Origin of the sequence: Lactobacillus kalixensis DSM 16043 (genome assembly GCF_001434335.1) — a bacterium.
GTDB lineage: Bacteria > Bacillota > Bacilli > Lactobacillales > Lactobacillaceae > Lactobacillus > Lactobacillus kalixensis.
Genome location: NZ_AZFM01000007.1, coordinates 1 through 57,671, shown reverse-complemented (window position 1 = coordinate 57,671; position 57,671 = coordinate 1). Strand labels below are relative to the sequence as shown.

The following is a 57,671-nucleotide window of genomic DNA, read 5'->3' as shown; positions in this document are numbered from 1 at the left end:
CACTGATAATTCAACTAAGGAAATTGACAAGCTTGCTGATGCCAAGCGTAAGGAAATTACTCAAGGTTAGTCTATGGGTGAAGAAAAGAATGTCTTAAATCATCTGGCAATTATTATGGATGGTAATGGACGTTGGGCTAAAAAGCGTCATAAACCACGCGTTTTTGGTCACCGCGAAGGCATGGAGAATGTTGAAAGAATAACTTTAGCAGCTGATAAATTAGGAATTAAAGTTTTAACTTTGTATGCTTTTTCTACTGAAAATTGGGCGCGTCCTAAAGAAGAAGTGGCTTATTTGATGAATCTACCAGTTCGCTTTTTTGATAAATTCATGCCAACTTTGATGAAAAACAACGTTAAGGTTAATATTATGGGATATTTAGATGATCTTCCTCAAAAAACTTATGATGTTGTTCAAAGAGCGATGAGCGAAACGGCAAATAATACAGGCTTGATTTTAAATTTTGCTTTTAATTATGGTTCAAGAAAAGAAATTACTTCAGCAGTTCGAGAACTATGTAGCTTGATTGAAGCTGGTGAGCTTTCAAGCGAAGATATTACTGAAGAAACTATTTCAAAACACCTGATGACTGCAAAATTTAAAGAATATGCTGACCCAGATTTGTTGATTAGAACATCTGGAGAACAAAGAATTTCTAATTTTTTGTTATGGCAAATTGCTTATACTGAACTAGCTTTCAGTTCTAAGGCTTGGCCCGATTTTACAGCCGATGATTTAGAAGGATTTGTAAAAAATTACCAAGGACGTAATCGACGCTTTGGTAAAGTAGATGAATCAGATAGTTAGATAGATCGAATTAATATGAAACAACGTACAATTACGGCAGTTATTGCCTTGTGTCTTTTTATACCAGTTGTAATACTTGGTGGCTTATGGATGGATTGGCTAACTGTAGCCTTTGCAGCTGTGGGTATCAGTGAAATTTTCTTAATGAAGAAACAACTTTTGGTATCTGTAGATTTCTTGTTAGCATTACTTGCGACTTTAACTTGGACTGTACCAGATGCATTCTTTTATAATGCACCTTTCCATTGGACCAAGTATGGTATTTACTTTGCATTAATCATGTTAATGTTAACTTGGACAGTTTTATCAAAGAATAAAACAACATTTGATGATATAGGTGTTTACACAATTGCATCTTTATATATTGGAACAGGTTTTCACTATATGGCGGCTATCAGAAATGATGGCAATGGTTTAGCACTTCTTTGCTACGTTTTTGTTGTAGTTTGGAGTACTGACATTGGTGCGTATATGATTGGTCGAAAGATTGGTAAGCATAAGTTATGGCCTGTTATTAGTCCAAATAAAACTTGGGAAGGTTCAATTGGAGCAGTAATTTGTGCTTTAATTTGCTCAGCGATTTATGTCGCATTAGTACCAATGAATCAACCACAAGTTACCATGATTATTTTGGCCTTCTTCCTTTCTATTGTTGGCCAAATGGGTGATCTTGTTGAATCTGCATACAAGCGTTTTTACGGTGTTAAAGATTCAGGAAAAATTTTACCTGGACATGGCGGCATTTTAGATAGATTCGACAGTATGTTATTTGTACTGCCAGTTATGGCTGCTGTTCTAGGAATTGTACACTAGGAGATAGCTATTGAGAGGTATACTAATCTTTTTAGTAGTATTTGGATTGCTCGTATTCGTTCACGAATTCGGGCATTTTATCGTTGCGAAAAAATCTGGAATTTTGGTTCGAGAATTTTCAATCGGAATGGGGCCAAAATTATTTCAGCTTCGCCGCAATCCAACTACTTATACTATTCGTTGGCTGCCTTTAGGCGGTTATGTTCGTTTAGCCGGCTCTGATGATGAAACAGAATTAGATCCGGGTATGACTGTAATTGTTCAATTAAATGATAATAATGAAGTAATTCGAATTGATGCTTCTGAATCAGATATGCCAATTGAAGGTATTCCGGTTCAAGTAACTAAAGCGGATCTCGTAGATGCGTTAGAGATCAGCGGATATGAAAATGGTGACGAAGAAAAGCCAGTTACTTATCATGTCAATCATGATGCAACAATTATTGATAAGAATAAAACTGAATTAATTATTGCACCACGTGATACTCAATTTGGGCAAGCAAAAGTATGGCAAAAACTTGCCACTAACTTTGCTGGACCTTTTATGAATATTTTACTTGGCTTCGTTGTTTTCCTAATTTGGACTTTTACTGTTGCTGGACCAGCGACTACAACGATTGCTCATGTTCAAAATGGATCACCTGCTCAAATTGCTAATATTAAGGCAGGTGATAAGATCTTAGCAATTGATGGCAAAAAAACTGCCAACTTTGAAGATGTATCGACCGCGATTAATCAAAGTAAAGGCAAGACAATGGCTGTGAGGGTCGAAAAAAATGGTCAAACTAAGACGGTAAAAGTTAAGCCAAAAGCTAAGGTTATTCAAAAAACAAAGGTATATCAAATTGGAATCCAAGCTCAGACAGATGAAAATGCGATAGCAAAATTGAAGCGTGGATGGGATACTGCAGTTTCAACAACCGGATTAATTTTTAATGCTGTTGGAGGGTTATTCACTAACTTTAGCTTAAATAAGTTATCTGGACCTGTTGGAATTTATTCAGAAACTTCCCAAGTGTCTCAAATGGGCTTTACATACTTACTTGCTTTTTTGGGTATGATTTCAATCAATTTAGGAATTGTAAACCTAATTCCAATACCAGGTTTAGACGGTGGAAAGGTATTACTGAACTTAATTGAGCTTGTGAGAGGTAAACCAATTTCAGAAGACCATGAAGCTATTGTTGAACTTATCGGTTTTGGGTTATTATTAATATTAATTATTGCAGTTACTGGTAATGATATTTATCGGTACTTTATAAAATAAAATTGTTTATTTAGGAGAAAAGAATGCGTCAATCAAAATTCTTTATGCCAACATTAAAAGAAGCTCCAGCAGATGCTGTAGCTGAAAGTCACAAGCTTATGCTTAGAGGTGGGTATATTCGCCAAGTTACAGCAGGTGTTTATGCTTACCTTCCATTAGGCTATCGTGTACTGCGTAAGGCAGAAAATATCATGGAACAAGAAATGGAAAAAATCAATGTTCCAGAAATGATCATGCCGCACTTATTACCAGCTACAATGTGGCAGGAATCAGGCCGTTATGTAAAATACGGTCAAGAAATGTTTAGATTAAATGACCGTCATGGTCGTGAAAGCCTTCTTGGCCCGACTCATGAAGAAACATTTACTGAAATTATTGCAAAGAATTTGAAGAGTTATAAACAAATGCCAATTGCTCTTTACCAAATTCAAACTAAGTTCCGTGATGAAAACCGTCCTCGTTTTGGTTTATTGCGTGGTCGTGAATTTATCATGCTTGATGCATACAGTTTTGCTGCAACTCGTGAACAACTTGATGAACAATTTGATGACGAAAAAAAGGCATTTGAAGCTATCTTTGAACGTTGTGGTGTAAAAGTTCACCCTGTTATTGCCGATTCAGGCACAATGGGTGGTAAGAATTCAACTGAATTCCAAGCACCAGCTGCTATTGGTGAAGATACCATTGCAACTAATGAAAGTGGCACTTATGCAGCTAATTTGGAAATGGCTAAAAGTATTGACACATTTAAGCAAGATCCTGAAGAAACTAAAGAACTTAAGAAGGTTGCAACTCCAGATTGTGACACAATTGATAAATTGGCTGATTTCTTGGGTGTCCCAAGTACAAGAATTGTTAAGAGTGTTCTTTTCATTGCTGATGATCAAAAAGTGTTAGTTTTAATTCGTGGTGACAAGCAGATCAACGAAGTTAAATTAGGGCATATCCTTGATGCTGATGAGGTTCGTGAAGCAAATGCAGCAGAACTTAAGGAAATCACTGGAAGCGAAAAGGGCGGTGTAGGACCTGTTAACGCTGACTGGGCAGACAAGATTATTGCTGATGAAACAGTTAAGGGCTTATACAACGTAGTTGTTGGTGCTAACGAAACTGATTTCCAATTTGAAAATGCAAACTTAGATCGCGACTTTAAAGTTGATGAATTTGCAGATATCAGAACTGCTAACGAAGGCGAACCAGATCCAGTTGATCACGAACCACTTAAATTCACCACTTCTATCGAAGTTGGTCATATCTTCAAATTAGGTACTTACTACACTGATACTATGGGTGCTGACTTCTTGGACAACAATGGTAAAACACAGCCAGTTATCATGGGTTCATACGGAATTGGTGTGACTAGAATGCTTTCAGCAGCTGTTGAACAACACCTTAATGGACAAGGGATTGCTTGGCCTAAGGAAATTGCACCATTTTCAATTCATTTGATTCAAATGAAAATGAATGATGATGAACAAACTGCTTTAGCTGAACGTCTTGAAAAAGAACTTTCATCAAAGTATGATGTTTTGTACGATGATCGTAAAGAACGACCAGGCGTTAAGTTCAATGATGCTGATTTAGTTGGTGCTCCAATTAGAATTACAATTGGACGTAAAGCCGGTGAAGGCATTGTTGAAGTTAAGTTGAGCAATGAAGAAAAAGCAAGTGAAATTTCAGTAGATGAATTAACTGATTTAGTAAATAAAGAGTTAGGATAATTTTTCGTGGCTAATAAGAACGATTTATTCTTAAAACTTTTAAAGCAAGTCAAATTCCCAGATCTGTTTGAAGATAATAATCTTCTACAAAAGGGAGAAATTGAGAACGTGGATGTGTATGCTAAAGAACACAAGTGGGATATCCACGTTCTTTTTGATACGCCGTTAAAGTTTGAGACCTATAATGCATTAAATAGAGCAATTAGTGAAGGATTCAATGATTTTGTTAATGTTCAACTTATCATTAGAACTCAAGATGGCTCAGATCAATATTTAACAGATTATTGGCGTTTTGCTGTTCAAAATTCTTCTGTCTTGAACAATATGTCTAGAGAGTATTTAGCGGGACAAACGCCAGTTAAAAAAGACGGTAGATGGGAAATTCCCGTTGATAAATTTGCTGATGATATAACTGAACAAAGGCAGCTTGACGATTTAGCAAATGAAATGAGAAATTACGGTTTCTTTAATCTTAAGTTTGTGACTCAAGTTGATGAAGCAAATATCGAGAGTAATTTACAGAGTTTAGAAGAATTGCATGAAGAACATGAAAAAAACATGCAAGAAGCTTATGATACTGCTCCAGAAAAACCAAAGCCTGTTCAGCAACCACGCCAATTTGCTACTAAGCGTAAGAGTTACGGTAATCAAAAAATAAGCGATAAGGCTGAAATTACTCAAATAAGAGCTTTAGCAGAAGGCGGACATAATGTAGTTATTGAAGGTAATATCTTCAGCGTTGATAAGCGAGAACTGAAGAATGGTACAGTTGTTTTCACTGGTGAAATTACAGACTATACTGATTCAATTATGTTCAAAAAATTTGCTAAGCAACAAGATGAAATTGATGCTCTTTCAGCAATTAAACCGGGGACTTGGGCAAAAATGCAAGGTTCCGCAGATGAAGATAGCTGGGAACACGATTTAGTTTTCAATATTTATAACTTTGAAACGGTTGAACATGTTGGTCGTGAAGAAAAATATGAAGGGGAAAAGAAGCACATTGATTTACATGTTCATACTAATATGAGTCAGGTTGATGCTGTTGACACTCCAACTGATTTTATTAAAGCAGCCAAAAAATTCGGGCAAAAAGCAATCGCTATTACTGACCATGGAGATGTTCAATCTTTCCCAGAAGCATACAGCGCTGGTAAAAAAGAAGGCGTAAAAATACTTTATGGCCTTGAAGCGAATATGATTGATGATCATGCTTTGCTTGTTTTAAACCCAGCAGATATGACGTATGAAGACCGCGAATTCGTTATTTTCGACGTTGAAACCACGGGACTGTCATCAGTTTATGATACGATTATCGAAATTGGTGCCGTTAAAATGAAGAATGGTGAAGTGATCGATCGCTTTGATAAGTTCATCAATCCGCACCACCCTTTGAGTGAACAGACTATTAATTTAACTTCAATTACTGATGAAATGGTTTCAGCTGCAGATGATGAAGCAGTAGTAATTCAGCAGTTCAAGGAATTCTACGGTGATGATCCATTATGCGGGCATAATGTTCAATTCGACGTGGGTTTTGTTAATGCTGCATTAAGACGAGCAAATTTGGAAGAAATCCAACAACCAGTTGTTGATACTCTAGAAGTTTCTAGATTACTTCATCCTGAACAAACTCGTCATACATTGGATTCTTTAGCAAAGAAATATGACGTTGTCTTAGAACATCATCACCGCGCCAATCAAGATGCGGAAGCAACTGGATACCTGATGTTTAAGTTGCTAGATGCTTTCAACGCTCGCTTTAATCAAGATAATTTAGGTAAAATGAATGATTATGCAAAATACGGACAAGTTTATAAACGGGCTCGTCCAATGCATATGACAGTTTTAGCCAAAGATCAAGCTGGACTTAAAAATATGTATAAGCTTGTATCCATTGCTAGCACAAAGGATTTTTACCGAATTGCAAGAACACCGAAATCAGATTTGCGGCGGCTTCACGAAGGTCTTCTTTATGGCTCAGGCTGCTGGCAGGGTGAAGTATTCATTGCTATGATGCAGAAGGGGTATGATGAGGCGAGAGAAAAGGCTAAGTTCTACGATTATTTAGAAATTCAACCACCTGCAACTTATCAGCAATTAATTAACGATCAATTGATTGCTGACAAAGATAAACTGGAAGAAATTTTAACAAACATCTATAAACTAGGTAAGGAATTAAATAAACCGGTTGTCGCAACTAGTGATGCACACTATGTTGAACCGCATGAAGCAATCTACAGAACAATTTTGATTTCTGCCCAAAGAAGTAATCCTAATCGGAATAAGCCACAACCAGAATTGTATTTCTATACTACCCAAGAAATGCTAGATGCTTTTAGCTTTTTAGGTGAAGATGCAGCTAAGGAAATTGTTATTGATAATCCAAATAAAATTGCTGACTCTTTAGGTGAAATTGCTCCAATTAAAGATGGCTTGTATCCTCCACATATCGATAACGCAGATCAAGAAATGAAAGACTTGACCTATAATAAAGCCTATGAATTATACGGTAATCCTTTGCCTGATATTGTGAAGGATAGAATCGATATGGAACTTAATTCAATTATTTCCAATGGGTATGCCGTAATTTACTTAATTTCTCAGCGTCTAGTAGCTAAATCAAATAAAGATGGCTATCTGGTAGGGTCACGTGGATCTGTTGGTTCGAGTTTGGTTGCAACAATGTCAGGAATTACTGAGGTTAACCCGCTAGCACCGCACTATCGCTGTCCAAATTGTAAGTATTCTGAATTCTTTAATAATGGTGAATATGGTTCTGGCTATGATTTACCAGACAAAGATTGTCCAAAATGTGGTACACCTTTAGTAAAAGATGGTCAAGATATTCCGTTTGCCACTTTCTTAGGTTTCCATGGGGATAAAGTACCTGATATCGATTTGAACTTCTCTGGTGACTATCAACCTGTTGCTCATAATTTTATTCGAGTTATGTTCGGTCCAGATAACTCATATCGAGCAGGAACGATTGCGACTGTCGCTGATAAGACTGCATATGGATATGCTAAACATTATGATGAAGAGCATGAGTTAAAACTCAGAAATGCAGAACTTGATCGTTTAGCTCAAGGTGTATCTGGTGTAAAAAGAACTACTGGTCAGCACCCTGCAGGGATCGTGGTAGTACCAAATGACATGGATATTTATGACTTTACTCCAGTTCAATATCCAGCAGACGATGTGAATGCAGCTTGGCTAACTACTCACTTTGATTTCCATTCAATTCACGATAATATCTTGAAATTCGATATTTTGGGACACGATGACCCAACGATGATCAGAATGTTGCAAGACCTTTCAGGAGTTGATCCTTTGACTATCCCACCTGATGATCCAGGCGTAATGTCACTGTTTTCAAGCCCAGAAATTTTAGGAGTAACTCCAGAACAAATCCAATCAGAAACAGGAACTTTAGGTGTTCCAGAATTTGGTACTAGATTTGTTCGTGGGATGCTTGAAGAAACTAAGCCAAGCACTTTTTCAGAATTATTGCAGATTTCTGGATTGTCTCATGGTACTGATGTATGGTTAGGTAATGCAGAAGACTTAATTAATGATGGAACTTGCGAGTTGAAAGATGTAATTGGTTGTCGTGACAACATTATGACGGACTTGATTCACTGGGGAATTAAGCCAGAGGTTGCATTCTTTACAATGGAAACAGTTCGTAAGGGTAAAGGTATTAGCGATGAAAATATGAAAATCTTGCAAGCAAATAAGAATATTCCAGATTGGTATATTCCATCATGTTTGAAGATTAAGTATATGTTCCCTAAAGCCCATGCTACAGCCTATATTTTGATGGCTTTAAGAATTGCTTGGTTTAAAGTATATTATCCAGAAATTTACTACACTGCTTATTTCTCAGTTAGAGCAGACTTATTTGATTTAGTAGCAATGAGTCATGGTAAAAATACTGTAAAAGCAGCAATGAAAGCAATTCAGGACAAAGGTAATGATGTTTCAGCAAAAGATAAAAGTTTATTGACCGTTTTAGAAATTGCCAATGAGTGCTTAGAGCGTGGTATTAAGATTAAAATGGTCGATGTTGATCAATCAGAAGCAATGAACTTTAAGATTATTGATAAACACACAATCTTGGCACCATTTAATGCTGTTCCTGGGTTAGGTGATAATGCCGCTAAGCAAATTGTTGCTGCAAGAGCTGAGCAAAAATTCTTATCAAAAGAAGATTTAGCTAAGCGTGGTAAGGTATCACAAACAATTATGAATTACTTTGAAGATAACGGCGTTTTGGAAGGGATGCCAGATCATAATCAATTATCACTCTTTTAGATTTGAGTTTTTTAATAATCATGGTATACTAAAAGACGAAGTTCGAATAAGTACATTCGAGTGAGCAGCAATGCTCACTCTTTTTATTACGGAGGGAAATTTTGTCTAAAGTTACAGATCTTGTTTTACCAGAAATTCTTCCAATTATTGATAGTCGCGATGATGAATTCGTTGATATCGAATATGTTAAAGAAAAGGGACAGAATTATCTGAGAATATATGTTGATAAGGATCAACCTGGCGGTATAGACATTAATGAAATCGCTGATTTAAGTGAATTGATTTCTGAAAAACTTGATACTATGGATCCAGATCCATTACCAGATCCTTATGTGTTAGAAGTTTCATCCCCAGGTGCGGAACGACCAATTAAAACTGACAAAGATTGGGAAAAAGCTCAAGATGATTATATTCACGTTGGACTTTATCAAAAGATCGACGGCAAGAAGATTTATGAAGGAACGCTTAAATCTTATAATGATGAGCAAATTGAGCTAGAAATTAAGATTAAGACAAGAAGAAAAACTTTGACTATTCCTCGTAACTTGATTGCAAATATTCGTTTTGCAATTGAATTTTAGAAAGGCTGATTAAAACTTATGTCTAAAGATTCTAAAGAATTGATGGAAGCTTTTGCTGTTCTTGAAGAAAAGAAGGGCATTAAGCAAGATGTCATTATTGATGCTATTAAAGCAGCACTTGTTGCAGCATACAAGAAGAACTATAACCAAGCACAAAATGTTGAGGTTGAATTTGATGAAAAAACCGGTACTTTTAAGATTATGGCTGTTAAGACTGTAGTTGATGAAGTGCAAGATGATCGCCTTGAAGTAAGCTTAGCTGATGCATTATTGATTAACCGTGCTTATGAAGTTGGAGATGAAATTCGTTTTGAAGTAACGCCAAAAAACTTTGGTAGAATTGCTGCTCAAACTGCTAAGCAAGTTATTATGCAGAGACTTCGTGAGGCTGAAAGAAGCCATATTATTGACGAATATTCTCAATACCAAGATGAATTAATTACTGGTACTGTTGAAAGACGCGATAATCGCTTTGTTTATGTTAAAATTGGTAACGTTGAAGCAGTTATGCCAAAACGTGATCAAATGCCAAATGAAACTTATAACCCACAAGATCAAATTCGTGTTTTGGTAACTCATGTTGGTACTGATAACAAAGGTGCACAAATCGTTGTTTCTAGAACTGCACCAGATATGGTTAAGCGTTTATTTGAACAAGAAGTTCCAGAAATTTATGATGGAACTGTTGAAATTGTTTCAATTGCTCGTGAAGCTGGTGATAGAACTAAGATTGCTGTGAAGAGTAGTGATCCTAACATTGACCCAGTTGGTACTTGTGTTGGTCAACGTGGTGCACGTGTTCAAAACGTTGTAAATGAATTAGGCGGAGAAAACATTGACATCGTTAAGTATGAAGATGATCCATCAGATTACATTGCCAATGCTTTGAACCCGGCAGAAGTTATCGCTGTCCAATTTGGCGAAGACGAAGAAGAAAAGAGTGCATTAGTGATTGTTCCAGATTATCAATTATCATTAGCAATTGGTAAAAAGGGCCAAAACGTTCGCTTGGCAGCTCGTTTAACTGGTTACAAGATTGATATTCGTCCAGAATCAGAGGTTGAATTTGTTGATGAAGACAATTCTCATACTGATACTGAAAGTGATGAAACAACTGAAAACCAAATTACAGTTGAAGCAGAAGACAATACTAATGCTGATAATAGTGAAGCTGAAAGTTCAGAAGTAAAAGAAGATAGCACTGACATAAACGAATAAAAAAAGGATTGGTGATCTTTTTGAAAAAAAGAAGAATTCCAATGCGAAAAGATTTACTCACAAATACTATGCAACCAAAGAAAGAATTGGTTAGAGTAGTTATTGATAAAGAAAAGAATATTTCTGTTGATCCTACAGGTAAGAAGCCAGGTCGCGGTGCATATGTATCACTTGATCCAGAGAAAATCTCAGACGCAAAAGAAAAGAAAGTTTTAGATAGAAGTTTAGGAACTAAAGTACCTGATACTTTTTATGATGAACTTTATTCATATGTTGACCACCAAAAAGCTAGAAAAGAATTATTTGGTGATAAATAATTTTGCAAAAACAAAAAGCATTAAATCTTTTAGGCTTAGCAACGCGTGCTAGAAAGTTGATTTCTGGAACTGATACTGTGATTGCAGGTCTTAAGAAAAAACAAGTAAAAATTGTCATTGTTGCTAGTGATTTACATGAAAATTCAGACGAAAAAGTTAGACGCGCAGCCAAAAATGCTGGTGTAAAGGTCTTTGATACATTTACTTCAGAGGAACTAAATCATGCTATTGGTAAGAATCGCAAAGTTTTAGGGGTAACTGACGCTGGTTTTAGTAAATCGATAGTAAAGCAAATAAATGAAGGAGTGTGATTGGATGGCTAAGGAAAGAATTTATGAAGTCGCAAAAGAATTAAACATCGATAACAAAGTCGTAGTCCAAAAAGCAAGGGATCTTGGCTTTGATGTGAAGAATCATATGTCATCACTAGAAGATTCACAGGTGAAGCAACTGAAAGGTAGTTTCCAAAGTATCGCTCCTGCTAAAGAAGCAGACAAATCAAGTAAGAAAAACAGTAAAATCAAGATCTCTGTTTCCTCAATTCGTAAGAATGAAAAGAAGACAGAGAACAAAACTGTGCGTAAACATTCAAACGATAAGAACAAGAATAATCGACGCCGCAATCAAAATAACAAAGAAAATAATCAACAAAATGCGGCCAAGACAAAGCCAGCTGCACGTGATTTGCTTAAGCAATTTAAACAAAAGCAACGTGCCGAAGAAAGTAATTTAAATAAGCAAACTCAAAAAGCAAAACAGGAATATCACGAACAATTGAAGAATCCAAAGCAAGTAAAACCTAATAAAACAGAAGAAAAAGAAGTGCCAAAGGCTAAGAAAACCGAAAAAACTATTGGACCAAAGATTTTAAAACCATCACCTGCACGTTTTAAGAAAAATAATGCAAGTGATAACAACAATAATAATGGTAATAATAAACCAAACTTTAGAAAGCCTACTCCACGTAAGCCAGTAGCTAAGGTTGAGATTCCAGAAAGTCCTAAAGATACCAATAGTAGCCGTGGGCGCGATACAGGAAAGCCTGGACGTAAGGGTAAAAACCAATTCTTTAACAATCATAGTGACCACTCTGATAGACAAGAAAGAAAACGTCGCAAGAATAAGAAGCGCCAACATGAGCAACCGAAAAAACAACCAACTAAACGTAAGGAACGTCCATTACCAGAAACTTTAGTATATGAAGAAGGTATGAACGCTCAAGATTTAGGAAAATTACTTCACCGTGAACCAGCTGAAATTGTTAAAAAGTTGTTCATGCTAGGGGTAATGACTAATCAAAACCAATCTTTGGATAAGGATACCATTGAACTTTTGGCTGCTGAATATGGTATTAACGCAGAACAAAAGGTTCATGAAGATATCTCAGATATTGATACTATCTATGAAAAGCAAATTGAAGCTTCAAAGAATTCAAAGAATTTAGTTGATCGTCCACCAGTAGTTACTATCATGGGTCACGTTGACCACGGTAAGACTACTTTGCTTGATCGTCTTCGTCATACACATATCTCAGCTCACGAAGCTGGTGGTATTACGCAGAAGATTGGTGCATACCAGGTACGTCTCGATGATCGTCTAATTACTTTCTTGGATACTCCTGGACACGCTGCCTTCTCAAACATGCGTGCACGTGGAGCTGAAGTTACTGATATCGTTGTTTTAGTTGTTGCTGCTGATGATGGTGTAATGCCTCAGACTATTGAAGCCATTGATCATGCTAAGAGTGCTAATGTTCCAATTATTGTTGCTATCAACAAGATGGATGTTCCAGGTGCTAACCCACAACACGTTACTGAACAATTGATGAAGTACAACTTGATTCCAGAAGATTACGGTGGTGACACTATCTACGTTAACATTTCAGCTAAAACTGGTGAAAACGTTGATGACTTACTTCAAATGATCTTGCTTCAATCTGATGTGATGGAACTTAAGGCAGATCCAAAGCAAAAAGCTATTGGTACTGTTATTGAAGCACGTTTGTCACGTGGTCGTGGTTCAGTTGCTGATATTTTGGTACAAGAAGGTACTTTACATGTAGGTGATCCAATTGTTGTTGGTAATACCTTCGGACGTGTTCGTACAATGACTAATGACCGCGGTCGTCAAGTTAAGAAGGCAACACCATCAATGCCTGTCGAAATTACTGGTTTGAACGATGTTCCAGAATCAGCTGATAAACTTGTTGTCTTTGATGATGAAAAGACTGCTCGCTCAGTTGGTGAAGAAAGAGCTCAACAAGCCCTTCAACGTCAACGTGAAAATGTTACTCACGTAACACTTGATAACCTCTTCGATACTATGAAGAAGGAAAACATGAAGGAAGTAGATATCGTTCTTAAGGCTGATGTCCAGGGTTCTGTGGAAGCTTTACAACAATCATTTGAAAAGATTGATGTTGAAGGTGTACGAGTAAACGTAATTCACTCTGGTGTTGGTGCTATTAACGAATCAGATGTAACTTTGGCTGGTGCTTCAAACGCATTTATTATTGGTTTCAACGTTCGTCCAACTGCAACTGCAAAGTCTCAATCAGAAACTGAAGGTGTAGATATTCGTCTTTACAGCGTTATCTACAAGGCCATTGATGATGTAACTTCAGCTATGAAGGGTATGCTTGAACCAACTTACGAAGAAAAAGTTATTGGTAACTTGACAGTTCGTGAAACTTGGAAGGTATCAAAGGTTGGTACTATTGCTGGTTCATTTGTAGACAAGGGTGTTGTTAAGAATGATTCTAAGATTAGAGTTATTCGTGACGGTATTGTTGTTTATGATGGTCAAATTGCTTCATTGAAGCGTTTCAAGGATGACGTTAAGGAAGTTAAGGCTGGTAACGATTGTGGTTTAACGATCGATGGCTACAACGACATTAAGGTTGGAGACGAGTTTGAAGTTTACGAAATGCAAGAAGTTAAGCCTAAGTAAGACTTTTAAGGAGGAAAAATGAAACACAGAATTGGTCGTGTTGAAGGAGAGATCCTCCGCGAATTAACAAAGATCTTGCGTAAAGACATTCGTGATCCACGTTTATCTGAAGTAACTATTACTGCAGTTGAATGCACGAATGACTTGTCATATGCTACTATCTACTACAGTCTTTTGACAGAAGATCCAAAGAAGGAAGAAGAAGTAGCAGAAGGTTTAGAAAAAGCAAAGGGAATGATGCGTCATTTACTTGGTCAAGTATTGACTGTCTATAAAGTCCCAGAACTTATTTTTAAACGTGATAATTCAGTTAAATACGGCTCAAAGATTGACCGTTTGATTGCTGAAGTACGAAAGCAAGATGCTGAACGGAATAGTAAATAATCAAGGCGCCGTAAGGCGCTTTTTTTATTAGAAAGAGGCAATATGTTAAACGGAATTTTAGTGATCGATAAGGCAAAGGGAATGACGAGTGCGGATGTTGTTTATCATTTGCGCAAAGCTTTGCATATTAGAAAAATTGGCCATGCTGGTACTCTAGATCCTGAAGTTACGGGAGTTTTACCGATTGCTATTGGTCAAGCTACTAAATTGATTGAATTAATGCATACTAGACCTAAAGAATATCAAGGCTCTGGTTTATTTGGTTATGCAACGGATTCTTATGATACAGACGGTAAAGTCTTGCAAGAAAAGAAACTGGATAAGGCCTTTACTAAAGACCAAATTCAAAGTGCAATGAATTTATTTTTAGGTGAAATTGAACAGGTGCCTCCAATTTATTCAGCAGTTAAGGTAAATGGTAAACACCTTTATGATTATGCACGTGAAGGAATTGAAGTTGAGCGACCAGTCCGAAAAGTTGAAATTGCCCGCTATAAAATAACGAAAGAACCAATTTTTGATTCTGAAAGTGGTCAAGAGAGTTTTGACTTTGATATTAAGTGTAGTAAAGGTACCTATGTTAGAAGTCTAGTCAATGATTTAGGCGAAAAACTAGATCAACCTGCTGTAATGACTTATTTGAGAAGAACTGCAAGTTCTGGTTTTTCTATTGAACAGGCAGTTAGCTTAGAAACAATTCAAGCACATCCTGAAGAAGCGGAAAAATTAATTCAACCAATTGATGCCTTCTTTAAGAATTATGAAACGCTTGATTTAACAGAAGCTGAATGGCTTAGAGTTCAAAATGGTGCAGGAATTACTTTGAAAACGAATGCAAAAAAGGTTGCTTTAAGGTACAATAAAAAAGTTAAAGCAATATACAAGCAGACAGATCATGGTTATCGACCAGACCTAATGCTTCTTGCAAATGAATAGTTGAAACGAAGGTATTCATCTTGAAACTTGTCCATTTATCATATCCAGTAAAAAATCAAATCAGTAATAAAAAAATAGTTTTAGCTCTTGGCTTCTTTGACGGAGTTCATTTAGGTCACCAGCATCTTATTTCTGTAGCAAAAGAAATTGCTGACGAAAAAAATTTACCTTTAGCTGTAATGACATTTGATCGTCATCCAAGTGAAGTTTATGCAGGAAATACTGACTTTGTTTATATCGACACTCTTGAAGAAAAAGCTAATAAAATGGAAGAGCTAGGGGTAGACTATTTGTTGCTTTTGAAGTTTACGAAAGATTTTAGTAAAATCTCAGGTCAAGAGTTTGTTGATAATGTCATTGTGAAATTAGGAACAGATACAGTAGTAGCGGGTTTTGACTACACTTACGGGGCAAGAGAAACAGCAAATATTGATCATTTACCAAACTTTGCTAAAGGGAGATTTGAGGTAATTAAAGTGCCTAAACAAACGATGGATGGCAAAAAAATAGGTTCTACTGAAATTCGTCGAGCAATTGAAAATGGTGAGATGGAACTGGTCAATGAACTTTTAGGTCATCACTACGTGATGAGTGGAACGATTGGCCATGGACAAAGAAATGGACATAAGCTTGGATTTCCAACAGCAAATTTAGTTTGGAATGAAAAGAAGGCTATCCCCAAGATCGGTGTATACGCAACTAAGACTAAAGTCAACGGCAAATGGTATAATTCAATGACAAGTGTTGGTTACAATATTACAATTGGTCAGCCTAAGAGAATTTATATTGAATCAAATTTATTTGATTTTGATGAAGATGTTTATGGCCAACCGATGGAGATTAAATGGTATAAGTATACTCGTGGCGAAAAGAAGTTTGCCAGTCTTGATGAGTTAAAAGAGCAACTTAAGAAAGATCAAGATGAAATTAAAGCTTATTTTGCCAAAAGTGATAAATAAATCTTATAATATAAGTAGGCAATATTAATAGATGAGGTAAGAGAAAATGAAACATAAACTTTTTGCTTTTTTATCCGCATTTGTTGCATTGTTAGGAATAACTTTAGCTGTCAATGCTAACACAGCTGACGCTATTTCAACTAAAACTAAGCAATATTATGGTATTCAAAAAGAATTTGTTACTCCAAAAGCAACTCGAGGTACTTGGTATAGTTACGATATGCAATCTAATAAGTTTCAAAAGATTGTAATTACTAAGAATACTGCCGAAGGGGCAAAATTATTTAAGGCATTGAATGCAAAACAGACTGATGCGATGATCAAGAAGATCAACAAAATGTCTAATAAGCAAAAGAGAGCCTTTTATAACGGTATTTATGATCAAAAACTTTCTCAAGCAGAAATTTACAAATATAAAGGCAAGACTGGCTTTAATGTAAATAACTGGTTACCAACTGCAGGCGACGGTGTTTATTACGTACCTGTAACTAGAACCCGTGATGGTAAGAAGGTTACTGCTTTGAGAATTGGAACAGGCGCCAACAATTACTTTGCTTCTTATGCATATAAGACTAAAGAATTAGCAAAGTAAAGATTTCAATTTGGTATTGAAAAATAAAAGTATTAATGATAAATTAAAACTATCAATTGAAATTCAAATTTAGAAAGAAGGATCGCCGTTGCGTCTTTAATCTCGTAAAACTAAGCATAGTTGAATAATTAATCGTTTGAATTAGACGGAGATACTATGCAGTTTGACAAGATTAAGGATAGACGGAGTTGCCTTCTTTTTTATTACTCAAATACTAAAAAGAAGAGAGTCTATGCTTGTCAACGTGTAGGCTCTCTTTTGTGTGGTGATTTTATGAGTAATATAAGAATTAGCAATCTTTCATTCCATTATGAAAACAGTAGTCAAAACGTTTTTAACAATTTGAATTTAAACTTGGATAGTAGCTGGAGATTAGGGCTAGTTGGAAGAAATGGCCGTGGTAAAACTACTTTTCTTAACCTTTTACTAGGAAAATTAGTAGGCTTAGGAGAAATCAAAAATAAACTAAATTTTTCATATTTCCCTCTTCAAATTAACAATCCTGCTAATATCACTTTATTTGAATTACAAGATCAAATTGATTTTGAGCAATGGGAACTAGAACGTGAACTTAATTTGATGAAGGTTGACCCTAATATTTTATGGCAGCCATTTAATACGTTAAGTGGCGGTGAAAAGACTAAAGTTTTACTTGCTTTATCATTTACGGATCAAAATAGTTTCCCATTAATCGATGAACCAACTAATCATCTAGATGAAAGTAGCAGAAAACAAATTGCTGAGTATTTGAGTAAACATGATAAAGGATATATTGTTGTTAGTCACGATCGGCAATTTTTGAATCAAGTGACTGATCATATCTTAGCAATTGAAAATACTGAAATTCATTTATATCAGGGTAATTATGCTATCTATGAAAATACTAAACGAAATAGGGATGAATTTAATCAGGCAAAAAATGAAAAATTAGCAAAAGAAGTACAAAGATTAAATGCTTCTTTTCAAAAAATTTGGCTTTTGCAAAAAGATCAGAAAGTCAGAAAAATAGTGGGCGAAAATATAAAGGTAAGGCAAATCATCGTGCTTTTCATCCGCTAAGTTTTGATGTTACCAAGATTGCAGCAAATGACATGCGCAGAGCGAAAAATGTCCAGCATCGTTTACAGAAGAATATTGACAATAAAAAAGGTTTAATGGTCAATATTGAGGATGTGCCAGAATTGACAATGAATTTTCAACCTAATTATCATCATACATTGCTGGAAGCACAACATTTTTCAATGAAGATTGAAGATAAAAAGCTATTTCATGATCTAAATCTAATAGTTAAGAATCAGGGGGTTGTTTCGTTAGAAGGAGAAAATGGATCTGGGAAGTCAACTTTCTTAAAATTTTTACTTGGTAAAACAAGTCAATGCCAATGTCATGGGAAATTCGAATTAGCAAATGGCTTATCAATTTCGTACTTACCACAGGAGTTTGGGGAATATACAGGTAACTTAATGGAATTTGCAGAAAAGCAAAGAATCTCGTATAAAGAATTGCTCAATAATCTCAAAAAGATGGGATTTCCAAGAGAAAGTTTTACTACAAAAATAGAAGAAATGAGTATGGGGCAACAAAAACGGGTAGCTTTAGCAAAATCATTAGTAGAGCCGGCAGACCTATATCTCTGGGATGAACCAGCAAATTATTTAGATGTCTTTAATCAAGATCAGTTAATTGAATTGTTAAAGAAAATAGAACCAGCAATGCTCTTAATAGAACATGACGAATACTTTATTGAGCAGGTAGCAGGGCAAAGAATTAGGCTGACAGAATAATATTGGTAATGATTTATTTAAGTTGACGATCTTTTTGAAACAAAATTAGCACTCCCCTTGATTATCTGCTAGATTTTAGTATAATAATATCTGTTAGCACCTGAAGTTTACGAGTGCTAAAAGTGAGGGCGATGTTTATGTTGACCGAGCGTCAAGAATTAATATTAAATACAATAATTCAGGACTTTACAAAGACACATGAGCCAGTTGGATCTAAGACGGTGATGAATCAATTACCAATTAAGGTTTCAAGCGCCACAATCCGTAACGAAATGGCAGTACTTGAAGATAAAGGCTTAATTGAGAAAACTCACTCATCAAGTGGGCGTATTCCTTCAAGTGAAGGTTATCGTTACTATCTAGATAATCTGGTTCAGCCTTTACAATTGCCTGAATCAATTTACAATCAAATAGTTTATCAATTAGACCGACCGTTTCATCAAGTGAATGAAATTGTGCAAGAAGCAGCTAAAATTTTATCTGATTTAACTAATTACACTGCTTTTGCTGAAGGACCAGAAAGTCGCGGTGTTACTGTTACTGGATTTAGAATTGTACCTCTATCAAACAGGCAAATTATGGCGATTTTGGTCACAAGTGATGGTAATGTACAAAACCAAGTTTATGCTTTACCTCATCACATTCATGGTGATGAAATTGAGAAGGCAGTTAAAATGATCAACGACGAACTTGTTGGCAAGACCCTGAAAGAGATCACACCAAGTTTGATGAAGACTTTGGCTGAACAAAAGATTGGTGGGCAGCATGCCGGCGAATTAATGAGCCTGCTTGAAGATGTAATCAAAGATGCTGCTAGCGAGCAAATGTATGTTGATGGTCAAATTAATTTGCTGAATAATAGTTCAGAAAGTAATGTTAAAGACTTAACATCACTTTATAAATTGGTTGATGATAATGATTTGATTTCGAGCTTTTTGGATACATCCACTTCTGGTGATGATGGAAAGCTTCCAGTTCAAATTAAATTAGGTTCAGAAATGCCCAATGAACTATTAAGAAATTATAGCTTATTAACTGCTGAATATAGCGTAGGTGAACATGGTAAAGGGACTATCGCACTACTTGGTCCAACCAACATGCCATATTCACAGATGATTGGTCTTCTTGAATACTTTAGAAACGAGCTAGCCAAGAAATTGCTCGATTATTATGGAAGATTTCAATAAGAATAGAGGAGGTTAGCTGTGAGTAAAGAAGAATTTCCAAGTGAAGAAAATTTAGATAAAAACAAAGAAGTTCCTAAGAAAGCTGAAAAGAAAAAAGAAAAGCCGACTTCTGATGCTGAAAAAAAGGATGACAGCAAGAAGTTAGCTGAAGAAATTGCTTTATTAAAACAAAAGAATAAAGAATTAGAAGATAAATATCTTCGTAGCGAAGCAGAAATTCAAAATATGCAAAATCGCTACTCAAAAGAAAGATCTCAACTTATCAAGTATGAATCTCAAAGCTTAGCAAAGGACGTTTTGCCAGCAATGGATAACCTTGAAAGAGCATTAGGAGTTGAAGCTGACGATGATGCTTCAAAACAACTAAAAAAAGGTGTTCAAATGACGCTTGATTCACTTGTCAAAGCGATGAAAGATCATGGCATCGTTGAGATTGAAGCTGAAAACGTTGAATTTGATCCGACATTGCATCAGGCTGTTCAAACAGTCGCTGCAGAAAATGATGATCAAAAAGATCACGTTGTTCAGGTTTTACAAAAAGGATATCAATACAAAGATCGTACACTTAGACCGGCAATGGTTGTAGTTGCACAATAGAAGAGAGGAATTTGAGATATGTCAAAAGTTATCGGTATTGACTTAGGTACTACTAACTCAGCAGTTGCAGTTCTTGAAGGTAAAGAACCAAAGATTATTACTAACCCAGAAGGTAATCGTACTACCCCTTCAGTAGTTGCTTTCAAAGATGGTGATATTCAAGTTGGGGACGTTGCAAAGCGCCAAGCTATTACTAACCCAAACACTATCGTTTCAATTAAGCGTCACATGGGTGAAGCTGATTACAAGGTAAAAGTTGGAGACAAGGAATACACTCCACAAGAAATTTCGGCATTTATCTTACAATACATTAAGAAGTTCTCAGAAGACTACTTAGGTGAAGAAGTTACTGATGCAGTTATTACTGTTCCTGCTTACTTCAATGATGCTCAACGTCAAGCTACTAAGGATGCAGGTAAGATCGCTGGCTTAAACGTTCAAAGAATTATCAACGAACCAACTGCTTCAGCTTTAGCATTTGGTCTTAACAAGGACCAAGACGAAAAGGTATTGGTATATGACCTTGGTGGTGGTACTTTCGATGTTTCTGTATTGCAATTAGGTGACGGTGTCTTCCAAGTATTGTCAACTAACGGTGATACTAACCTTGGTGGTGACGACTTCGATAACCGTATCATGGATTGGATGATCAAGAACTTCAAGGATGAAAACGGTGTTGACTTGTCAAAGGATAAGATGGCAATGCAACGTTTGAAGGATGCAGCTGAAAAGGCTAAGAAGGACTTGTCAGGTGTATCTTCAACCCACATTTCACTTCCATTCATTTCTGCAGGTGAAGCAGGTCCATTACACCTTGAAGCAGACCTTACTCGTGCTAAGTTTGACGAATTAACTGCTGACTTAGTTGATAAGACTAAGATTCCATTTGACAATGCTTTGAAGGATGCTGGTTTAACTGTAAACGACATCGACAAGGTTATCTTGAACGGTGGTTCAACTCGTATTCCTGCAGTTCAAAAGGCTGTTAAGGATTGGGCTGGTAAGGAACCTGACCACTCAATTAACCCTGATGAAGCTGTTGCCTTGGGTGCAGCTATTCAAGGTGGTGTTATTTCTGGTGATGTTAAGGACATTGTTTTGCTCGATGTTACTCCATTATCACTTGGTATTGAAACCATGGGTGGTGTCTTCACTAAGTTGATCGACAGAAACACTACTATTCCAACTTCAAAGAGTCAAATCTTCTCAACTGCTGCAGATAACCAACCAGCCGTAGATGTTCACGTATTGCAAGGTGAACGTCCAATGGCTGCAGATGACAAGACTTTGGGCCGTTTTGAATTGACTGACATTCCAGCAGCTCCTCGTGGTGTTCCTCAAATTCAAGTTACTTTCGATATTGACAAGAACGGTATCGTAAACGTATCAGCTAAGGATATGGGTACTGGTAAAGAACAAAAGATTACTATCAAGAGTTCATCCGGTTTGTCAGATGAAGAAATTAAGAGAATGCAAAAGGATGCTGAAGAACACGCTGATGAAGATAAGAAGCGTAAGGAAGAAGCAGACCTTAGAAACGAAGTAGACCAATTGATCTTCAGTACTGATAAGACTTTAAACGACACTAAAGACAAGTTGTCAGATGCTGACAGAAAGCCAGTTGAAGATGCGCTTAATGACCTTAAGAAGGCTCAAAAAGACAACAACTTGGATGAAATGAAAGAAAAGAAGGATGCTTTAGCTAAAGCTGCTCAAGATTTAGCTGTTAAGCTTTACCAACAAAATGGCGGCGCTCAAGGTCAAGCTGGCCCACAAGCAGGTCCTCAAGGCACACCAAATGATGGTAACAACAACGGTGGAGCACAAGACGGCAATTTCCACAAAGTAGACCCAGATAAGTAAAAGGGTTTATAATTTAAATAACCTATTAAGAAAAGAACTGCTTAAGGGTAGTTCTTTTCTTTTAAATGTGAGGAGTTTAAATTTTGGCACAAGAAGATTATTATAAAGTTCTCGGTGTTGATCGAAACGCCAGTGATGAAGATATTAGTAAAGCATATCGTCGTTTAGCTAAAAAATATCACCCTGACTTAAACCATGAACCAGGTGCTGAAGAAAAATATAAGCAAGTTAACGATGCTTATGAAGTGTTGCATGATAAGCAAAAGCGTGCACAATATGATCAGTTTGGTGCTGCTGGTGTTAATGGTCAAGGCGGTTTTGGCGGTGCTGGCCAAGGCTTTGGTGGCTTTAGCGATTTTGGTGACATTTTCAACGATATCTTCGGTGCTGGCGGCGGTCAACGACAAAGAGTTGATCCGACTGCACCACAAAAAGGTCAGGATCTTGATTATACTTTGACAATTGACTTCATGGATGCAATTAACGGAAAGAAGACGCAAGTTAGTTACAATCGTGATGAAACTTGTCCAACTTGTAATGGTACTGGTGCTGAAAGGGGCACTCATCCAATTACATGTGATAAATGCCATGGTTCAGGTTATATGACTATTACTCAACAATCTGCATTTGGGGTGATTCAAAGACAAACTGTTTGTGATAAGTGTCATGGTCAAGGTGTAATTATTGAACATCCATGTAATGAATGCCACGGCAAAGGTACTATTGAAGCTAAGAACACCATTGAAGTAGATATTCCAGCAGGAATTGATAATGGTCAAACCCTACGCTATGAAGCACAAGGTGAAGCTGGTAAGAATGGCGGACCTTACGGAGATTTGTACATTAGCTATCGAATTAAGCCTTCTAAAGAGTTCGAAAGAAGAGGGACTACTATTTATACAACTGTTCCAATTTCTTTTGCTCAAGCAGCTTTAGGTGACGATATTAAGGTTAAGACTGTTCATGGTGAGAAGGAATTAAAAATTCCAGCAGGGACTCAACCAAATAGTAAATTCACGATGCGTGGTGAAGGTGTTCCGTATCTTCGTGGTGGCGGAAATGGTGATCAAATAACGACTGTTGAGGTTGTTATTCCTAAGAAGGTTAATGAAGACCAAAAAGAAGCTTTACTTGACTTTGTTAAGGCAAGTGGTGAATCAATTACGCCACAAGGTAAAGGATTCTTCGAAAGATTAAAAGATAAGTTGAATTTAGATTAGTAAAAAAGAGCCAACTTGGCTCTTTTTTATTTTATTATTTTTATAGTTCGTGTTTTATCACTTTACTTTTTATATATAATTTATTATCCTGGTCTTGTGAGTTTAAATAAGAATGTTCAATTAATATTTATATTAAAGGTACGGAAAGAACGAAATGGTTGAAATTAGTGTAATTATGGGAAGCAAGTCTGATTGGCCAACAATGAAGACTACTTGTCAAATTCTTGATGAATTCGGTGTGTCATATGACAAACATGTTATTTCAGCACATAGAATGTCGGATGAAATGGTTGACTTTGCCAAGTCTGCAGAAGCAAAGGGCACAAAAGTGATTATTGCTGGAGCGGGTATGGCTGCACATTTGCCAGGAATGACTGCTGCTAACACAATATTACCGGTAATTGGCGTCCCTGGTCAGACAAAGGCGTTAGGTGGAATGGATTCACTTTTATCGATTGTGCAAATGCCAACTGGAATCCCAGTTGCAACTACCGCTATTGGTAATGCAGGAGCAAGTAATGCTGCGCTTCTGGCGATAGAAATGTTAGGAATAAGTAATCCTGAACTACGCCAAAAATTAAAAGATTATCGTAAAAAAATGCATGATGAAGCAAAAGAAAGCAGTGCCGAACTTGAATAGACCAGAATTTATCCAGCAGGGAAAGACAATCGGGATTATTGGTGGAGGGCAGTTGGGCCAAATGATGGCGCTCTCAGCTAAATATGGTGGTATGAAGGTAATTACTTTGGATCCAACTCCAAACTGTCCTTGCTGTCAAGTAGCTGATGAACAGATCGTGGCAGAATATTCGGATGTGAAAGCGATCGAAAAGCTTGCTGACAAGAGTGATGTTCTAACTTATGAATTTGAAAATGTGGATTTGAATGCTTTGAGTGATGTTGCTGATAAAGTAGCTGTCCCACAAGGAACGAATCTTCTTTACATTACTAAGCATCGTTTGCGTGAGAAGAATTTTTTAAACGAAGCCGGCTGTAAAACTGCGCCATATGTATCTGTTAAGGATATGACTGATCTGAGAAAAGCAATCAAAAAGATTGGTTATAAGTGCGTACTTAAAACCTGTGAAGGTGGTTATGATGGACATGGGCAAGTGGTGTTGAAAGGTAATGAAGACCTAAATAAGCCAGAAGTAGCTGAAATTCTGTCAACAAAAGATTGTATCCTAGAAGGTTGGGTGAACTACCAAGTCGAGGCATCTGTTATGGTGGCTCGAAACGCTAATGGTGATGTAACCGTCTTCCCAGTTAGCGAGAACTATAATGCTGATGAAATTTTGCACATCAGCATTGTTCCTGCGCGCATTTCAAAAGCTATATACGAAAAGGCTCAGAAAATTGCAAAACAGATTGCTGAGGCAATTGACCTGCGTGGTATTTTGGGTGTCGAAATGTTCATTTTAAAGAATGGTGATATTTATATCAATGAATTAGCTCCTCGTCCGCATAATTCCGGTCACTATTCAATTGAAGCTTGCAATTTCAGTCAGTTTGATATTCACGATCGAGCAGTCTGCAACTGGCCACTACCTAAGATTAAATTGCTATCTAAGGTTGTGATGGTTAACGTATTGGGTCAGCATGTACAAGGCGTAAGAAGTGTTATTCCACAAAAGCCGGATTGGCATTTCCACGATTATGGTAAAGGCGAAAATCGCCATAATCGCAAAATGGGGCATGTCACAATTTTGACCAATGATATCGAAAAAACACTTAAGGAAATCAACGAAACTCATATTTGGAAAACGAAGGTTGAATAACTAATGAAAGAGAATCTTTATGCTTCTCTTTTTTTTGTTGGTTTTTGATAAAACACGAACAATAATTGGAATGGTAGTAAAAAACATTTGCACTCAATGTTGACACCTATCAAAGATATTGCTATTATTACACTAACAAAAGTAACGAACGAATATTAGCTACTATATTACAAATGTTCGTGTTTATCTATAAGGAGAAAAAAGAAAAATGGCTGAGTTGTTATATACCGGTAAAGTTAAGCAAATGTGGTCTACTGATGACCCAGAAGTATTACGCGTGGTCTACACCGACCAGGCAACTGCCGGTAATGGTGAAAAAAAAGACAATTTCAAGGACAAAGCATACTTGAATAATGAAATTTCATCATTGATCTTCCAATATCTTGAGAAAAATGGAGTTAAAACTCACTTCATCAAAAAACTTTCAGATACCGAAGAATTAGTTAAAAAGTGTGACATGTTCCCACTTGAAGTTGTTACTAGAAATATTGCGGCTGGCCATTTTTCAAGTCGTTATGGTTTAGGAGAAGGGAGGAAGTTCGACACGCCTGTTGAAGAACTTTTCTACAAGAGTGATGATCTTGATGATCCAATCATGAATGAATCAGATGCAATCGCTCTTAAAATTGCTACAGCAGAGGAGCAAAAAGAAATTTGGCGACTTTCTCGTCAAGTTAACAGACTGTTAATTGAATTGTTTGACGGAGCTGGCATGGATTTAGTTGACTTCAAACTCGAATTCGGCAAGCTGGCTAATGGTGAAATTGTCTTAGCTGACGAATTTTCACCTGATAATTGCCGTCTTTGGGATAAAAAAACTAAAGCACATATGGATAAAGATGTTTACCGCCGCGATATTGGCGATTTAACTAGTGTGTATGAACAAGTTTTAGCAAGAATTGAAAAGACACTTAAGGAGAATTAAATGACTACTGTCCGCATTTACGTAACCTACAAGCCTTCTGTATTTGATCCACAAGGCGCCGCAATTACTGATTCAGTTAATTCATTAGGTCACACTGAAGTTAAACAAATCGTGGTTGGTAAATTCTTCGACGTTACTTTAGACGAAAATGACCTTGATAAGGTTGAAGAAGATGTAAAAGACATCGCTGAATCATTGCTAGTTAACTTCAATATGGAAACCTACAAAACTGAAATTTTGGAGGAAAAGGCATGAAAATTGCAGTAGTTGTTTTTCCTGGATCCAATTGTGATGTTGATATGTACGAAGCTTTTCACTCTGTTTTAAAAGCTGATGTTAAGTACGTTTCTTACAAAGAAAAAAGTCTTGATGGCTTTGATATGGTGGCTCTTCCAGGTGGCTTTTCATACGGTGACTATTTAAGAGCTGGGGCAATTGCTCGTTTTTCAAATATTATTCTCGCAGTTCAAAAGATGGCTGACGAAGGAAAATTAGTACTGGGTGTCTGCAATGGGTTTCAAATTTTAACAGAAATGGGATTACTTCCTGGGGCTTTGAAGAGAAACGATAGTTTGCAATTCGTCTGCAAGGACGCAGATTTAAGAGTTGAAAACGCGAAGACACCATTTACTACTGAATATCAGGAGTATCAAGAAATCAAAATTCCGATTGCTCACGGTGAAGGCAGCTATTACGCTGATGAAGACGTCTTGGACGAGTTAGAAAAGAATAATCAAGTTGTCTTCCGCTACATTAAGAATAACCCTAACGGTAGTTTGCATGATATTGCAGGAATTTGTAATAAACGCGGAAACGTTTTGGGGATGATGCCTCACCCAGAAAGAGCAGTTGAAGCAATTTTGGGTGGAGTAGATGGATTGCCATTATTTAAGTCAGTTTTAAAAGCAGGAGTTAAAGCATGAAACAAGCGATGACACCAGAAGAAATCAAAGAAGAAAAGCCATATCTCGACTGGAGTTTATCTGAGCGTGAATATGATTACATTTGTGACCATTTATTGCACCGCTTGCCAAATTATACAGAAATTGGTCTTTTTTCTGCAATGTGGAGTGAACACTGCTCTTACAAAAAATCTAAGCCAGTTTTGCGTCTTTTTCCAACTAAAGGTCCAAGAGTTATTCAAGGTCCTGGTGAAGGAGCTGGGGTAGTTGATATTGATGATGGCCAAGCAGTTGTTTTCAAAGCTGAAAGTCACAATCACCCCACAACTGTTGAACCATATCAAGGTGCGGCAACAGGAGTTGGTGGAATCCTTCGTGATGTGTTCAGTATGGGCGCTCGTCCAGTTGCAGTGCTTGACTCACTTCACTTTGGTGAACTGAAAAACAACCCCACAATGCGTTACAAGATGGAAGAAACTATTAAGGGTGTTGGCGATTATGGTAATTGCATGGGTATTCCTAATTTAGGTGGTGAAACCACTTTTGATCCTTGCTACAACGGTAATATTCTTTTAAATGCAATGAATGTTGGTTTGATGAATATCAAGGATATGGAACATGGTAATGCCTCAGGTAGCGGTAATTTAGTTATGTATGTAGGTGCTAAAACCGGTCGAGACGGAATCCACGGGGCAACTTTTGCTTCAGCTGATTTTTCGAAAGAACACGAAACTCAACGCTCTGCCGTTCAAGTGGGTGATCCGTTCATGGAAAAATTACTTATGGAGGCTTGTCTTGATTTAATTATTAAACACCGTGAATGGTTAGTCGGAATTCAAGATATGGGTGCAGCAGGAATCGTTTCTTCAAGTGCTGAAATGGCTACTGAAGGTAAATCTGGCATGGTACTTAACTTGAATGACGTTCCTCAACGTGAACCTAATATGTCTGCTTACGAAATAATGCTTAGTGAATCGCAGGAACGAATGCTTCTTTGCGTTAAAAAGGGTTATGAAGAAGATGTTAAGCGGATTTTTGAAGGGTACAATCTTGAGGCAGTGACAATTGGTCGTATTACTGATGATGGTCAATATATCTTGCTTCATGATGATGAGATTGTATGTGACATCCCTGTAACAGCTTTGACTGAAGATGTGCTAGAGGAAAAAAGCGAGAAAAGAAAGCCTAAGCATATCATTGAAGCTGAAAAGGAAGCAGCTTGGGAGCCTAAAATTGAGGATGCAGGTCAAACTTTGAAGGATCTTCTAAATCAGCCAACGATTGCTTCGGATACTTTTGTCACTCAACAATATGATTCACAAGTTAGAACAAATACTATTGTTGCTCCAGGTTCAGATGCAGGTGTTTTGAGAGTTCGCGGCACCAAAAAGGCAATTGCAATGTGTACTGACACTAACGGTCGATTCGTCTACCTTGATCCAAGAGTTGGTGGTCAAAGAACAGTTCTTGAAAGTGCAACTAATATTGTTGCTAGCGGTGCTCTTCCTTTAGCAATCACTGACTGTTTGAACTATGGTGATCCTAACGATCCTGAAATATATTGGTCACTTCATGAGTCCTGCCAAGGAATTGCGGATGCGTGTGAAATCCTTGAAACTCCAGTTGTATCAGGGAATGTGTCCTTATACAACGAGAATGATGGCGAAGCAATTTATCCTTCTCCAATGATTGGAATGGTTGGTTTAATTAAGGATTATGACCACGTAATTCCAATGAGAATGCAAGAAACAGGTGATCAGGTTTACTTGCTTGGTAAAACCGATGATGATTTTGCTGGCTCAGAATTACAAAAGATGATGACAGGTAAAATCAGTGGCTTGCCTCATGCTCCTAATTTATTAGAAATTAAAGATTATTTGTACAGATTGCAAAAACTAATGGCAGAAGGTCTTGTAAGAAGTGCACATGATTTAAGTGAAGGTGGATTAGGGGTTGCTTTAGCAGAATCAGTTTTTAAAACAGATTTGGGTCTTAAAATTAAGGCAGATATATCAGCTAGCTGGTTATTTAGTGAAACTCCAGGTCGATTGATCGTCTCCATTGCATCTGACAAGGCTCAAAAATTTGAAGAGAAAATGCCAGAAGCAGTTAAATTAGGCCAAGTAACTGATGATCAAAACTTACAAATCACATTAAAAGATGCTGAAGTTAATGAACCAGTTAAAGATTTACAACAGATTTGGGAGGAGTGTATCCCTTGTTTAATGAAATCAAAAGCTTAAATGAGGAATGTGGCGTTTTTGGCATTTTCGGGATGCAAGACGCTAGTAAATTAACCTATTTAGGTTTACATAACCTCCAACACCGCGGACAAGAAGGGGCAGGCATTGTTTCAAGCGATGGTGAAAAATTGTACCAACACCGTGATCGTGGTCTGTTGTCAGATGCGTTTAAAGATCCGGCAGATTTAGATCGCCTAATCGGTGACTGCGCAATTGGACATGTTCGATATTCAACTACTGGTCGCAACTCGATTCAAAATGTTCAACCGTTTTTGTATCACTTTCTTGATGGTGACGTTGCTTTAGCACACAACGGTAATCTAGTTAATGCAGTCAGTTTGAGAAACAAGCTTGAAAAACAAGGAGCCATTTTTCAATCAGATTCTGATACTGAGATTTTAATCCATTTGATTCGAAACCATATTAGTGATGGCTTTATTCCTGCTTTAAAAAAGAGTCTAAACGAAATTCACGGCGGATTTGCTTTCCTTCTTCTTCAAAAAGATCGTATGATTGCAGCACTTGATCCAAACGGCATTCGTCCACTATGTATTGGAAAATATGATAACGGTGCATACGTTGTTGCTAGCGAAACTTGTGCTTTAGATATTGTAGGAGCTGAATTTGTTAGGGATGTGCAACCAGGCGAGTTAATTATTATTGATAAGGATGGTTTACATATTGATCATTTCACTGAACACACACAATTAGCGGTTTGTTCAATGGAATACATCTACTTCGCTCGTCCAGATTCAATTATTCATGGTGTCAATGTCCATAACGCTCGTAAAAATATGGGGCGCCTTCTTGCAAGACAAAATCCGGTGGAGGCTGACATGGTGATTGGAGTTCCAAATTCATCTCTGTCTGCAGCAAGCGGGTATGCGGAAGAATTAGGTTTGCCATATGAGATGGGCTTGGTTAAGAATCAATACGTTGCTAGAACCTTCATTCAGCCAACGCAAGCCTTACGTGAAAAAAGTGTGCGTTTGAAGCTTTCAGCAGTGCGCGGAGTAGTTGCAGGAAAGAAGATTGCGGTTATCGATGATTCAATTGTTCGCGGGACGACTTCTAAACAAATCGTTCAGATGCTCAAAGATGCAGGGGCAAAAGAAGTACATTTACGTATTGCCAGTCCACAATTCAGATTTCCATGTTTTTATGGGATTGATATTTCAACTCGCTCAGAATTGATGGCAGCCCATTATTCAACTGAAGAAATGCGCAAAATCATTGGCGCGGACAGCTTAGACTTCTTAAGTGTTGATAATTTGATCAAGGCAGTTTCAATTCCAGATGCAAAAGGCGCACCTTTTGGCGGGTTAACTGTTGCTTACTTCAATGGTCAATATCCAACTAAGTTAGATGACTACGAAGAAGGATATTTATCCTCACTTAATGAGCAAGAAAAACGGCAAAGAAAGGAAAGACAAAATGAATCGCTATAAGGAAGCGGGAGTCGATGTTAACGCAGGCTATGACTTGGTTCACCGCATTAAGCCATTGGTCAAAGCAACTGAACGCTTAGGTGTGATGGGCGGAATTGGTAGTTTTGGTGGCATGTTTGATTTAGAAAAATTGAACTATCAACATCCAGTTCTAGTTTCAGGCACTGATGGTGTTGGAACAAAGCTAATGATTGCACAAAAAATGAATGTCAATGACACAGTTGGTATTGATTGCGTAGCAATGTGCGTCAATGATGTTTTGGCTCAAGGTGCTGAACCATTGTTTTTCCTTGATTATATTGCTTGCGGACATAATGATCCGCAAAAATTAGCTGAAGTAGTTAAAGGTGTTGCTGAAGGTTGCAAGCAAAGTGGTTCTGCATTAATTGGTGGAGAAACTGCTGAAATGCCTGATATGTATGAAGCAGATGAATATGATTTGGCGGGTTTTTCTGTAGGAATCGCTGAAAAAGAAAATTTGCTTTCCAATTCTTTGGCAAAAAGTGGCGATGTCCTTTTGGCTTTACCATCAAGTGGTGTCCACTCAAATGGCTTTAGTTTAATTCGTAAGATCTTGTTCAAGGATCATAACGTGAAGTTAAGCGACAAGCCCGACGAATTGGCTGGTAAAAGTGTAGGTGAAAGTTTAATTACTCCAACCAGAATTTATGTGAAGCCAGTTTTACCTTTAGTTAAAAAGCGCTTGGTTCATGGCATCGCTCATATTACCGGTGGTGGTTTTATTGAAAATTTACCAAGAATCTTCACAGATGATTTACAAGCGGTAATTAATAATGGCAGCTGGCCAATTTTGCCAATCTTTTCATATTTAAAAAAATTAGGCAATTTAAGTGATAAAGATTGTTGGGAGACTTTCAACATGGGAGCTGGCTTGGTCTTAGCTGTACCAAAAGAAAAACTAACAGAAGTAAAACAAATTTTAACTGACGAAAAAGAAGACTTTTATGAAATTGGTCATCTTCAAGAACGTCCTGAAGATCAAGAAAAAGTTATTATTAAGTAGGAGATCTGTATGAGAGTTGCAATTTTTGCTTCAGGTAACGGTACCAATTTTGAAGAATTAACTAAAAAGTTTCAAAGTGGAGAAATTCCTGGAGACGAAGTCCTATTATTTTGTAATCATCGCGATGCTCCTGTAATTGAAAGAGCCAAAAGATTAAAGGTGCCATACGAAGCCTTTTCTGTGAAAGAATGCGGTGGAAAAGAAGTATATGAAAAACGTCTTTTAGAAGTGTTAAAGGAATATCAGATTGATTTTATCGTTCTGGCAGGCTATCTCCGTGTTGTTGGAGCAACAATTCTAGATGAATATCCTAATTCAATTGTCAATCTTCATCCGGCATTATTACCTAAATATCCAGGTCTAGACTCAATTGGGCGAGCTTTTCGCGATTATCAAAAAGGCTTGATCAAAGAAACTGGTGTGACTGTGCACTACATTGATGCCGATCTTGATCACGGTCCAATTATCGCTCAACAAGTAGTTCCGATTAAAGCTAATGACACTGAAGAGACATTGGAAGCCCGCGTTCATGAAACTGAACACGAACTTTTTCCAAAAACTTTAAAAGAAATACTAACTAAAAGAATAAATGAAGGGAAAACACAAGTGAAACGCGCAATCGTTAGTGTAAGTGACAAAACAGATTTAGTACCATTTGTAAAAGGTCTAGTTGAAAATGGTTATGAAATTGTTTCAACTGGTGGTACGAAGAAGAAACTTGAAGAAGCTGGAATCAAGACTATCGGTGTTGAAGACGTTACCGGTTTTCCTGAAATCTTAGATGGTCGTGTTAAAACCTTGAATCCTTATATTCATGGTGGACTTTTGGCTAAAAGAGATAATCCTGAACATATGAAAACCTTGAAAGAGGAAAAGATCACTCCAATAGACTTGGTTTGTGTAAACCTTTATCCTTTTAAGGAAACAATCGAGAAACCTGATGTAACATTAGAAGATGCTATTGAAAACATTGATATTGGTGGTCCAAGTATGCTCCGTGCAGCTTCTAAGAACTATCAAGATGTGACAGTTGTTTATGATAAGGCTGACTATAGTCAAGTTTTAAAGGAAATTGAAGAAAACGGTGAAACTAGCTTAGAAACAAGAATGCGTCTTGCTGCTAAAGTCTTTAGAGCAACTGCTGCTTATGATGCTTTGATCTCGGAATATTTGAATAAGCAAGTTGGTTTAGAAGATCCAGAAAAATTGACTTTGACTTACGATCTCAAAGAAAAGATGCGTTATGGTGAAAATTCTCACCAAAAGGCTTGGTTATATGAAGATGCACTTCCTAAGAAGTTTTCAATTTTGCAAGCTGAACAATTAAATGGTAAGAAGCTTTCTTACAACAATATTAAGGATGCTGACGAAGCTTTACGTGCTATTTCAGAATTCCAAGATGAGCCAACAGTTGTGGCGATGAAGCACATGAATCCATGCGGGATTGGCCGCGGTGATACTCTTGAAGAAGCATGGCAACGAGCTTTTGATGCGGATCCTGTTTCAATCTTTGGTGGAGTAATTGCCTTAAACAGGAAGGTCGATTTGGCAACAGCTGAAAAGATGCACAAAATTTTCCTCGAAATTATCATTGCACCTGGATTTGATGAAGATGCTTTAGCAATTTTGAAGAAGAAAAAGAACTTGCGTCTACTTCAGGTTGATTTTGACTATGAAAATGAACCAGCTCGTGACGAAATTGTTTCTGTGATGGGAGGAATCTTGAAGCAAGAACAAGATACTCTTGTTGAAGATCCGAAAGAATGGCAAGTTGTAACTAAGGTCAAGCCAACTGAAGAACAATTGAAGACAATGCTTTTTGCCTTGAAGGCTGTTAAGCATACTAAGTCAAATGCAATTGTGGTCGCAAACTCAGAAAGAACTTTAGGTGTCGGCGCAGGGCAACCTAACCGGATTGACTCAGCTAAGATTGCGATCAAACATGCAGGGGATGCCATTGATGATACCGCAGTTTTGTCATCAGATGCTTTCTTCCCATTTAATGACTGCGTTGAATATGCTGGTGAACACGGAATTAAGGCGATTGTTCAACCTGGTGGTTCAATTCGTGATCAAGATTCAATTGAGATGGCTGATAAGTACGGGATTACGATGGTCTTTACTGGATACCGTCATTTTAGACATTAAAGGAAAAACTCATGGAAGATAAGCTGGTTTTATTGATAGTTGGTTCAGGCGGTCGCGAGTTTGCGATTGCAAAAAAGCTCTTGGAAAGTCCTAAGGTTGAAACGGTATATTGTGCTCCTGGTAATATTGGGATGCAAACAGTTGGTATTAAGACAGTTCCGATTGAAGAGATGGACCTAGATGGACTACTCAAGTTTGCTCAAGATCATGAAGTGGATTGGACTTTTGTCGGACCAGAAAATGTTCTTTGTGCAGGTATTGTTGATAAATTTGAAAAAGCTGGAGAGAAGATTTTTGGACCGAATAAGCGTGCTGCTCAATTGGAAGGTTCAAAAGATTATGCTCTACGGTTTATGAACAAATATGGTGTTCCAACTGCGCACCATGAAACATTTACCAGTCCTGAAAAATGTATCGACGGGCTAAATCATTTTGACTATCCGGTGGTTATCAAGGAAGACGGATTAGCAGGTGGCAAAGGGGTGACTATCGCTAAAAACCAAGAAGTTGCTCAAGAAACGATTAAAGAAATGTTTGCGGGAGGTCAAACTCAAGTAGTTCTTGAAGAGTGCTTAGTGGGACCTGAATATTCAATGTTTTTAGTGGTGTCTGAAGATCAGTATGCGATTTTACCAATGGCCCAAGATCATAAACGTGTTGGTGATGGCGATCAAGGACCGAACACTGGAGGAATGGGATCTTATTCACCTCTACCTCAACTAAAATCTAGCCAGCGTCAGGAAATGATTGATCAAGTTGTAGAACCAACAATGAATGGACTAATTAAAGGAGAGTACCATTACTGCGGAGTATTATACATCGGTTTGATGATGACTGAAGATGGTCCGAAAGTAATCGAATATAATGTTCGCCTCGGAGATCCCGAAACTCAAGTTGTTTTACCAAGATTAGAAACGGATTTTGCTGAACTAGTTACTAAAGCGCTTAATCATGAAAAATTACCTGAGATTGTAGAAAGTTCTAAAAAAACTTTAGGAGTAGTAGTTTGCGCGAATGGTTATCCAACTCATCCGTTGCATGATGCTTTAGTTGGTAAATTACCTGATAGTGATAAGGTCGTAATTGATTATGCTAATGTTAAGGGAACTTTAGACAATTTAATTGGAGATGGTGGTCGCTTATTCATGGTGATTTCTGAAAGTGACAGTCTAGTAAAAGCTCAAGATAATGTCTATTCATATTTGAGTAAACTAGATTTACCAAATTGTTTCTATCGTCATGATATTGGCAATCGTGCATTAAAAAATTAGATTGCAAATTAAAATAGCACTGAAATGTTAATTTTCAGCGCTATTTTTATATGGCGAGCGTTTTTTCATTTCCAATTGTTTAGATGCATTGATATAATTATATGATAGTAAAGGGTGAACAATTTTATGGATTTAGAAAAATTAAAAGATTATCAAAAACATATTCGTAATTTTTCAATTGTTGCTCACATCGATCACGGAAAATCTACAATTGCTGATCGAATTTTGGAATTAACCGATACAGTTAGTGAGCGTCAATTAAAAAATCAAATGCTTGATGATATGCCGCTGGAACGTCAACGCGGGATTACTATTAAGATGAACTCCGTAGAAGTTAAGTACCATGCTGATAATGGAGAAGACTACATTTTTCACTTAATTGATACACCAGGGCACGTCGATTTCTCTTATGAGGTTTCAAGATCTTTAGCTGCTTGTGAAGGGGCACTTCTTGTTGTTGATGCCACACAAGGGGTTCAAGCGCAGACTTTAGCTAATACTTATTTAGCAATTGATGACGATTTGGAGATTTTGCCAGTAATCAATAAGATCGACTTACCATCAGCTGATGTTGACAACGCTAAGGAAGAAATTGAAGAAATGCTTGGCCTTGATGCTTCTGAAGCTGCTGAAGTATCAGGAAAAACTGGTCAAGGTATTAAAGACATGCTGGAAAAAATTGTTAAGGATATTCCAGCACCATCAGGCGATTTACAAGCACCACTGAAGGCTTTGATTTTTGATTCAAAATATGATGATTATCGTGGGGTTGTTCTTTCAGTACGAATTGAAGATGGTACCGTTAAGCCTGGTGACACCATTAAGATTATGAATACTGGTAAAGAATATGAAGTAACTGAAGTTGGTGTTTCAAGTCCACATCCAGTTAAGAAAGATATTCTAATCGCTGGGGACGTAGGTTATATGACAGCCAACATTAAGTCAGTTCGTGAAACTCGAGTTGGTGATACGATTACAAGTGCTGAAAATCCAACTGCAGAGCCACTACCAGGATATCGTCAAATTCCACCAATGGTTTACTCTGGTATGTACCCAGTTGATAACCGTGATTATGATGACTTGAAGGAAGCTTTACAAAAATTGCAATTGAATGACGCTGCCTTAGAATTTGAACCTGAAACTTCAACTGCTTTAGGATTTGGTTTCCGTTGTGGGTTCTTAGGTTTACTTCACATGGATGTTGTGCAAGAGAGATTAGAGCAAGAGTTTGGTCTTGATCTGATTATGACAGCACCATCAGTTGACTATCACGCACTTATGAATGATGGAACAACTAAAGTTATTGATAATCCTTCTGATTTACCAGATTCTGGTGAATATAAAGAGGTTGAGGAACCATATGTTAAAGCTGAAATTATGGTAACAGAAGACTATGTTGGGCCAGTGATGGAATTGTGTCAACGCAAACGTGGTGAATTTGTCACAATGGATTATTTAGATAAATACCGCGTGAATGTTATCTACAATATGCCTTTAGCTGAGATTATTTTTGACTTTTTTGATGATTTAAAGTCTTCAACTAAGGGTTATGCATCACTTGATTATGAAATTACTGGTTACCGTGCAACTGATCTTGTGAAGATTGATATTCTATTGAATAAGGAACCAATTGATGCATTGAGTTTTATTGCTCATAGAAGTGAGGCTCAAGATCGTGCTCGTCAAATGACTTCAATGCTTAAGAAGCTGATTCCACGTCAAAACTTCGAAGTTGATATTCAAGGTGCAATCGGTGCTAAGATCATTTCACGTGCTACAATTAAACCATATCGTAAGGATGTTACTTGGAAGATCCACACTGGGGACCCTGACCGTCGTGCTAAGCTTCTTGAAAAGCAGAAGCGTGGTAAGAAGAGAATGAAAGCCGTTGGTAGAGTTGAAGTTCCTCAAGATGCCTTTATGGCAGTTTTGAAGATGAATGACGATGACATCAAAGGTAAATAACAAATTGAATAATACTTTAGCACCAACGTTTGTTGGTGCTTTTTTATATAATTTTAGAAAAATGCTGACCTCTGATATAATTAATAAAAAAGAAGCTAATTAAGAAAGAAAGTTGATTGCAAATTGGCAGAAAAGAAAAAACACGATGTAAAACGCATTGTTATCCGAGTTCTGGCAGTAATTCTTTTAATTGTTGGCTTGGCATTAGTCTTCAATAAACAAATTCGAAATGTAATGGTTAGCCAGAACCAGACAAGGGCAATGACATCATTAACCCGTTCAAAAATTGAACAAAATGAAAAGAAAAAAGGGATGTTTGACTTCAAAAAAGTTAAAGAGGTCGATTTATCCCAAGTTGCAAAGACAAGAACACAAAATGGTGCTCACGTTATTGGCGCAATTGCGATCCCTGATGTTAATATGCATTTACCAATTTGTTTGGGGATGTCTGATGCCGCAATGACTACCGGTGGTGGAACCATGAGAGCTGATCAAAAAATGGGGCAAGGTAATTATCCACTTGCAGGTCACTACATGACTGCTAAAGGAATTCTTTTTTCACCACTTGAAGATACTAAAAAAGGTCAAAAAATTTATTTGACAGATTTGAAAAAAGTATATGTTTACAAAATATATATGAAGAAAGTCGTTAGTCCATATGCAGTTTATTTAGTTAACAACACCAAAAAGAAAATTGTAACTTTAATTACTTGTGCTGATGGTGGTGTTAATCGTTGGGCTGTTCGCGGTAGTTTAGTTAAAACAGAAAAAGCAACAAATAAGAATACAAAGGTGTTTGATTTTAAATAATGAAGTGGAATCAAAGAACAGGAAAAGAATTAGATCCTAACTTAATTGAGAAATATCAACTTAGTCCGATTGCGGCTAAGTTGTTTTCTTTGCGGGGAATAGATACAGACGAAAAACTTGATTTTTGGCTTAATGCAACTGAAGAAAACTTGGCTGACCCAGCTTTGATGCATGATATGAATAAAGCAACTGAGCGTATTAATCAAGCGATCGATAATGGCGAGAAAATTACAATCTACGGAGATTATGATGCGGATGGGATTACAGCTACCACAATAATGACTGAAACACTTAGTATTTTAGGAGCTGATGTACATTATTTTATCCCAGATCGATTTAAAGACGGTTATGGTCCAAATCTTGATTGCTATAAAAAAATCGTTTCAGATGGAACGAAGCTGATAATTACTGTTGATAATGGTGTAACAGGCATTGAAGAGGTCGAATATGCACAAAATCACGGTGTTGATGTGATTTTGACTGACCACCACACTTTCCAAGAAGCTATTCCAAAACCCTATGCTTTAGTTCACTGCAATTTTCCAGGTCAAAAGTATCCGTTTGATGATTATTGTGGCGCAGGTGTTGCTTATACAATTTGTCGAAATTTAATGCAGGATTCAATGCCAGAACTTCTTGACTTAGTAATGATCGGTACAATCGGTGATATGGTAAAAATTACAGGAGAAGGCCATATTATTGTAAAACGTGGGTTAGAAATCCTTAATCAAACTGACCGTCCTGGTTTAAGAGCACTGATCAAAAACTCTGGCTTAACTCTAGGTAATATCACTGAAATGGATATTGGTTTTAATATTGCACCACGACTTAATGCAGTTGGGCGTTTGGCTAATGCAAATTTAGCAGTTGAACTCTTACTTAGTGACGATGACGTTGAAGCTCAGAAGATCGCCGATAAAATTGAAGAACTAAATAATAAGAGGCGCGAGTTAACCGAAGAAGTCTATGAGAATTGTTTGCAACAAGTTAAAGAAAACAGTTGGCAAAGACGTAATACTCTTGTGATATATAATCCTGATTTTCACGAAGGAGTCTTAGGTCTGGTTGCAAATCGAATAGTTGAAAACACACACAAACCAACAATCATCTTAACTAAAAATGATGCTGGTGAAATTAAAGGTTCTGGACGATCTTCTGTTGGTTTTAATTTATTCGATGCACTTAATCCAATTAAAGATGATTTGTTAACTAAATTTGGCGGACATGATTTCGCTTGCGGTTTATCTTTAACTGAGGATAAAATTGAAGATTTACGAAAAGCTTTTGAAGAAAGTTTTAGTGTGAATGGTAGTTTGGAAATAAAAGACTATGATTTTGAATTGCCACTTTCTGATCTTTCTGTGAATAGCATTGATGATATTAATGCGGTCGGACCTTTCGGTACAGGTGATCCAAAACCAATTTTTTCAATCTCTGATCCTCAAATTAATCATTTCTTCAAAATCGGTAAGAATAAAAACCATGTCAAGTTCACTGCGGTCAAAAAAGGTGGTCAATTAGATATTCTAGGTTTTAACAAAGCATTCTTAAATAATAATTTGCTACCTTTTATTTCTAAAATTTATGTACAATTGTCAGTCAATAGTTTCCGGAATAAAACATCCCTTCAAGGAATTATGGAGGGAATCGATTTTGCTTCACCTAAACTTGCTGTTCCCACACCGGTAATTGACTTGCGAAGTGAAGACTACGTGATGGGCTTTGCTGACAGATACTTGCTATTTGATGCCAAAAACAGAAATTATGTTCAAAATAGCTTAGGCATTGATCCAGATAAGATAACTCTTATTGATGATTATCAAAATAATGGAGAAGTAGCAGTATTATTAGATACACCTCATAATCAAGTAGAACTCGATAAGGCACTGGAGAATAATTATCAACAATTATATTTACGTTTTTTAATTGACCAATTGCCAGTTGAAAGTGTACCTGATAAGAGTTATTTTGCTAAAGTATTAAAATATATTTATGCTCATCCTACCTTGAAGCCTGAAGATTATCGTTCTGTAGCGCCATATTTAGGATTAGATTACGATAGTGTCTTATTTATTTTAAGAGTATTTTTTGAACTTGGCTTTATTAAATTAGACAATGGTATTTTAGTAGGTGAGAAGAATCCTGTTAAAAAGCCTTTAACATCTTCTAAATATTTCCAAGCTACACAATCACAAATTAATTTTGTAAATCAATTACGCAGCATGTCTAGTCAAAAATTGATTTCATATGTTAATAATTTTATGAAATAGAGGAATCTTATCCTTTTTTCTGGTAGAATGTACTAGTCAAAGTACTTTACAAAGTACATAGAATTTATGGAGGTTTTGCTTCTTATGGCAGTTGATTTTAGTAAGTACATTGCAAGTGTTCAAGATTTTCCTAATAAGGGAATAGTTTTCCGTGATATTACCCCAATCTTGCAAGATGGTGAATTATATCGCGCAGCTACTCACGAATTAGCTGAATATGCTAAGAGTAAGAATGCTGATGTGATTGTAGGACCTGAAGCACGTGGTTTTATCGTAGGTTGTCCTGTAGCAACTGAATTAGGATTAGGATTTGTTCCTGCAAGAAAGCCTCACAAATTGCCCCGTGAAGTTGAACGCGCTTCTTATGATTTGGAATATGGTTCTAATAGTTTGGAAATGCATAAAGATGCTATTAAGCCAGGTCAAAGAGTTGTTGTTTGTGATGATTTAATGGCAACGGCTGGTACCTTACACGCAGCCAAAGAATTGATCGAAGGACTTGGCGGCAAACTTGTTGGTGCAGCGTTCTACATTGAATTACCTGATCTTAAAGGCCGTGAAAAGTTACCAGATGTTGATATCTACAGCTTGGTTCAATACCACGGTGCTTAAAAGTAGAATAAGTTTAAGGCCCTAGATTGTTAGGGCTTTTTTCGTACAAAAAAAGCTGAGCAGTTCGCTCAGCTTAATTATTAGTCATTGAAAAGTGCAGTTGAAAGGTAACGATCGCCACCATCTGGAACAACGGTCACAACAGTATGTCCTTTGCCAAGTTTCTTAGCTAACGCAATTGCTCCGTGGATATTAGCTCCAGCAGAAATACCAGGAAGAAAGCCTTCATTTTTAGCGGTTTCACGAGCAGTTGCCATAGCTTCTTCAGTCGAAACTTCAATTACGTCATCGTAAATCTTTTGATCTAAGTTATTTGGAATAAAGCCTGCTGAAATACCTTGAATACCATGTTTGCCAGCTTTACCATCTTTTAAGAGAGGTGATTCACTCGGCTCAAGCGCATAAATCTTAGTACTTGGATTTTCCTTCTTCAAAGCATGACCAATACCAGACAAAGTACCGCCAGTACCAACACCTGCAACAAAGGCGTCGATTGACTTGCCAATACCATTCATCGCAGCAATGATTTCAGGACCGGTAGTCAATTCGTGAATATTAGGATTTTCTGGATTATCAAATTGCATTGGCATGAAGTAGCCTTTTTCTTTAACTAATTCTTCTGCCTTAGCAATTGACCCTTTCATTCCCTCGGCGCCAGGGGTCAGAATCAGTTCAGCTCCATAACCCTTCATCAATTTACGCCGCTCAATACTCATTGTTTCAGGCATAACAATAATAATGTGGTAACCTTTAGCAGCAGCGATCATTGCTAACCCAATGCCAGTATTACCGGAAGTTGGTTCAACAATTGTGCCACCTTTTTTAAGTTTGCCATCGCGTTCAGCTTTTTCAATCATCGCTAAAGCGATTCTGTCTTTAACTGAGCCAGCAGGATTTTCAAATTCTAGCTTAACATATACATCTGCCGCATCTTCCGGTACAACACGGTTTAGCTTTAATAATGGTGTATTACCAACTAATTCTGTAACTGAATTTAAAATAGTACTCATTTTTTTACCTCTAATAATCTAAAATTAATTTGCTTTTTTTAACTTCTTCAAACCAATTATTGAAAAAAGTATTTTGTGTATTTTGCCACTGAAAGAGTGGGGAAGTCAGTGAATAATGTTCAGGCTTCTTATATTTTCTATCAGGATGAGCTTTAATTTCGCGATTATATTCATCTCGTAGACTATTTTTTCCATATTCAATATGAGAGAAAATGAAGTTTCTTTCAGGATGATCATTTGCAGAAACCATAAAAAGGTGACCACCGTCATCTATAGCGTTAATGCTTAAGCGACTATCTTGCATAATCTGTTCTTTATCCATTTCTGCATAACGTGCATGTGGAGCGATAAAACCTTGGCTTAACCCATTTAACAATAAATTTTGGTTGGTAATTAAATGAGGGAAGACGCCAAAAAATTTCTCTGGTAGAATTCTTTTTTCTATTCCGTAAAAATAGTTCATCGCAGCCATTGCTCCCCAGCAAAAATATAGTTGCTGAATTTTATACTTGTCTAGGGCTTGAAGTAAACATCGAATTTCTTCAATATATGTTACATTTTCAAAATCGATCATATCTATCGGTGCGCCAGTAATGATAAAACCATCAAATTCACTAACACGGCTAATATCTAATGGTTCCGATATCATTGCAACTTCAGTTGGAACAGTGCGATTTAAGTAATGCATTCTTGGGTAGAAAAAAGTCAAGTTCGCCTCAGGCAAAACTTTAGTGAACCTCTTTTGAGTATCAAGTTTGTCATGCATCAAGTTAAGTACGCCTATTTTAACTTTGGTAGCCAAGATTTTACCTCCTAACGTATCTAAAATTAGGTTAATTATACAAGCTTATAAAAAATAAGTAAAGCGAAAGATCTTCAAGATAATTTTGTATTATTCAAATAAAAAGTTCATAATAGATCATGTTTGTTAAGAAAGAGGGAGTTATTTTTGTATGGAAGATGGTAATTCGACCAAGATTAAACTAGGTAGTTTAGTTTTGATGATTTTTTCAGCCATTTTTGGCTTTAGTAATTCAATTAGTGCCTTTTACCAGATGGGGTATAGTAGTATCATGTGGTACATTATTACTGCATTGCTGTTTTTCTTACCATCAGCTTTAATTTTTGCGGAATATGGTGCAAGTTTTAAAGGGATCAAAGGTGGTATTTATTCCTGGCTAGAGGGTTCAACGAATGAAAAAGTGGCCTTTATAGGTACTTTTATTTGGCTGGCTGCTTGGGTAATTTGGCTTGTTTCTTCAACTCAATTTTTCCTGGTATCTGTAGCAACTGCGATCTGGGGACATGATACTACTCAGAGCTGGCACTTTCTAAATTTGAGTTCTACGCAGCTCTTAGGGGTACTTGAAGTTGTCTTTTTGGTAATAGTAACGTATTGCGCTGCTCGCGGAATTGATAAGATCAAAGTGGTTTCAAATATTGGTGGATTTTTCACTTTAGCAATTGCAATTGGATTCACTGTCGTTTCATTATTAGTCTTTATTTTGAATAAAGGTCAACTAGCAGAACCAGTGACTGCTCAAAGCTTAGTTCATTCACCAAATCCTGCCTTTCAATCGCCAATTGCGGTTGTTTCCTTTATTGTCTATGCTTTGTTTGCTTATGGTGGTTTGGAAACAACTTCTGGTGTAATTGATTCAGTTGACAAACCTGAGAAGACGTATCCACGTGCATTGATTATTGCAATGATCATCATGACTTTCTTGTATGTTTTTAATATTTTGATGTGTGGTGTAGCAACTAATTGGAAAGGTCAATTAGCAGGAAAGAATGTTGATTTGGCTAATGTTGAATATATTTTAATCAATAATTTGGGAATTGAAACAGGGCATGGTTTAGGATTATCAACAGAAGCTTCTAAGAATTTAGGTTTAATCTTCGCCCGTTGTGCAGGATGGGCTGATGTATTGTCAGGTATTTCTGCTGCATTCTTAATGGTTTATTCACCAGTTAAATCATTTATTGAGGGATGTGACAAGCGACTTTTACCTAAAAATCTAGTTAAATTGAACAAGCACAATATGCCTGAGCGTTCAATGTGGCTTCAAGCTGCGATTGTTTCAATTATAATTTTGTTTATTTCCTTTGGTGGTAATGCGGCAAGTCAGTTCTATACCATTTTGATGGATATGATGAATGTTTCCTCATCAGCACCATACTTGTTTTTGATTGCAGCCTATCCGTTCTTTAAGAAGAAAAAAGATTTAGATCGTCCTTTTGTTTTCATTGAAGGAAAGAAAAAGGTTTGGCTTACAACTATTGTCGTTTGGCTTGTTGTAGCGATCGGAATTATTTTTACATGTGTTCAACCTTTGTTTACAGGTGATTATCAAACATCATTTTGGACAGCAATTGGTCCAGTTGCCTTTGGTTTAATTGCATATTTCTATTACACTTATCATGAACACAAAGAAAAAACAGTGAAATAAAGTAAATTAATAACCCCTGCTCAAAGCAGAGGTTATTTTTATAAGATTGGTGATAATAATCTAGAAAAGTATTGTTTGAATTTCAACCATCTAGATTGATTTGAAAAGTACTCATTAGTGAGTAACGTTGATTCTTTTAAATCCTCTTCAAAGATTTTCTTTAATTCTTGAGCTAATTTTGGACTGTAATTAAAAGCATTAACTTCGAAGTTTAAACTGTAACTTCTGAAGTCTTGATTAGCAGAACCTACTGAAGAAATATTTGATCCAGAAACCATAGTCTTTGCATGGATAAAGCCATTGTCATACTTATAGACCTTAACACCGTTGGCAGTTAGATACTTGGCATAGTATTCAGTAGCTCGATAAACAAATGCATGATCAGGCATACATGGGATCATAATTCTAACATCAGTACCACTTTTTGCTGCGACGATCAAAGCTTCAATCATTGGTGCTTCAGGAATCAAGTATGGAGTTTGGATATAAACATAGTCTCTTGAGGAAGCAATAATTTCTTGATAAGAACGGCGAATTGCAAAATTATCAGAATCAGGTCCAGAAGAAACTATTTGCATTGGCACCTTATCAGGAGAGTTTGAAGTAACAATTTTAAATTCACGCATCTGTGAAAGGTTATATTTTGGTAAGTGAGTTTTACGACATGAAGTATTCCAATCCATAGCAAAACGAACTTCCATTAATATCGGACTTTGTCCAACAACTCTTAAATGAGTATCGCGCCAATGACCGAACTTTTTAGAGCGGTCAACATATTGGTCACCAATGTTAAAACCACCAATATAGCCGATTTTATGATCAATAATTACTAGTTTTCGGTGAAGATGGTAATTAGCTCTTGGTGTTCTAAACCAGTATTTTTTGCTAGAAGTTGAAATGAATGGCTGCGCTTGTCCACCTAACTCTCTTAATTTATCAAAAAAAGAGGGATGAGTACCACGAGAACCGCTAGCGTCATAAATTACCCGTACTTGTACTCCACGCTTCTGAGCAGCTTCTAGTGCCTTTAAAACGCTATTACCTAATTGATCGTCATAAAAAGTATAAAATTCAACATTGACTAATTCTTTTGCTTGATTGATGTTATCAATCATATTCTTAAAAAGTTCTTGACCATCAGTGAAAACTTGAACCTCATTATTGTAAGTTAAGATGGCATCATCATTATTTAGATTTAGTTCAGTTAATCTCCGTGCTCTAGGTTTTTGATCTTTTGCTGGTAGAAGATCATGTTCCTTAAGCAGACGTGTTTGTTCTCTCAAATAATTATCACGCAGTTTCTTTTGTTCGTCTTGAATGGCAAAAATTTCTTCGTGTGTTAATTTTCTTCCTAAGAACATATAAAGGATGAAACCAATGTAAGGTAGAACAGATAAAACTAACAACCAAGCCCAAGTTGAGGCGATTTCACGTTTGCTACGGAAGACTGTCCAAATTGCAAATGCAATGTTAATTATCCATAAAAATTCAATAATTCTTCGAATTGTATCCCAATCCGCAATCATCATTCATTCACTCCAATTTTTATTTTATTATTTTTTTATTTTTTTATTATTTTTTTATTATTTTTAATTTTAGCAAAGATATTAAAAAAAGCCATGGAATCAGGCTATTTGATTCCATGACTTAAAATAATAACTATCTATTTTTCATAATAGGTTGGTAGAACAAATCAATAATTACTGCAGCAGCTAAGGCAACAATAATAGTTAAACCTAAAGCTGAGAAACCAATCTTGGTCATGGCTAACCCAAAAAGTGCCAAGATGAAAGTTAATAAGATGTCAACGATTTGAACAATTCCTACCAGCTTAGATGGATAATCCTGCCAGAAGTACTTACGCGTTCTGGTGATTAGAACAATTAGCATTGCGCTTAAAACAAGATAGACATAAATCATTGTTGAAATTACGCCGTGTGAGTAGCCGTGGGTGTTGAGGAAGAATAGGAAGATCATTCCAATTACTGTCCAACCAGCAGCTAGTGAAAAGGCGATTTTTGCTAGTTTTGCCATATTCCAATTTTCTGGCTTGTAAGAGATATGAGTTCGGTCAGTACCAATCATCATGGTAACCATGTTATTCATGACGGTGTAGATAACCATCGCGTTTAAAGCCATTGGAATATAGTCGAAGAAGAGGTAACCAAAGGTTAAAAGCATGGTCAACTCAGCAGTTCTAGCCAGCTTAGTCAATGACCAGGTTGTCATTCTTTGGTAAACACGGTGACCGGCATCGAGAATCTTGATAATTGAAGTTAAACCGTCATCAAGTAATACCATCTTACTTGAACGCTTAGCAACATCGGCAGCATTTGAAACAGCAATTCCAACTTCGGCTTGTTTCAAAGCAGGGGAGTCATTAACACCGTCTCCAGTCATCCCTACGATAAAACCTTTTTCTTGGAAGAACTTAACCATTCGTAATTTGTCTTCTGGTAAAACATCAGCAATACCAGCAATATTATTGACATCGATAGTATCATCAAAGTCGTGAATTGAAATAACTTTTCCATTTAAGCCAACTTCTTCAGCAACAGCCTCAGCAGTTCTACGGTTATCACCAGTTAACATAATTGGGCGAATGCCGCGTTTTTTCAAGTCATTTAAGGCTTGTCTAGAATCTGAACGAATCTTATCTTGTAAAATAAAAATTCCAGCAAGTTGATCATCAATTAAGCAAGCAACTGAACGTCCAGCCTTAAAGTTGATGTTTTTAATCTTATCTTCTGCAGATTCATCAATCATTGAGAGTTGCTTAAATGATCCTAGCTTAATGTTGTGATTGTTTGTTTCAGCCATTGAGTAACCCAAATCAGAAGTGAATGGGGTAAAGTTTTCAGTTGATAAAATTTTTACTTTGTTAGCTTCAGCAAATTCGTCAATTGCGGTATCAATAATACCTGGATTGTGCTTGTCGGTTGCAGCAGTGATTAATGAAAGCAATTCACTGTCATTAAGATCTGATAGATTGTTCCAGCTGGCAACAGCAGTCTTGTTTTCAGTAATAGTTCCAGTTTTATCAAGCAATAGTAAGTTTAAGTTAGCTGCGTCTTGAATACCCGTTAAGTCAGCAGTCAAGACACCTTCCTTACTTAGTCTAGTTGCTTCATAAGAATTAGACAAAGCAAAGGTCGATGGCATTGCGACAGGAATTGAAGCGATAAACATCATAGCAAGAAATGGCAACATATTAATGAAGGTGTTGAAATTGCCACCCTTAATAAATGAAGCAATAATGATTACTAAAGTCAGAACACCGTCTAACAAGCAAAGATAGTAAATGATCTTAGTCAATAATTGTTGCAAGTGACCTGGGGCAGCAGAATTGTTGATCAGGTTAATTGTCTTTCCTGAACGAGAATTCTTACCGGTTGCAGTTATAATAGCTAAACCATGGCCAGACACAACAGTCGTACCGGCGTATGCTTCTTGATCTACATCTTTTTTAACCGCATTACTTTCACCAGTAATCGAACTTTCGTCAAATGATAGTTCACCTTGAACAATCTTAGCGTCAGCTGCTAGTACATCACCACGTTGAAGATCGATTAAATCGCCAACGACTAATTGTTTTGAGTTGATCTTAATCCATTTACCGTCACGTTCAACTGCAACCATAGGTGTCAATTGGTGTGAAATGGTATCAAGTACTCGTCTTGATTGCTTCTTTTTGGAAGCGCCGTTCCAAGCGGCAAATAAAAGCATTCCTAAAACAAATAATGATTGAATCCATTTACCTAAAGCAAATTCAAGAAGTAGGGCTCCTTCAAGAATCCAAGCTGATAAGTTCCAAAGTTTACCAGCAAATTCTTTCCAAAAACTGTATTTGGGTTCGGGAACTTCGTTGAGGCCGTCTTTTTGTAGTTTTTTTTCGGCTTCAGCTTGAGTTAACCCATGAATATTCTTCATTTAAAATTCTCCCTCCAAAAAAACATCATATATAAATTAACATAAAGTTAGGACTTGATAAAATACTTGCTTATAATAAATGATATAAAAAAATTAGATATCTTATAAGGTGAAAAACAAAAATATGAATTTGAAACAATTGAGATATTTTTTAGCAGTTGCGGAAGAAAAGCAAATTACGGCGGCAGCCAAACGGTTATTTATTGCACAGCCGCCGTTGAGTTATCAATTAAAACAGCTAGAAAAAGAATTAGATGTTAGACTTTTTATCAGAACCTCACACGGAATCGAGTTAACAGATGCTGGGCAAGAATTACGCGTTTATGCAGAGAAGATTTTAAATTTAGTTGATGCCGCAAAAGATCAAGTTCAAAAAATGGCTCAAGGAGAGTTGGGAACAATTAAAATTGGATCAGCATCATCCTCAGTAGGTGAATTACCATCACTGAAGTTTAAAGAGCTCACAAAATATTATCCCGATATTTCTTTTGATGTTTATGAAGATAATACCTTCGGCGTTCTGGAAAAATTAAGTAATGGCACGATTGACTTAGGCATAGTCAGAACTCCTTTTAAGCGTTATGGAATTGATAGTAAAACAATTACTAATGAGAAAATGATGGCAGTAACGACTAATGAAATAATTCTTAAGCAGGGAGCAATTGATTTGCCAACTTTAGCAAAGCAGCCATTAATTATTTACAGAAGATTTGAGGATATTTTTAACCAGAGTTTTTCTCATCGCGGGTTAAAACCTTTTTATGCTGTGAAATGTGATGATTCTAGAACAGCTATTTTGTGGGCAAAGCGTGGATTAGGTTTGGCTTTAGTTCCTGAAAAGATTGCTACTTTGTATGCTAAAGATAATTTTATTCCGGTCGAACATGTAAATTGGGAAACGCACTTGCAATTAGTTTGGCGAAAAGGCGTGATTTCACCCTTAGTTAAAAGAATAATAGAACTATTTTAGTCATTTTTGATGATCTACAAATAGTTACTTAAAGCAATTAAAAGACATCCACCAAAACAAGTGGATGTCTTTCAGTTCAATGTGATTTTATAAGTCCTCATTGGTGATTCACTAACGGAAATTTCGTCTAAACTGCAATTTGCTTTCTCTAGTTCTTCACTAAAGCTATCACAAAGAAAGTTTGTCAAATTTTCCAAAGTTGGATTTGTTTTGTCAAAGGGTTTAACTTCATTTAAGAATTGGTTGTTAAATGGCTTTAAAATTTTCTCAATTGCTTCTTCGATCTCATTAAATTGAATCAATTTATCTTTATTTAAATGAAAACTGTATCTAATTTCATAAGTATGGGGATGAGCTTGTCCGGTACCTTTAATCCAGCGAATAGCATGTGATGCATTTAAATAAGTAGTAAAAATATAGGTATGATACTTAGTCATCATAGTCCTTCCTTTTTATAATTTCCTTGAAATCTTTTTTGATGATTTGTATAACTCTTCTTTTTTCTTGAGTTAAATTGGTTCCTTGCCAAGTTGTGGTAGTTGTTGAAGTGTTGATGATGCCAATACAACGAATAAATGAATTAAGAAGATTATAGAATGGTTGTAAAAACAGTATCCAACTATGCTTTAGATAAAATTTGCGCTCTTGCGGGAATTCTTTTAGATAAATATAAACTGTGATGGAACTTAGTAGTTCTAGAAATAGATATAGTAAATAGACTAAGGTGTAAGAAATAAGTAGCGATCGCCAAGAATATCCGAATCCTAATAAAATAAAAAGTGCGAACATCCAAATTGTCTTTAAAAATGTGACTGTATGATCAATAATTAAACGTCGAATTTGAAAATTATGAAAGAACATTTTTAAAGATAAAGACTGGGAGAGATATTTACTGATAACTTCGAGTTCTCCCCGTTGCCATCGCTGCCGCTGAGTGTATAATTCACCTAGATTGTTAATTGGTTCAGAATAAAAGATTGCATCATCACAGAATGAAACAGTTCCCTTTAGATTGTAACGAATTTGAAAGGTCATGTCGGTGTCTTCACTGATCGTATCGTTACTATAAAGATATGTTTTGATAAGGGTCTCACGTTTAAATGCTGAAAAGGCACCTGATAAAGTAAAGAGCTGATTATTGCTGTTTTCAATATTTCTACCAGCTAAAAAAGTTTGGCAATATTCGATATACTCAGTTAATTTTAACAACTTATGTGGTGTTTTAATTGCATGACGATCAGTTAAAATCACACCGGTTAGGGCATCTATATTTGGATTAGCATTAAATTTGCGCACAATATTGGTTAAAGCGGATTTTTCTAGCCAACCATCACTATCAATATTGATGATATACTGCGATTTTGCTTGATAGATCGCTGCATTTAAGGCTGAAGATTTTCCCTGTGGGGTAGTTAACCATTGCATTTGTAATTGAGGGAAGGCTGTTTGTGCTTTAGCAAATACCTTGAAAGTATCATCATGACTGCCATTATCGACAACATAAATCCCAAGTAAGTTAGTTGGATAAGTTGAATCTGCTAGCGATTTAATGCATTTGTAGAGAGTTTTGGAAGAATTGTAGGTTGGAATAATAATCGATAAGATCGGTAAAAAGGTGGGGAGAGGGGAATTCTTTCTTTTTTTGTAATAATAAAGCAACTGAAAGAAGTTGATTATCATTGGAATTCCCTCAAAGATTACAGGGATTAAGAGCCAGGTTATCCAGAAACCCATTTGTAATATTGTTTGATCAAACATTGCTTACCTCAAGACTAATTTAATTTGCTATTACCTAGAATTTGAGACATCAATTGAGAATGAGTAAAGACTTGGTAATATAGAAAAATTGTAAAAATATAGAAAAATATCCGACCTATTATATCGTGGAATAAAAATAAAGATTGTAAATTGAAATAATGGACTGCGATTCCACTCAAACATAATCGAAGAACATTAATTAGATAGATCCATAGCGTCCCTAAGATACTAAGTGCAATTTTTTGGCGACGAGTATATATTGGGAAAAATAGTAATAAGCTCAAATATGCCATTGTTTCTATGATGCCTGAGCATTCATAGTCAATTAACAAGGTAATTGAACCAGAAACAGTTTTAATATCAAGAGCTGCTGGAAACGGGTAAGCAATGAAACTTGAAGTGAGTTGACCAATTATACCAGCTCCTCGACTGACTAAACTAGATAGAAACCAAACAAAATATTTATGACAGGCGAAGGTCCCTAAAAGAAAAGCACCTATAGAACCAACCCAGTAATAAAATGCTGGTAGGTGTGCACGATTAATCACTGAAAGGGTGTAGAGCCATAAAATTCCTCCTGTAATTAAATAGCCATTAAGCATGTTTTTCTTCCTTTCTTGGGATTATAGCAGCAAGGATTCTTTTATAATTAACAAGTGCAACATCTGTTGAAAGAGTAGCTAAGATTAAGATAATTGGTATAAATTGTACTAGATATCTGCTTCGTCCACCTTCAAAAAGTAGTAAAAACATAAATCCACCTACCAATGCTAATCTTAAAGTTTGAATAGTGTATCCGCCTTTTTGAAAACCAAATAAGAGTAGGGAAATAATGATTGTCCAAAGAATTTGAGTGATAAACTTGAATTCAATGACATATTTTCCATTTGGATAAATAAATTCCGATAGGAATCCTTTCCACCCAACTTTTGATTGCCGAGAAATAATGAAGTGCCCTTCGTGTAACCAACCAAAAGTACCATCAGCTGTATTTAAACCTTGTTTTCTTACTAAGAAGGCCAAATATCCAAGTATTCCACGTTGTTGCAGTCGCTTTTTTATCATCTTTTTGGAATAGGTAACTTTTTGTTTCTTAGTTGGTAACATGTCCATTGCTAAAGCTGCTTTTGGATCATAAGCACCATCGTGGGTCAAGCCAACGTTAATAAAATGGATCATTGGAATTTGTCTTTTTTGATTCACGATGATGTAATGTTGGGTGTTAACTATCTTTTTGAGTGGCTGATAAGTTAAAGCAAAACTTATGATAATAGTTATGGAAAAAAGACTGGTTAGAATAATTTTTTTGTTTTTGAGAAGATAAAGTAAACTTGATAGAAGTACTGCAATTCCCCAGACTGCAACTGAGGGTTTAATCCAGGTACCACAAGCCAAACTAACCCCAGTTAAAATGATTCCAAGAAAACGAATAATTAGTGGGAATGATTTTTTATAGGCAATGCTCCAACCTAAAATTGAAAATGAAATTGGAAGTAAGCACCAAACATCCGTGTACGGTATCATGCAGATCGGAAAGAGACTAAGTAAACAAGCAAGAATATACATAATATTTGGTAATTTTTGAAAATTAATAATAGCGATAGTCAAAATGATGATTATTGCACTTAAGTCGGTGACAATTGTTGAAAAAATAGCCATTGTAAACCAACTTGTTGAATGAACGATATTGGCTACCTCATGTAAAGTAAGCAAGATAGGTAAGTTATTGTAATTAACACTGAAATAACCACGTAAATTAGGTGAATTTGGATTAATGAGTGCATTATGTACTGCGCTAACATCGAAACCAATTGAAGGATGGACAAAGTAAACAAATTGAATTTGCCAGATTAAAGCAATAATCAAACAAAAAGTAGAAGTGCCCCATTTATGTTTAATAAAAATATTTTTTAAAAAAGATTGAAACTTAGGAAATGCGAGCCAACTTAATAATAAAGTTAACAAAACGACAAACATGAGATAGGTTAACCAGGTGGTTGTGTGAGCATCTGGTAGCCAATTGGCAGACGAGAGTACAGCAAAAAAGCTAATAGTCATTAGGGAAAAGAAAAAAAGTCGGATTACAACATTTCCAAGGTGGAAAATCTTTTTTGAAACTTTAGTTTTGTTCATGATGTCCTGACTCTTTTTTATGATAATAGATGACTACAGTGATTGATGCTAGAATTATAGCGATAATGACCGGAATGTATGGGAAAGTGCTGGCACCAGTGACAGTGATTTCTTGATTATTACCTAAATTTGCATTTTTCAGGGTGATAGTGGTTGATCCATTGATATCTTTGTCATTAAACATGGAATAATGAATAGTGACGAAAACAGAGTGGTTATATCTATTGTCTGAATTTAGACGACAGGCATCTTTTGAAGTAGTATATATACCTCTAGTTCTATCCCAAATTCCAATATTACTATACTCTGTCTGATCTTTTTGAATTGAATAAAGGTGACTGTATACATCTAAAGATAGATCATATACGTTATTTCCAATTTTTATTTCATATCCAGAGGGCATCATTTTCTTGTACTGACTATCATTTTGATTTTGGTCTGTTGAGTTGTCGTTTTTGTTTTTCTTACTAATAGGATACATATCTATATAAAGAAGTAATTGCTTATGATTAGAATCATTAATGAACCCAACTTTATGATATGTATAATTGTCAGTAGTCCAATCTTCCGATGGAAAACTATTCGCTTTCCATTCTTCAGCCGGTGTCATTGCTTTTGCATCCACTTGATGATTACTAAATGGCATACAAAATAAGCATCCAAAGATGAGTAGGGATGTGATAAATACTTTTTTGATAAAATCTTTCATTTATACCAGTTCCATATTACTTTAAAAATCTATATCTCGAATAATTTATTATTGTATTATACCATTTTTTGAATATGATCATTGTTTAGATAAACAATGATTGATATATTTTTAGGTAGAAAAAAAGAAGCTCAAATTTGAGCTTCTTTTTATTGAAAATTTCAATTACTTGAAATTAGTCTTTGTCAACGCTGTCTGGGAAAAATGCCAAACGTTCGCCTTCACCAAGTTGTTCTTCGATTTCAAGCAAACGGTTGTACTTTTCAACACGTTCTGAACGAGCTGGAGCACCAGTCTTCAATTGACCACCGTTTACAGCAACAGCTAAGTCAGCGATGAAGGTGTCACCAGTTTCACCTGAACGGTGAGAAATCATAGTGTTGTAGCCGTTCTTACGTGACATACGGATAGTTTCAAGAGTTTCAGTAACAGTACCAATTTGGTTCAACTTGATTAATGAAGCGTTACCGGCACCTTCCTTGATAGCCTTACGAAGTAAAGCAGGGTTAGTACAAATGAAGTCGTCAAGAACGATTTGGATACGGTCCTTGTGGCTTTCAGTAAACTTAACCATACCTTCAACGTCGTTTTCGTCGTAAGGGTCTTCCATAGAAATCAATTCTGGGAATTCGTCAAGCAACTTGTCGTAGTAATCTGCCAATTCTTCGTCAGTCAATACCTTACCTTCAAGGTGGTACTTACCATCTTCCTTGTTGTAGAAGTATGAAGCAGCACAGTCACATGCAATAGCGATGTCTTCACCTGGCTTGTAACCAGCCTTGATGATTGATTCGTGAAGAGCCTTCAAAGCTTCTTCTGAGTTCTTCATGTTAGGAGCGAAACCACCTTCGTCACCTAAACCAGTTTCGTAACCCATGTCTTCAAGAACCTTCTTCAAAGTGTGGTATACGTTAACGATCTTTTCGAAACCATCACGGAATGAAGTCTTAGCAACTGGAGTAATCATGAATTCTTGAATGTCGATACCGTTGTCAGCGTGTTCACCACCGTTGATAACGTTGTGGAAAGTTTGTGGCATTTCAAGGTCAGTACCACCAAGGTAACGGTACAAAGGTTGGTGAGTATCTTCAGCAGCTGCAGCAGCAGTAGCCATAGATACACCTAAAATAGCGTTAGCACCAATACGACCCTTGTTTGGAGTACCATCTAACTTGATCATAGTAGCATCAATGTTAGCTTGGTCATGTGGATCTAAGCCCTTTAAAGCATCGTTAATTTCAGTGTTAACGTTGTTAACTGCCTTAGAAACACCCTTACCACCAAGACGTGAACCACCGTCACGTAATTCAACGGCTTCGTTTTCACCAGTTGAAGCACCTGAAGGAACTTCAGCCTTACCTACAACACCGTTTGAAAGGGTAACGAAAACTTCAACAGTTGGGTTACCACGTGAGTCAAAAATTTCAAGTGCATGAACATTTTCAATGACTGATTTTAACATCAAAAAACCTCCTAAAAATATATGATGTGATACCGGTTTAATGTATCGCACCAAGAGAGCTATTTGCTCTCATCTACACTTCAAATTTTAGCTTAACTTTGTGATTGTGTAAACATATGAAAGCGGTTTACATTTTAAATTTTACTAAAGTGCGATATAAAAGCTAAAAGCTTTACGATATAATTTTATATATAGTAAAAATACTGCTAATTTTAAGAAAAGAGGAAGATCATGGATGAAGTTAGATTAATCGTTGATTCGAGTGTAAATCAAAACTCTAATCCAGCTCATAATTTATATATTGTTCCATTAACAATTTCATTTGGTGGACAAGATTTTAGAGATGATGAGAATTTGAATATTCCTGATTTTTTAGAGAAAATGGAAGCAAATCAAGAATCTGGAAAAACAACTTGTCCAAGTATTCAAGAATGGCTCGATGCTCTTGAAAATTCAAAGAATGCAATCATTGTAACAATGACAAGCGGTTTGAGTGGAACTTATGCTTCAGCTCTTCAAGCAAGAGATATTTATTTAGAAAACAATCCGGATAGTAAAGTGATTGTGGTAGATACGCGATCAGCTGGTCCTGAGATGGCTATTTTACTTCAGGAAATCGAAAAATTATTGAATTCAGATATTAGATGGGTTGATTTGGAAGAAAAAATTGCTGAAGCAAAGACACAAACACATCTATTATTTATCCTTCAATCACTTCATAATCTTTCTTTAAACGGACGTGTCTCACCAGCTGTTGCCAAATTGGCTGGGATGCTGCATATTGATATTGTTGGCACTGCAAGTAAAGAAGGAAAGCTAGAACCACTTGGCAAAGCTCGTGGTATGAAGCGAGCAATGCGTGAGATCATCAAGCAGATAAAAGAAAGAAAATACCAAGGTGGCAATATGATTATTGATTATTGCGAAAACAAAGATGAAGCTGAAACCTTGAAAGAGAAAATTTTGGCAGAATTTCCTGACAGTCAAATTGAATTACGTCCAATGCATGGCCTTTGCAGTTTCTATGCAGAAAAGGGCGGCTTGATGGTTGGTTTTCATGAATAAAAATAACTCCCAGTAATCGTTGATGAATACTGGGAGTTATTAATTATCTCTAAGGAGAGTACAGGATTTGAACCTGCGCGCCAAGGAAAACTTGGTTCGCCGGATTTCGAGTCCGGTGCATTACCACTCTGCCAACTCTCCGTAACGTTATTATTATAGCAATCAATCGCTTCTAATGCTAGTATGGAGATAAAGAAAATTTATAGGTGTGATTTTATTAGGAAGAAGAGATTATAATGTGTACTTCAATAATTTTTAGCCCTAAAGACCACTATTTTGGTCGAAATCTTGATCTTGAGCTTTCCTTTGGTCAGCAAGTTGTAATTACTCCGCGTAATTATGATTTTAAGTTCAGAAAGATGCCTGAAATCAAAAGTCACTATGCAATGGTAGGTGTTTCTTTGGTTGCAGAAAACTATCCATTATATTTCGATGCCGCTAATGAAAAGGGCCTTGGTATGGCAGGACTCAACTATCCTGGAAATGCGGATTATAAAGACTTCAACCCTGAAAAAAACAACGTTTCTCCATTTGAGTTTATTCCATGGGTTCTGTGTCAATGTGCAACGGTTGCCGAAGCTAAAGATTTGCTTGCTAATATCAATTTAGTTGATATTAATTTCAGTGAACAAATGACTCTTTCGACCCTTCACTGGTTACTTGCTGATAAAACTGGTAGTTCAATTGTCGTCGAGTCAGATAAAGACGGTTTACATATTTACGATAATCCAGTTGGTGTCTTAACCAACAATCCACAATTTCCAAAGCAGTTATTCAATTTGAATAACTACTCAGATGTTTCAGCAAAAATGCCTGAAAATTTATTTTCTAGCGAAGTTTCCTTTGATGGATATAGTCGCGGTTTAGGTTCAAGAAACTTGCCTGGTGGTGCTGATTCAGAATCCCGCTTTGTTAGAGCGACTTTTAACAAGTTTAATGCGCCAAAAACTGATAATGAACAAGAAAACGTTGATACTTACTTTCATATTTTACACTCAGTTGAACAGCAAAGGGGTGTAGACCAAGTAGGGCCAGATAAATTTGAATACACTATCTATTCAGACGGTACCAATCTCGAAACTGGTGTTTTCTACTACACAACTTACACTAATAAGCGCATTAATAAGGTCGATATGAACCATGAAGATTTAGATTCGGAAAAATTAATTTGTTATCCAATGCTTGATCAAATTACATTTAATGAACAAAACTAAATTATTAACTGAAACTTGAAAGCACTAAATAAGCTGGAAGCTTTATAGGTTCTGGCTTTTT

Annotated in this window: 47 protein-coding genes, 1 tRNA gene and 2 pseudogenes (1 of these 50 running past the window's edge); 39 read left to right on the top strand and 11 right to left on the bottom strand. The window is 36.4% G+C overall.

Annotated features, from left to right (window positions below):
• The 35 genes and pseudogenes from frr to FC46_RS03420 form a co-directional block, all read left to right on the top strand.
• Positions 1–70: the 3' portion of a ribosome recycling factor gene (frr, locus tag FC46_RS03585; protein WP_057797931.1), read on the top strand. The gene continues 488 nt to the left of window position 1, outside the view; the window shows 70 of its 558 coding nt (coding positions 489–558); the start codon falls outside the window, past its left edge; the stop codon is at positions 68–70.
• A gap of 3 nt (positions 71–73) precedes the next feature.
• Positions 74–808 (top strand): isoprenyl transferase, encoded by a 735-nt coding sequence (locus FC46_RS03580; RefSeq protein ID WP_057797929.1) that lies wholly within the window; start codon positions 74–76, stop codon positions 806–808.
• A 15-nt stretch (positions 809–823) separates the two neighbouring features.
• On the top strand, positions 824–1,621 hold the full coding sequence (locus tag FC46_RS03575; protein WP_057797928.1) for a phosphatidate cytidylyltransferase: 798 nt from the start codon (positions 824–826) through the stop codon (positions 1,619–1,621).
• 10 nt (positions 1,622–1,631) lie between these two features.
• Entirely contained in the window at positions 1,632–2,888 is a 1,257-nt protein-coding gene (rseP, locus tag FC46_RS03570; protein ID WP_057797926.1) for an RIP metalloprotease RseP, read from the top strand.
• A 23-nt stretch (positions 2,889–2,911) separates the two neighbouring features.
• Positions 2,912–4,609 (top strand): proline--tRNA ligase, encoded by a 1,698-nt coding sequence (locus tag FC46_RS03565; RefSeq protein ID WP_057797924.1) that lies wholly within the window; start codon positions 2,912–2,914, stop codon positions 4,607–4,609.
• 6 nt (positions 4,610–4,615) lie between these two features.
• Positions 4,616–8,926, top strand: coding sequence for a PolC-type DNA polymerase III (locus FC46_RS03560; RefSeq protein WP_057797922.1), 4,311 nt, complete (start codon positions 4,616–4,618; stop codon positions 8,924–8,926).
• Positions 8,927–9,027: 101 nt separating this feature from the next.
• A complete protein-coding gene (gene rimP, locus FC46_RS03555) occupies positions 9,028–9,507 on the top strand; it encodes a ribosome maturation factor RimP (RefSeq protein ID WP_057797920.1) in 480 nt (159 codons plus the stop codon).
• Between the two features lie 18 nt (positions 9,508–9,525).
• Positions 9,526–10,725 carry a transcription termination factor NusA gene (nusA, locus tag FC46_RS03550; RefSeq protein WP_057797918.1) on the top strand — a complete coding sequence of 400 codons (1,200 nt, stop codon included), beginning with the start codon at positions 9,526–9,528 and terminating at the stop codon, positions 10,723–10,725.
• 20 nt (positions 10,726–10,745) lie between these two features.
• Positions 10,746–11,042, top strand: a complete 297-nt coding sequence (rnpM, locus tag FC46_RS03545; protein ID WP_157046777.1) for an RNase P modulator RnpM — start codon at positions 10,746–10,748, stop codon at positions 11,040–11,042.
• Positions 11,042–11,353 carry a L7Ae/L30e/S12e/Gadd45 family ribosomal protein gene (locus FC46_RS03540; protein ID WP_057797916.1) on the top strand — a complete coding sequence of 104 codons (312 nt, stop codon included), beginning with the start codon at positions 11,042–11,044 and terminating at the stop codon, positions 11,351–11,353. The genes rnpM and FC46_RS03540 overlap by 1 nt, the downstream gene beginning before the upstream one ends.
• A 4-nt stretch (positions 11,354–11,357) precedes the next feature.
• Entirely contained in the window at positions 11,358–13,991 is a 2,634-nt protein-coding gene (infB, locus tag FC46_RS03535) for a translation initiation factor IF-2 (protein WP_057797914.1), read from the top strand.
• 18 nt (positions 13,992–14,009) lie between these two features.
• Entirely contained in the window at positions 14,010–14,375 is a 366-nt protein-coding gene (locus tag FC46_RS03530) for a ribosome-binding factor A (protein WP_057797912.1), read from the top strand.
• A gap of 42 nt (positions 14,376–14,417) precedes the next feature.
• Positions 14,418–15,311, top strand: a complete 894-nt coding sequence (gene truB, locus FC46_RS03525) for a tRNA pseudouridine(55) synthase TruB (protein WP_057797910.1) — start codon at positions 14,418–14,420, stop codon at positions 15,309–15,311.
• 20 nt (positions 15,312–15,331) lie between these two features.
• Positions 15,332–16,270 carry a riboflavin biosynthesis protein RibF gene (gene ribF, locus FC46_RS03520; protein WP_057797907.1) on the top strand — a complete coding sequence of 313 codons (939 nt, stop codon included), beginning with the start codon at positions 15,332–15,334 and terminating at the stop codon, positions 16,268–16,270.
• A gap of 46 nt (positions 16,271–16,316) precedes the next feature.
• The gene (locus FC46_RS03515) at positions 16,317–16,862 is read left to right on the top strand and encodes a hypothetical protein (RefSeq protein ID WP_057797905.1); all 546 of its coding nucleotides are present in this window, start codon (positions 16,317–16,319) and stop codon (positions 16,860–16,862) included.
• A 273-nt stretch (positions 16,863–17,135) separates the two neighbouring features.
• A pseudogene (abc-f, locus tag FC46_RS03510) lies at positions 17,136–18,646 on the top strand (ribosomal protection-like ABC-F family protein).
• A 137-nt stretch (positions 18,647–18,783) separates the two neighbouring features.
• Positions 18,784–19,833, top strand: coding sequence for a heat-inducible transcriptional repressor HrcA (gene hrcA / locus FC46_RS03505; RefSeq protein ID WP_057797904.1), 1,050 nt, complete (start codon positions 18,784–18,786; stop codon positions 19,831–19,833).
• Between the two features lie 18 nt (positions 19,834–19,851).
• The gene (gene grpE / locus FC46_RS03500) at positions 19,852–20,430 is read left to right on the top strand and encodes a nucleotide exchange factor GrpE (protein ID WP_057797902.1); all 579 of its coding nucleotides are present in this window, start codon (positions 19,852–19,854) and stop codon (positions 20,428–20,430) included.
• Positions 20,431–20,448: 18 nt separating this feature from the next.
• The gene (gene dnaK / locus FC46_RS03495) at positions 20,449–22,293 is read left to right on the top strand and encodes a molecular chaperone DnaK (protein ID WP_057797900.1); all 1,845 of its coding nucleotides are present in this window, start codon (positions 20,449–20,451) and stop codon (positions 22,291–22,293) included.
• A gap of 83 nt (positions 22,294–22,376) precedes the next feature.
• Positions 22,377–23,513: a molecular chaperone DnaJ gene (dnaJ, locus tag FC46_RS03490; protein ID WP_057797898.1), complete on the top strand. Its 1,137-nt coding sequence runs from the start codon at positions 22,377–22,379 to the stop codon at positions 23,511–23,513.
• Between the two features lie 154 nt (positions 23,514–23,667).
• Positions 23,668–24,153: a 5-(carboxyamino)imidazole ribonucleotide mutase gene (purE, locus tag FC46_RS03485; RefSeq protein ID WP_057797896.1), complete on the top strand. Its 486-nt coding sequence runs from the start codon at positions 23,668–23,670 to the stop codon at positions 24,151–24,153.
• On the top strand, positions 24,116–25,291 hold the full coding sequence (gene purK / locus FC46_RS03480) for a 5-(carboxyamino)imidazole ribonucleotide synthase (protein ID WP_201779051.1): 1,176 nt from the start codon (positions 24,116–24,118) through the stop codon (positions 25,289–25,291). The genes purE and purK overlap by 38 nt, the downstream gene beginning before the upstream one ends.
• Before the next feature lie 208 nt (positions 25,292–25,499).
• Positions 25,500–26,216 (top strand): phosphoribosylaminoimidazolesuccinocarboxamide synthase, encoded by a 717-nt coding sequence (purC, locus tag FC46_RS03475; RefSeq protein ID WP_057797895.1) that lies wholly within the window; start codon positions 25,500–25,502, stop codon positions 26,214–26,216.
• Entirely contained in the window at positions 26,217–26,471 is a 255-nt protein-coding gene (gene purS / locus FC46_RS03470; RefSeq protein ID WP_057797892.1) for a phosphoribosylformylglycinamidine synthase subunit PurS, read from the top strand.
• Positions 26,468–27,139, top strand: a complete 672-nt coding sequence (purQ, locus tag FC46_RS03465) for a phosphoribosylformylglycinamidine synthase subunit PurQ (protein ID WP_057797890.1) — start codon at positions 26,468–26,470, stop codon at positions 27,137–27,139. Before purS ends, purQ begins: the two co-directional genes overlap by 4 nt.
• Positions 27,136–29,361, top strand: a complete 2,226-nt coding sequence (purL, locus tag FC46_RS03460; RefSeq protein ID WP_057797888.1) for a phosphoribosylformylglycinamidine synthase subunit PurL — start codon at positions 27,136–27,138, stop codon at positions 29,359–29,361. Before purQ ends, purL begins: the two co-directional genes overlap by 4 nt.
• Positions 29,337–30,809 carry an amidophosphoribosyltransferase gene (gene purF, locus FC46_RS03455; RefSeq protein WP_057797886.1) on the top strand — a complete coding sequence of 491 codons (1,473 nt, stop codon included), beginning with the start codon at positions 29,337–29,339 and terminating at the stop codon, positions 30,807–30,809. The genes purL and purF overlap by 25 nt, the downstream gene beginning before the upstream one ends.
• Complete coding sequence (gene purM / locus FC46_RS03450) at positions 30,796–31,833, top strand: phosphoribosylformylglycinamidine cyclo-ligase (RefSeq protein ID WP_057797884.1); 1,038 nt, start codon at positions 30,796–30,798, stop codon at positions 31,831–31,833. The genes purF and purM overlap by 14 nt, the downstream gene beginning before the upstream one ends.
• A 9-nt stretch (positions 31,834–31,842) precedes the next feature.
• A pseudogene (purN, locus tag FC46_RS10310) lies at positions 31,843–32,409 on the top strand (phosphoribosylglycinamide formyltransferase); the annotation flags it as partial.
• Positions 32,410–32,439: 30 nt separating this feature from the next.
• Positions 32,440–33,981, top strand: coding sequence for a bifunctional phosphoribosylaminoimidazolecarboxamide formyltransferase/IMP cyclohydrolase (gene purH / locus FC46_RS03445; RefSeq protein WP_057797959.1), 1,542 nt, complete (start codon positions 32,440–32,442; stop codon positions 33,979–33,981).
• A gap of 11 nt (positions 33,982–33,992) precedes the next feature.
• A complete protein-coding gene (purD, locus tag FC46_RS03440) occupies positions 33,993–35,252 on the top strand; it encodes a phosphoribosylamine--glycine ligase (RefSeq protein WP_057797882.1) in 1,260 nt (419 codons plus the stop codon).
• Between the two features lie 126 nt (positions 35,253–35,378).
• Positions 35,379–37,217, top strand: a complete 1,839-nt coding sequence (lepA, locus tag FC46_RS03435; RefSeq protein WP_057797880.1) for a translation elongation factor 4 — start codon at positions 35,379–35,381, stop codon at positions 37,215–37,217.
• 123 nt (positions 37,218–37,340) lie between these two features.
• A complete protein-coding gene (locus tag FC46_RS03430; RefSeq protein WP_057797878.1) occupies positions 37,341–38,027 on the top strand; it encodes a class A sortase in 687 nt (228 codons plus the stop codon).
• Positions 38,027–40,297, top strand: a complete 2,271-nt coding sequence (gene recJ / locus FC46_RS03425; protein WP_057797876.1) for a single-stranded-DNA-specific exonuclease RecJ — start codon at positions 38,027–38,029, stop codon at positions 40,295–40,297. Before FC46_RS03430 ends, recJ begins: the two co-directional genes overlap by 1 nt.
• 84 nt (positions 40,298–40,381) lie before the next feature.
• A complete protein-coding gene (locus FC46_RS03420) occupies positions 40,382–40,909 on the top strand; it encodes an adenine phosphoribosyltransferase (protein WP_057797875.1) in 528 nt (175 codons plus the stop codon).
• A gap of 80 nt (positions 40,910–40,989) precedes the next feature.
• On the opposite strand, the gene cysK is transcribed toward FC46_RS03420, so the two are convergent.
• Together cysK and FC46_RS03410 are read right to left on the bottom strand one after the other, a co-directional pair.
• Positions 40,990–41,919: a cysteine synthase A gene (cysK, locus tag FC46_RS03415; RefSeq protein WP_057797872.1), complete on the bottom strand. Its 930-nt coding sequence runs from the start codon at positions 41,917–41,919 to the stop codon at positions 40,990–40,992.
• Positions 41,920–41,929: 10 nt separating this feature from the next.
• Entirely contained in the window at positions 41,930–42,721 is a 792-nt protein-coding gene (locus FC46_RS03410) for a homoserine O-succinyltransferase (RefSeq protein ID WP_083478008.1), read from the bottom strand.
• Between the two features lie 151 nt (positions 42,722–42,872).
• Here FC46_RS03410 and yjeM point away from each other — a divergent pair, with 151 nt between their 5' ends.
• Positions 42,873–44,369 carry a glutamate/gamma-aminobutyrate family transporter YjeM gene (yjeM, locus tag FC46_RS03405; protein ID WP_057797870.1) on the top strand — a complete coding sequence of 499 codons (1,497 nt, stop codon included), beginning with the start codon at positions 42,873–42,875 and terminating at the stop codon, positions 44,367–44,369.
• Positions 44,370–44,407: 38 nt separating this feature from the next.
• Here yjeM and cls read toward each other — a convergent pair whose 3' ends face one another.
• Positions 44,408–45,895, bottom strand: coding sequence for a cardiolipin synthase (gene cls / locus FC46_RS03400; RefSeq protein WP_057797955.1), 1,488 nt, complete (start codon positions 45,893–45,895; stop codon positions 44,408–44,410).
• Between the two features lie 133 nt (positions 45,896–46,028).
• Positions 46,029–48,299 carry an HAD-IC family P-type ATPase gene (locus FC46_RS03395; RefSeq protein WP_057797869.1) on the bottom strand — a complete coding sequence of 757 codons (2,271 nt, stop codon included), beginning with the start codon at positions 48,297–48,299 and terminating at the stop codon, positions 46,029–46,031.
• Between the two features lie 124 nt (positions 48,300–48,423).
• Here FC46_RS03395 and FC46_RS03390 point away from each other — a divergent pair, with 124 nt between their 5' ends.
• On the top strand, positions 48,424–49,269 hold the full coding sequence (locus tag FC46_RS03390) for a LysR family transcriptional regulator (protein WP_057797866.1): 846 nt from the start codon (positions 48,424–48,426) through the stop codon (positions 49,267–49,269).
• Between the two features lie 71 nt (positions 49,270–49,340).
• Here FC46_RS03390 and FC46_RS03385 read toward each other — a convergent pair whose 3' ends face one another.
• The 6 genes from FC46_RS03385 to eno all read right to left on the bottom strand — a co-directional run bounded on the left by FC46_RS03385 (position 49,341) and on the right by eno (position 55,331).
• A complete protein-coding gene (locus FC46_RS03385; RefSeq protein ID WP_057797864.1) occupies positions 49,341–49,709 on the bottom strand; it encodes a 6-carboxytetrahydropterin synthase in 369 nt (122 codons plus the stop codon).
• Positions 49,699–51,027, bottom strand: a complete 1,329-nt coding sequence (locus tag FC46_RS03380; RefSeq protein WP_057797861.1) for a TIGR03111 family XrtG-associated glycosyltransferase — start codon at positions 51,025–51,027, stop codon at positions 49,699–49,701. Before FC46_RS03380 ends, FC46_RS03385 begins: the two co-directional genes overlap by 11 nt.
• A gap of 14 nt (positions 51,028–51,041) precedes the next feature.
• On the bottom strand, positions 51,042–51,629 hold the full coding sequence (gene xrtG / locus FC46_RS03375; RefSeq protein WP_057797859.1) for an exosortase family protein XrtG: 588 nt from the start codon (positions 51,627–51,629) through the stop codon (positions 51,042–51,044).
• Complete coding sequence (locus tag FC46_RS03370) at positions 51,622–53,160, bottom strand: TIGR03766 family XrtG-associated glycosyltransferase (RefSeq protein WP_057797857.1); 1,539 nt, start codon at positions 53,158–53,160, stop codon at positions 51,622–51,624. Before FC46_RS03370 ends, xrtG begins: the two co-directional genes overlap by 8 nt.
• Positions 53,147–53,869: a Firmicu-CTERM sorting domain-containing protein gene (locus tag FC46_RS03365; RefSeq protein WP_057797855.1), complete on the bottom strand. Its 723-nt coding sequence runs from the start codon at positions 53,867–53,869 to the stop codon at positions 53,147–53,149. The genes FC46_RS03370 and FC46_RS03365 overlap by 14 nt, the downstream gene beginning before the upstream one ends.
• A gap of 175 nt (positions 53,870–54,044) precedes the next feature.
• Positions 54,045–55,331, bottom strand: coding sequence for a phosphopyruvate hydratase (gene eno / locus FC46_RS03360; protein ID WP_057797852.1), 1,287 nt, complete (start codon positions 55,329–55,331; stop codon positions 54,045–54,047).
• 231 nt (positions 55,332–55,562) lie between these two features.
• Here eno and FC46_RS03355 point away from each other — a divergent pair, with 231 nt between their 5' ends.
• Entirely contained in the window at positions 55,563–56,396 is an 834-nt protein-coding gene (locus tag FC46_RS03355) for a DegV family protein (protein ID WP_057797850.1), read from the top strand.
• A gap of 52 nt (positions 56,397–56,448) precedes the next feature.
• On the opposite strand, the gene FC46_RS03350 is transcribed toward FC46_RS03355, so the two are convergent.
• Positions 56,449–56,537 (bottom strand) — tRNA-Ser (locus tag FC46_RS03350).
• 95 nt (positions 56,538–56,632) lie between these two features.
• Here FC46_RS03350 and bsh point away from each other — a divergent pair.
• A complete protein-coding gene (gene bsh / locus FC46_RS03345; RefSeq protein WP_057797848.1) occupies positions 56,633–57,610 on the top strand; it encodes a choloylglycine hydrolase in 978 nt (325 codons plus the stop codon).
• The last annotated feature ends 61 nt before the right edge of the window (positions 57,611–57,671 follow it).

What these genes read in the sequence shown, in the direction of transcription:
- FC46_RS03390 (WP_057797866.1), top strand. Translation starts at nt 48,424, where the DNA reads ATGAATTTGAAACAATTGAGATATTTTTTAGCAGTTGCGGAAGAAAAG.
- FC46_RS03580 (WP_057797929.1), top strand. Translation starts at nt 74, where the DNA reads ATGGGTGAAGAAAAGAATGTCTTAAATCATCTGGCAATTATTATGGAT.
- FC46_RS03530 (WP_057797912.1), top strand. Translation starts at nt 14,010, where the DNA reads ATGAAACACAGAATTGGTCGTGTTGAAGGAGAGATCCTCCGCGAATTA.
- cls (WP_057797955.1), bottom strand. Translation starts at nt 45,895, where the DNA reads ATGATTGCGGATTGGGATACAATTCGAAGAATTATTGAATTTTTATGG.
- FC46_RS03395 (WP_057797869.1), bottom strand. Translation starts at nt 48,299, where the DNA reads ATGAAGAATATTCATGGGTTAACTCAAGCTGAAGCCGAAAAAAAACTA.
- eno (WP_057797852.1), bottom strand. Translation starts at nt 55,331, where the DNA reads ATGTTAAAATCAGTCATTGAAAATGTTCATGCACTTGAAATTTTTGAC.
- purQ (WP_057797890.1), top strand. Translation starts at nt 26,468, where the DNA reads ATGAAAATTGCAGTAGTTGTTTTTCCTGGATCCAATTGTGATGTTGAT.
- purL (WP_057797888.1), top strand. Translation starts at nt 27,136, where the DNA reads ATGAAACAAGCGATGACACCAGAAGAAATCAAAGAAGAAAAGCCATAT.
- yjeM (WP_057797870.1), top strand. Translation starts at nt 42,873, where the DNA reads ATGGAAGATGGTAATTCGACCAAGATTAAACTAGGTAGTTTAGTTTTG.
- hrcA (WP_057797904.1), top strand. Translation starts at nt 18,784, where the DNA reads ATGTTGACCGAGCGTCAAGAATTAATATTAAATACAATAATTCAGGAC.
- bsh (WP_057797848.1), top strand. Translation starts at nt 56,633, where the DNA reads ATGTGTACTTCAATAATTTTTAGCCCTAAAGACCACTATTTTGGTCGA.
- FC46_RS03385 (WP_057797864.1), bottom strand. Translation starts at nt 49,709, where the DNA reads ATGATGACTAAGTATCATACCTATATTTTTACTACTTATTTAAATGCA.
- FC46_RS03370 (WP_057797857.1), bottom strand. Translation starts at nt 53,160, where the DNA reads ATGAACAAAACTAAAGTTTCAAAAAAGATTTTCCACCTTGGAAATGTT.
- purD (WP_057797882.1), top strand. Translation starts at nt 33,993, where the DNA reads ATGGAAGATAAGCTGGTTTTATTGATAGTTGGTTCAGGCGGTCGCGAG.
- purS (WP_057797892.1), top strand. Translation starts at nt 26,217, where the DNA reads ATGACTACTGTCCGCATTTACGTAACCTACAAGCCTTCTGTATTTGAT.
- lepA (WP_057797880.1), top strand. Translation starts at nt 35,379, where the DNA reads ATGGATTTAGAAAAATTAAAAGATTATCAAAAACATATTCGTAATTTT.
- purK (WP_201779051.1), top strand. Translation starts at nt 24,116, where the DNA reads ATGATGAAGCAAAAGAAAGCAGTGCCGAACTTGAATAGACCAGAATTT.
- FC46_RS03380 (WP_057797861.1), bottom strand. Translation starts at nt 51,027, where the DNA reads ATGTTTGATCAAACAATATTACAAATGGGTTTCTGGATAACCTGGCTC.
- xrtG (WP_057797859.1), bottom strand. Translation starts at nt 51,629, where the DNA reads ATGCTTAATGGCTATTTAATTACAGGAGGAATTTTATGGCTCTACACC.
- recJ (WP_057797876.1), top strand. Translation starts at nt 38,027, where the DNA reads ATGAAGTGGAATCAAAGAACAGGAAAAGAATTAGATCCTAACTTAATT.
- FC46_RS03515 (WP_057797905.1), top strand. Translation starts at nt 16,317, where the DNA reads ATGAAACATAAACTTTTTGCTTTTTTATCCGCATTTGTTGCATTGTTA.
- FC46_RS03565 (WP_057797924.1), top strand. Translation starts at nt 2,912, where the DNA reads ATGCGTCAATCAAAATTCTTTATGCCAACATTAAAAGAAGCTCCAGCA.
- purC (WP_057797895.1), top strand. Translation starts at nt 25,500, where the DNA reads ATGGCTGAGTTGTTATATACCGGTAAAGTTAAGCAAATGTGGTCTACT.
- dnaK (WP_057797900.1), top strand. Translation starts at nt 20,449, where the DNA reads ATGTCAAAAGTTATCGGTATTGACTTAGGTACTACTAACTCAGCAGTT.
- purM (WP_057797884.1), top strand. Translation starts at nt 30,796, where the DNA reads ATGAATCGCTATAAGGAAGCGGGAGTCGATGTTAACGCAGGCTATGAC.
- purE (WP_057797896.1), top strand. Translation starts at nt 23,668, where the DNA reads ATGGTTGAAATTAGTGTAATTATGGGAAGCAAGTCTGATTGGCCAACA.
- FC46_RS03365 (WP_057797855.1), bottom strand. Translation starts at nt 53,869, where the DNA reads ATGAAAGATTTTATCAAAAAAGTATTTATCACATCCCTACTCATCTTT.
- FC46_RS03355 (WP_057797850.1), top strand. Translation starts at nt 55,563, where the DNA reads ATGGATGAAGTTAGATTAATCGTTGATTCGAGTGTAAATCAAAACTCT.
- truB (WP_057797910.1), top strand. Translation starts at nt 14,418, where the DNA reads ATGTTAAACGGAATTTTAGTGATCGATAAGGCAAAGGGAATGACGAGT.
- cysK (WP_057797872.1), bottom strand. Translation starts at nt 41,919, where the DNA reads ATGAGTACTATTTTAAATTCAGTTACAGAATTAGTTGGTAATACACCA.
- FC46_RS03575 (WP_057797928.1), top strand. Translation starts at nt 824, where the DNA reads ATGAAACAACGTACAATTACGGCAGTTATTGCCTTGTGTCTTTTTATA.
- infB (WP_057797914.1), top strand. Translation starts at nt 11,358, where the DNA reads ATGGCTAAGGAAAGAATTTATGAAGTCGCAAAAGAATTAAACATCGAT.
- FC46_RS03420 (WP_057797875.1), top strand. Translation starts at nt 40,382, where the DNA reads ATGGCAGTTGATTTTAGTAAGTACATTGCAAGTGTTCAAGATTTTCCT.
- nusA (WP_057797918.1), top strand. Translation starts at nt 9,526, where the DNA reads ATGTCTAAAGATTCTAAAGAATTGATGGAAGCTTTTGCTGTTCTTGAA.